Origin of the sequence: Streptomyces sp. 1222.5 (assembly GCF_900105245.1) — a bacterium.
Classification (GTDB): domain Bacteria; phylum Actinomycetota; class Actinomycetes; order Streptomycetales; family Streptomycetaceae; genus Streptomyces; species Streptomyces albidocamelliae.
On sequence record NZ_FNSZ01000001.1, the window covers coordinates 5,908,258 to 5,963,148 of the forward strand.

Annotated in this window: 57 protein-coding genes and 1 tRNA gene (2 of these 58 cut by a window edge); 28 read left to right on the forward strand and 30 right to left on the reverse strand. The window is 72.2% G+C overall.

Going from position 1 to position 54,891, the window contains the following annotated elements:
• A protein-coding gene (locus BLW57_RS26580) for an NADP-dependent oxidoreductase (protein WP_093477936.1) crosses the window boundary here: on the reverse strand, positions 1-110 show its 5' end (the start). It extends 913 nt beyond the left edge of the window; only the first 110 of its 1,023 coding nucleotides appear in the window; it begins with the start codon at positions 108-110; its stop codon lies beyond the left edge, outside the window.
• A gap of 100 nt (positions 111-210) precedes the next feature.
• On the opposite strand from BLW57_RS26580, the gene BLW57_RS26585 reads away from it, so the two are divergent.
• Positions 211-648, forward strand: a complete 438-nt coding sequence (locus BLW57_RS26585) for a MarR family winged helix-turn-helix transcriptional regulator (RefSeq protein ID WP_093477938.1) — start codon at positions 211-213, stop codon at positions 646-648.
• 43 nt (positions 649-691) lie between these two features.
• Positions 692-1,498, forward strand: a complete 807-nt coding sequence (locus BLW57_RS26590; protein WP_093480896.1) for an EI24 domain-containing protein — start codon at positions 692-694, stop codon at positions 1,496-1,498.
• A 9-nt stretch (positions 1,499-1,507) separates the two neighbouring features.
• On the opposite strand, the gene BLW57_RS26595 is transcribed toward BLW57_RS26590, so the two are convergent.
• On the reverse strand, positions 1,508-2,785 hold the full coding sequence (locus BLW57_RS26595) for a pyroglutamyl-peptidase I (protein ID WP_176985727.1): 1,278 nt from the start codon (positions 2,783-2,785) through the stop codon (positions 1,508-1,510).
• Between the two features lie 141 nt (positions 2,786-2,926).
• Complete coding sequence (locus tag BLW57_RS26600; protein WP_093477939.1) at positions 2,927-3,508, reverse strand: TetR/AcrR family transcriptional regulator; 582 nt, start codon at positions 3,506-3,508, stop codon at positions 2,927-2,929.
• Between the two features lie 64 nt (positions 3,509-3,572).
• On the opposite strand from BLW57_RS26600, the gene BLW57_RS26605 reads away from it, so the two are divergent.
• Positions 3,573-6,050 carry a glycoside hydrolase family 3 protein gene (locus tag BLW57_RS26605; protein WP_093477940.1) on the forward strand — a complete coding sequence of 826 codons (2,478 nt, stop codon included), beginning with the start codon at positions 3,573-3,575 and terminating at the stop codon, positions 6,048-6,050.
• Between the two features lie 81 nt (positions 6,051-6,131).
• On the opposite strand, the gene BLW57_RS26610 is transcribed toward BLW57_RS26605, so the two are convergent.
• Together BLW57_RS26610 and BLW57_RS26615 are read right to left on the reverse strand one after the other, a co-directional pair.
• Positions 6,132-7,109 (reverse strand): aldose epimerase family protein, encoded by a 978-nt coding sequence (locus BLW57_RS26610; RefSeq protein WP_093477942.1) that lies wholly within the window; start codon positions 7,107-7,109, stop codon positions 6,132-6,134.
• A gap of 25 nt (positions 7,110-7,134) precedes the next feature.
• A complete protein-coding gene (locus BLW57_RS26615) occupies positions 7,135-8,028 on the reverse strand; it encodes an SGNH/GDSL hydrolase family protein (RefSeq protein ID WP_093477943.1) in 894 nt (297 codons plus the stop codon).
• A 285-nt stretch (positions 8,029-8,313) separates the two neighbouring features.
• Here BLW57_RS26615 and BLW57_RS26620 point away from each other — a divergent pair, with 285 nt between their 5' ends.
• Positions 8,314-8,808 (forward strand): DUF3145 domain-containing protein, encoded by a 495-nt coding sequence (locus BLW57_RS26620; RefSeq protein WP_073893621.1) that lies wholly within the window; start codon positions 8,314-8,316, stop codon positions 8,806-8,808.
• 66 nt (positions 8,809-8,874) lie between these two features.
• Here BLW57_RS26620 and fabF read toward each other — a convergent pair whose 3' ends face one another.
• The 5 genes from fabF to BLW57_RS26645 form a co-directional block, all read right to left on the reverse strand.
• A complete protein-coding gene (fabF, locus tag BLW57_RS26625; RefSeq protein ID WP_093477945.1) occupies positions 8,875-10,137 on the reverse strand; it encodes a beta-ketoacyl-ACP synthase II in 1,263 nt (420 codons plus the stop codon).
• A gap of 85 nt (positions 10,138-10,222) precedes the next feature.
• Positions 10,223-10,471 carry an acyl carrier protein gene (locus tag BLW57_RS26630; RefSeq protein ID WP_018545314.1) on the reverse strand — a complete coding sequence of 83 codons (249 nt, stop codon included), beginning with the start codon at positions 10,469-10,471 and terminating at the stop codon, positions 10,223-10,225.
• Between the two features lie 104 nt (positions 10,472-10,575).
• Positions 10,576-11,607: a ketoacyl-ACP synthase III gene (locus tag BLW57_RS26635; protein ID WP_093477946.1), complete on the reverse strand. Its 1,032-nt coding sequence runs from the start codon at positions 11,605-11,607 to the stop codon at positions 10,576-10,578.
• A gap of 10 nt (positions 11,608-11,617) precedes the next feature.
• On the reverse strand, positions 11,618-12,544 hold the full coding sequence (locus BLW57_RS26640; RefSeq protein ID WP_093477948.1) for an ACP S-malonyltransferase: 927 nt from the start codon (positions 12,542-12,544) through the stop codon (positions 11,618-11,620).
• 89 nt (positions 12,545-12,633) lie between these two features.
• Positions 12,634-13,839: a PucR family transcriptional regulator gene (locus tag BLW57_RS26645; protein ID WP_093477949.1), complete on the reverse strand. Its 1,206-nt coding sequence runs from the start codon at positions 13,837-13,839 to the stop codon at positions 12,634-12,636.
• A 97-nt stretch (positions 13,840-13,936) separates the two neighbouring features.
• Between BLW57_RS26645 and BLW57_RS26650 the strand changes: the two genes are divergently transcribed.
• Entirely contained in the window at positions 13,937-14,590 is a 654-nt protein-coding gene (locus tag BLW57_RS26650; RefSeq protein WP_093480898.1) for a pirin family protein, read from the forward strand.
• 16 nt (positions 14,591-14,606) lie between these two features.
• Here the strand turns inward: BLW57_RS26650 and BLW57_RS26655 are convergent, their stop codons facing one another.
• The 3 genes from BLW57_RS26655 to BLW57_RS26665 form a co-directional block, all read right to left on the reverse strand.
• The gene (locus BLW57_RS26655) at positions 14,607-16,658 is read right to left on the reverse strand and encodes a serine/threonine-protein kinase (RefSeq protein ID WP_093477951.1); all 2,052 of its coding nucleotides are present in this window, start codon (positions 16,656-16,658) and stop codon (positions 14,607-14,609) included.
• Between the two features lie 64 nt (positions 16,659-16,722).
• On the reverse strand, positions 16,723-17,550 hold the full coding sequence (locus BLW57_RS26660; protein WP_093477952.1) for a serine hydrolase domain-containing protein: 828 nt from the start codon (positions 17,548-17,550) through the stop codon (positions 16,723-16,725).
• 19 nt (positions 17,551-17,569) lie between these two features.
• Entirely contained in the window at positions 17,570-18,043 is a 474-nt protein-coding gene (locus BLW57_RS26665) for a GNAT family N-acetyltransferase (protein ID WP_093477954.1), read from the reverse strand.
• Positions 18,044-18,140: 97 nt separating this feature from the next.
• Between BLW57_RS26665 and BLW57_RS26670 the strand changes: the two genes are divergently transcribed.
• The gene (locus BLW57_RS26670) at positions 18,141-18,656 is read left to right on the forward strand and encodes a MerR family transcriptional regulator (protein WP_176985728.1); all 516 of its coding nucleotides are present in this window, start codon (positions 18,141-18,143) and stop codon (positions 18,654-18,656) included.
• Here the strand turns inward: BLW57_RS26670 and BLW57_RS26675 are convergent.
• The 3 genes from BLW57_RS26675 to BLW57_RS26685 all read right to left on the reverse strand — a co-directional run bounded on the left by BLW57_RS26675 (position 18,653) and on the right by BLW57_RS26685 (position 21,549).
• A complete protein-coding gene (locus tag BLW57_RS26675) occupies positions 18,653-19,498 on the reverse strand; it encodes a DUF4429 domain-containing protein (RefSeq protein ID WP_093477955.1) in 846 nt (281 codons plus the stop codon). The genes BLW57_RS26670 and BLW57_RS26675 overlap by 4 nt on opposite strands.
• Before the next feature lie 66 nt (positions 19,499-19,564).
• A complete protein-coding gene (locus BLW57_RS26680) occupies positions 19,565-20,782 on the reverse strand; it encodes an alpha/beta hydrolase (RefSeq protein WP_093477957.1) in 1,218 nt (405 codons plus the stop codon).
• 140 nt (positions 20,783-20,922) lie between these two features.
• Positions 20,923-21,549, reverse strand: a complete 627-nt coding sequence (locus BLW57_RS26685; protein ID WP_093477958.1) for a TetR family transcriptional regulator — start codon at positions 21,547-21,549, stop codon at positions 20,923-20,925.
• A 113-nt stretch (positions 21,550-21,662) separates the two neighbouring features.
• Here BLW57_RS26685 and BLW57_RS26690 point away from each other — a divergent pair, with 113 nt between their 5' ends.
• Together BLW57_RS26690 and BLW57_RS26695 are read left to right on the forward strand one after the other, a co-directional pair.
• On the forward strand, positions 21,663-23,282 hold the full coding sequence (locus BLW57_RS26690; protein ID WP_093477960.1) for an MFS transporter: 1,620 nt from the start codon (positions 21,663-21,665) through the stop codon (positions 23,280-23,282).
• A 236-nt stretch (positions 23,283-23,518) separates the two neighbouring features.
• Positions 23,519-23,827 (forward strand): small hydrophobic protein, encoded by a 309-nt coding sequence (locus BLW57_RS26695; RefSeq protein ID WP_073893593.1) that lies wholly within the window; start codon positions 23,519-23,521, stop codon positions 23,825-23,827.
• Positions 23,828-23,888: 61 nt separating this feature from the next.
• On the opposite strand, the gene BLW57_RS26700 is transcribed toward BLW57_RS26695, so the two are convergent.
• Complete coding sequence (locus tag BLW57_RS26700; protein ID WP_093477961.1) at positions 23,889-24,629, reverse strand: potassium channel family protein; 741 nt, start codon at positions 24,627-24,629, stop codon at positions 23,889-23,891.
• Between the two features lie 84 nt (positions 24,630-24,713).
• Positions 24,714-27,461, reverse strand: a complete 2,748-nt coding sequence (gene aceE, locus BLW57_RS26705; RefSeq protein WP_093477963.1) for a pyruvate dehydrogenase (acetyl-transferring), homodimeric type — start codon at positions 27,459-27,461, stop codon at positions 24,714-24,716.
• 415 nt (positions 27,462-27,876) lie between these two features.
• Between aceE and BLW57_RS26710 the strand changes: the two genes are divergently transcribed.
• The 6 genes from BLW57_RS26710 to BLW57_RS26735 all read left to right on the forward strand — a co-directional run bounded on the left by BLW57_RS26710 (position 27,877) and on the right by BLW57_RS26735 (position 32,505).
• Positions 27,877-28,314: a DUF3052 domain-containing protein gene (locus BLW57_RS26710; protein ID WP_176985729.1), complete on the forward strand. Its 438-nt coding sequence runs from the start codon at positions 27,877-27,879 to the stop codon at positions 28,312-28,314.
• 131 nt (positions 28,315-28,445) lie between these two features.
• Positions 28,446-28,904 (forward strand): peroxiredoxin, encoded by a 459-nt coding sequence (locus BLW57_RS26715; RefSeq protein WP_093477966.1) that lies wholly within the window; start codon positions 28,446-28,448, stop codon positions 28,902-28,904.
• Positions 28,905-29,043: 139 nt separating this feature from the next.
• Positions 29,044-29,619: a calcium homeostasis/redox stress adaptation protein gene (locus tag BLW57_RS26720; protein ID WP_073893583.1), complete on the forward strand. Its 576-nt coding sequence runs from the start codon at positions 29,044-29,046 to the stop codon at positions 29,617-29,619.
• Positions 29,620-29,716: 97 nt separating this feature from the next.
• A complete protein-coding gene (locus BLW57_RS26725) occupies positions 29,717-30,295 on the forward strand; it encodes a TerD family protein (protein WP_093477967.1) in 579 nt (192 codons plus the stop codon).
• A gap of 179 nt (positions 30,296-30,474) precedes the next feature.
• Entirely contained in the window at positions 30,475-31,620 is a 1,146-nt protein-coding gene (locus BLW57_RS26730) for a DUF475 domain-containing protein (RefSeq protein ID WP_093477969.1), read from the forward strand.
• A gap of 147 nt (positions 31,621-31,767) precedes the next feature.
• Positions 31,768-32,505: a TerD family protein gene (locus BLW57_RS26735; RefSeq protein WP_093480899.1), complete on the forward strand. Its 738-nt coding sequence runs from the start codon at positions 31,768-31,770 to the stop codon at positions 32,503-32,505.
• Between the two features lie 22 nt (positions 32,506-32,527).
• Here BLW57_RS26735 and BLW57_RS26740 read toward each other — a convergent pair whose 3' ends face one another.
• Complete coding sequence (locus tag BLW57_RS26740) at positions 32,528-33,328, reverse strand: TerD family protein (RefSeq protein WP_093477970.1); 801 nt, start codon at positions 33,326-33,328, stop codon at positions 32,528-32,530.
• A gap of 176 nt (positions 33,329-33,504) precedes the next feature.
• Here BLW57_RS26740 and BLW57_RS26745 point away from each other — a divergent pair, with 176 nt between their 5' ends.
• Genes BLW57_RS26745 through BLW57_RS26755 form a run of 3 tightly spaced genes read left to right on the forward strand, consistent with a single transcriptional unit; the run spans position 33,505 to position 38,010 of the window.
• Complete coding sequence (locus BLW57_RS26745; RefSeq protein WP_093477972.1) at positions 33,505-34,671, forward strand: HpcH/HpaI aldolase/citrate lyase family protein; 1,167 nt, start codon at positions 33,505-33,507, stop codon at positions 34,669-34,671.
• A gap of 43 nt (positions 34,672-34,714) precedes the next feature.
• Positions 34,715-37,183 carry a phosphoribosyltransferase gene (locus tag BLW57_RS26750; RefSeq protein ID WP_093477973.1) on the forward strand — a complete coding sequence of 823 codons (2,469 nt, stop codon included), beginning with the start codon at positions 34,715-34,717 and terminating at the stop codon, positions 37,181-37,183.
• Positions 37,183-38,010 carry an HAD family hydrolase gene (locus tag BLW57_RS26755; RefSeq protein WP_093477975.1) on the forward strand — a complete coding sequence of 276 codons (828 nt, stop codon included), beginning with the start codon at positions 37,183-37,185 and terminating at the stop codon, positions 38,008-38,010. Before BLW57_RS26750 ends, BLW57_RS26755 begins: the two co-directional genes overlap by 1 nt.
• Before the next feature lie 194 nt (positions 38,011-38,204).
• On the opposite strand, the gene BLW57_RS26760 is transcribed toward BLW57_RS26755, so the two are convergent.
• The 3 genes from BLW57_RS26760 to BLW57_RS26770 form a co-directional block, all read right to left on the reverse strand.
• Positions 38,205-38,426, reverse strand: coding sequence for an FmdB family zinc ribbon protein (locus BLW57_RS26760; RefSeq protein WP_073893566.1), 222 nt, complete (start codon positions 38,424-38,426; stop codon positions 38,205-38,207).
• 48 nt (positions 38,427-38,474) lie between these two features.
• Positions 38,475-39,065 (reverse strand): DUF4383 domain-containing protein, encoded by a 591-nt coding sequence (locus tag BLW57_RS26765; protein WP_093477976.1) that lies wholly within the window; start codon positions 39,063-39,065, stop codon positions 38,475-38,477.
• 83 nt (positions 39,066-39,148) lie between these two features.
• Entirely contained in the window at positions 39,149-40,543 is a 1,395-nt protein-coding gene (locus tag BLW57_RS26770) for a hypothetical protein (protein ID WP_093477978.1), read from the reverse strand.
• 306 nt (positions 40,544-40,849) lie between these two features.
• Between BLW57_RS26770 and BLW57_RS26775 the strand changes: the two genes are divergently transcribed.
• Positions 40,850-40,921, forward strand: a tRNA-Val gene (locus BLW57_RS26775).
• 47 nt (positions 40,922-40,968) lie between these two features.
• On the opposite strand, the gene BLW57_RS26780 is transcribed toward BLW57_RS26775, so the two are convergent.
• The gene (locus BLW57_RS26780; RefSeq protein WP_093477979.1) at positions 40,969-41,313 is read right to left on the reverse strand and encodes a hypothetical protein; all 345 of its coding nucleotides are present in this window, start codon (positions 41,311-41,313) and stop codon (positions 40,969-40,971) included.
• Positions 41,314-41,418: 105 nt separating this feature from the next.
• Positions 41,419-42,318 (reverse strand): ketopantoate reductase family protein, encoded by a 900-nt coding sequence (locus BLW57_RS26785; protein ID WP_093477981.1) that lies wholly within the window; start codon positions 42,316-42,318, stop codon positions 41,419-41,421.
• 93 nt (positions 42,319-42,411) lie between these two features.
• Here BLW57_RS26785 and BLW57_RS26790 point away from each other — a divergent pair, with 93 nt between their 5' ends.
• The 3 genes from BLW57_RS26790 (at position 42,412) to BLW57_RS26800 (ending at position 44,101) form a co-directional block, all read left to right on the forward strand.
• Positions 42,412-42,657 carry a DUF2277 domain-containing protein gene (locus tag BLW57_RS26790; protein WP_093480900.1) on the forward strand — a complete coding sequence of 82 codons (246 nt, stop codon included), beginning with the start codon at positions 42,412-42,414 and terminating at the stop codon, positions 42,655-42,657.
• Between the two features lie 262 nt (positions 42,658-42,919).
• Entirely contained in the window at positions 42,920-43,378 is a 459-nt protein-coding gene (locus BLW57_RS26795; RefSeq protein WP_093477982.1) for a DoxX family protein, read from the forward strand.
• 108 nt (positions 43,379-43,486) lie between these two features.
• Entirely contained in the window at positions 43,487-44,101 is a 615-nt protein-coding gene (locus tag BLW57_RS26800) for a DedA family protein (RefSeq protein WP_256339848.1), read from the forward strand.
• A gap of 119 nt (positions 44,102-44,220) precedes the next feature.
• Here the strand turns inward: BLW57_RS26800 and BLW57_RS26805 are convergent, their stop codons facing one another.
• Positions 44,221-44,865 carry an HNH endonuclease family protein gene (locus BLW57_RS26805; protein WP_093477986.1) on the reverse strand — a complete coding sequence of 215 codons (645 nt, stop codon included), beginning with the start codon at positions 44,863-44,865 and terminating at the stop codon, positions 44,221-44,223.
• A gap of 374 nt (positions 44,866-45,239) precedes the next feature.
• Between BLW57_RS26805 and BLW57_RS26810 the strand changes: the two genes are divergently transcribed.
• Positions 45,240-45,821, forward strand: coding sequence for a TMEM165/GDT1 family protein (locus tag BLW57_RS26810; RefSeq protein ID WP_093477987.1), 582 nt, complete (start codon positions 45,240-45,242; stop codon positions 45,819-45,821).
• 209 nt (positions 45,822-46,030) lie between these two features.
• Positions 46,031-46,699: an HAD-IA family hydrolase gene (locus tag BLW57_RS26815; RefSeq protein ID WP_093477989.1), complete on the forward strand. Its 669-nt coding sequence runs from the start codon at positions 46,031-46,033 to the stop codon at positions 46,697-46,699.
• An 18-nt stretch (positions 46,700-46,717) separates the two neighbouring features.
• On the opposite strand, the gene BLW57_RS42535 is transcribed toward BLW57_RS26815, so the two are convergent.
• Positions 46,718-46,936 (reverse strand): peptidoglycan-binding domain-containing protein, encoded by a 219-nt coding sequence (locus BLW57_RS42535; RefSeq protein WP_256339597.1) that lies wholly within the window; start codon positions 46,934-46,936, stop codon positions 46,718-46,720.
• A gap of 16 nt (positions 46,937-46,952) precedes the next feature.
• On the opposite strand from BLW57_RS42535, the gene BLW57_RS42540 reads away from it, so the two are divergent.
• Together BLW57_RS42540 and BLW57_RS26830 are read left to right on the forward strand one after the other, a co-directional pair.
• Entirely contained in the window at positions 46,953-48,011 is a 1,059-nt protein-coding gene (locus BLW57_RS42540) for a hypothetical protein (RefSeq protein ID WP_256339598.1), read from the forward strand.
• A gap of 293 nt (positions 48,012-48,304) precedes the next feature.
• Positions 48,305-50,344: an MDR family MFS transporter gene (locus tag BLW57_RS26830; protein ID WP_093477991.1), complete on the forward strand. Its 2,040-nt coding sequence runs from the start codon at positions 48,305-48,307 to the stop codon at positions 50,342-50,344.
• Here BLW57_RS26830 and BLW57_RS26835 read toward each other — a convergent pair.
• Positions 50,328-50,846: a GNAT family N-acetyltransferase gene (locus BLW57_RS26835; protein WP_176985731.1), complete on the reverse strand. Its 519-nt coding sequence runs from the start codon at positions 50,844-50,846 to the stop codon at positions 50,328-50,330. The genes BLW57_RS26830 and BLW57_RS26835 overlap by 17 nt on opposite strands.
• A gap of 170 nt (positions 50,847-51,016) precedes the next feature.
• On the opposite strand from BLW57_RS26835, the gene BLW57_RS26840 reads away from it, so the two are divergent.
• Positions 51,017-51,697: a hypothetical protein gene (locus BLW57_RS26840; RefSeq protein WP_093477994.1), complete on the forward strand. Its 681-nt coding sequence runs from the start codon at positions 51,017-51,019 to the stop codon at positions 51,695-51,697.
• Positions 51,698-51,702: 5 nt separating this feature from the next.
• A complete protein-coding gene (locus BLW57_RS42545; RefSeq protein WP_256339599.1) occupies positions 51,703-52,413 on the forward strand; it encodes a hypothetical protein in 711 nt (236 codons plus the stop codon).
• Here BLW57_RS42545 and BLW57_RS26850 read toward each other — a convergent pair.
• A complete protein-coding gene (locus BLW57_RS26850; RefSeq protein ID WP_093477995.1) occupies positions 52,402-52,839 on the reverse strand; it encodes a DnaJ family domain-containing protein in 438 nt (145 codons plus the stop codon). The two genes, BLW57_RS42545 and BLW57_RS26850, sit on opposite strands and share 12 nt — an antisense overlap.
• Before the next feature lie 124 nt (positions 52,840-52,963).
• Here BLW57_RS26850 and BLW57_RS26855 point away from each other — a divergent pair, with 124 nt between their 5' ends.
• Positions 52,964-53,356 carry a hypothetical protein gene (locus tag BLW57_RS26855; RefSeq protein ID WP_073893526.1) on the forward strand — a complete coding sequence of 131 codons (393 nt, stop codon included), beginning with the start codon at positions 52,964-52,966 and terminating at the stop codon, positions 53,354-53,356.
• A 13-nt stretch (positions 53,357-53,369) separates the two neighbouring features.
• On the opposite strand, the gene BLW57_RS26860 is transcribed toward BLW57_RS26855, so the two are convergent.
• Together BLW57_RS26860 and BLW57_RS26865 are read right to left on the reverse strand one after the other, a co-directional pair.
• Positions 53,370-54,041 (reverse strand): O-methyltransferase, encoded by a 672-nt coding sequence (locus BLW57_RS26860; RefSeq protein ID WP_093477997.1) that lies wholly within the window; start codon positions 54,039-54,041, stop codon positions 53,370-53,372.
• Between the two features lie 62 nt (positions 54,042-54,103).
• Positions 54,104-54,891 carry the 3' portion of a DUF2330 domain-containing protein gene (locus tag BLW57_RS26865; protein ID WP_256339600.1) on the reverse strand. Its footprint extends 331 nt past the window's final position, so 788 of the gene's 1,119 nt are visible here — the last part of the coding sequence; the start codon falls outside the window, past its right edge — the gene reads right to left on this strand; its stop codon occupies positions 54,104-54,106.

The window sequence follows — 54,891 nt, forward strand, 5'->3', positions numbered from 1 at the left end:
GGGACGGGCGCCTCGACGAGGGCGAAGTCCTCGGGCTTCGGCCAGCCGACCGGGCGGCTGAGCAGGTGCCACTCGCGGCTTACGGCGGGAAGTGCGGGGGACTCGGACATGGTGCGTGACCTTCCTGGGACGGCACAGACGTTTCAGAACCTGAAACAACCCTGCACCTGAATATTTCATGATGTCAAGTAACCGGGTATCCTGGTGAGCATGTCCACCCCATCGAAGACCCACCGTGTCGACGCCCTCACCATGGAGGTCGTCGAGCTGATCGGTGACGTCGTCGCCCGCTTCTACACGGACTACGAGGAGGCGGCCGGCGAGCACACGCTGACCGGCCCGCAGGCCCGGCTCCTCAGCCTGCTCTCCGTGGAGCCGCTGCCCATGCGCAAGCTCGCCCACAAGCTCAAGTGCGAGCCGTCGAACGTGACCGGGATCGTGGACCGCCTGGAGACGCGCGGCCTGGTGGAGCGCCGCCCCGACCCGGCCGACCGCCGGGTGAAGCTGGCCGTGGCCACCGACGAGGGTCTGCGGGTCGCCCGCGAACTGCGCGAGGGCCTGCGCTTCGCCCGCGAGCCCCTGGCCGGCCTCTCCGCCGACGAACGCCGCTCGCTGCGCGACCTCCTGCGCCGCATGCTGGACGCCTGACCGGCCCCTCCCGGTGTCCGAGTCCTTCGGTAAGGTCTTCGGCATGCGCGATCTCGGGGCGGGGTTCGGTTACTTGGTGAAGGGCCAGCGGTGGGTGGCCCGGCACGGGCGCAGCTACGGCTTCGGCCTGCTGCCCGGTCTGATCACGCTCGTGCTCTACGCGGGGGCGCTGGTGGCGCTCGCCGTGTGGGGCGAGGACGGCGTCGTCTGGGCGACCCCGTTCGCCGACGACTGGTCCAGCCCCTGGCAGGGCCTGTTCCGCGGCTTCCTCACGGCCGTCCTGTTCGCGCTCGGACTGCTGCTGGCCGTGCTCACCTTCACCGCCGTCACCCTGCTGGTCGGCCAGCCCTTCTACGAGAACCTGTCGGAGCAGGTCGACGCCGACGTCTCGCCCGACGGCACCGCCCCGCGCTCCGACCTCCCGCTCTGGCGCGAACTGTGGATCTCCGGCCGCGACAGCCTGCGCGTCCTCGTCCGGGCCCTGGTGTGGGGCGTGCTGCTCTTCGCCCTCGGCTTCCTGCCGTTCGTCGGCCAGACCGCCGTACCGGTGCTCGGCTTCTTCGTCACCGGCTTCTTCCTCACCGAGGAACTGGCCGCCGTAGCCCTGCAGCGCCGGGGTGTCGAACTGCGCTCCCGGCTCGCCCTGCTCCGCTCCCGCAAGACCCTGGTCTGGGGCTTCGGCACCCCCCTGGGTCTCGCCTTCCTGGTCCCGTTCGTCGCGGTGTTCCTGATGCCGGGCGCGGTGGCGGGCGCCACCCTCCTCGCCCGCGACCTGCTGGGCGAGGAGAACGCCGATGACGACTCCGGAGCCCGGGACGGCCGGCCCGACGCGGAGGGCGTCAGCCGGTGACCCGGTTGCTCAGCCCCGTGTCCGCTCCGTCGCACCGAGCGCCACGGCCACGATCGACCGCACCTGGCCGATGATGTCGAGCCGGTTGCGCACGAACTCCGGGTCGGTGACCGTGCCGGTCGCCGGATCGGTGTTGCCGGCGCCGAACTGCAGCACCGGTGTGTGCACATGGCCGCCGGGCAGGGTGTCGTGCAGACCGAGGCGGTCCCGCAGCAGCGTGGCCCGGTAGGCGATCTCGTTGGAGAGGTAGTCGCCGCCGCCCCCGGCCCGGGCCGTGGAGCCGGCGGTCGGCCCGTCGGGCCGTACGACCGCGGCGGTGCCTCCGGCCGGGATCTCCGTCACCTCCGTGTGGTCGTACACCGGGAAGCGGCCCGTGCGCGCGGCGACCACGGCGGCGTACGGCAGGGTCGTGCTCGTCCACTGCGGCTGCGAGGCCGGATCGGCGACCGGCACGGTCTCCGTGCGCGAGACGTCGTCGTTGTCCGGGAACCCGCCCCGCCACGCGCCGTTGGTGCGCTCGACGTCGAACCGGCCGGCCCTGCCCTGGCTGACGGTGGTGAACAGATCCACCCGCGGCAGATACGGCCGCAGCGTCCGCTCCACCGTGCCGGCCGCGAAGTCCGCCCAGCGCACGGGGAACACGGCCGTCTCGACGCGCGCCGGGCCCTCGGGCGTCTCGATCACCGTGCCGTCCAGCGCGAGCGCGGTGGCCCCGGACGGGTTGGAGATCCGGATGTCCCGGTCCAGGGTGAACGGGTCGAACCCGGTGAGCAGCACCCGCCGCAGATGCCCCTTCGCCGGGTAGCGGATGCCGTCCTGGCCGCGCGAGCCGCGCTCCAGCCGGTCCAGCAGGGCCGCCCGGTCCCGGTCGGTGAGCCCGAATCCCGGCTCCCAGGTGCGCACGGCACGCGTCAGCTCCAGCCTCGCCCAGTACAGCGGCCGGTCGTCGTCCCGGCTGAGGTCGCCGCCCGCCGGGCCCCGGCCCTGCGCCCGGTCCACGGCCCGCCGCCACAGCGCGGCGCCCTCCCGTGCGACGAGGCTCCGGGCCTCGGCGTAGGAGTGCGCGCGCTCAAGCTCCCGGCCGAACCGCGGGGCCACGTCGCCGAACCCCGAGCGGCGCAGGATCTCCCGCGGCACGGCGCGGTCGAGCCGCTGCTCCTCCGTCGTGGGGGAGGGGGCCGCGGGCGCCGGGGCGGACGATGCCGTGGCGGTGGGTCCGGACAGGCCGCACAGCCCGGTCAGCAGGGCCAGTCCGAGCAGACCGAGGCGAACGCGTCGGGTTGTCACGGGAGTTCGGGTCCTTCCGTCGCTGCACGCCGCGTGGTGCGGTGGACTGCGGCAGTATCGCGTGACGGAAGTGACCGGCGCCACGGGGCGGTTCACGCCACGGGGCGCATACGGTTCGGTACGGCGGCGGCCTGCGGCCGCTCAGTCCACCGGCTCGCCCAGCAGGTGCAGGAAGTCGCGGAAGGCGCCCGGCATGTCGACGGACTCCGGGTCCAGCAGCCACTGGTACTGCAGACCGTCCATCACCGCCACCAGGAGCGGCGCGGTGCGCTCGGGGGTGAGGCCGCTCGGCAGCCGGTCGCCGTACTCCGCGCGCAGCACGGCCGTCATGCTCGCGCGGACCCCCGCGTAGCGCTCCGTGAAGTACGCCCGCGCCGGATGCCCCTCCGTCACGCTCTCGCCGAGCAGCGCCGAGAAGGTCTGGACGATCGCCGGGCGCATCGCGTTGTACTCGACTAGCGAGACCAGCAGGTCCATCCGCCACCGGGTGTCGGGCACCGCGTCCCACCGGTCCCGCTCCTGGAGCACGGCCACCAGCAGGGCGTCCTTGGTGGGGAAGTGGTGCAGCAGCCCTTGCTGGGTCAGCCCCACCCGCTCGGCCACCGCGCTCAGGCTCGCCCCGCGGTAGCCGCGCTCGGCGATCACCTCCAGGGCCGCCCCGACGATCTCCGCACGCCGCTCCTCGCTCCTGACCCTCGCGTTCATGACGTCACCGTACGACATCCCCCCGAACTGAAAGTAACGGGAAGATGACAAAACCTACCTCTCTACAGGTACCGGATGCAGGATGAGAGGCACCCGACGGACTCAGCGAGGAGGCACCGCCGTGACGGAGACGGACGAGCGGCGAGCGGACCAGGCCCGGGAGACGGTCGTGGAGGCGGCGCTGCGGCGGCTCGACCTCGACACCAAGACCCGGCTGCTGGCCGGCCAGGACATGTGGACCCTGCCCGCCGTGCCCGGGATCGGCCTGGAGTCCCTGGTCATGTCGGACGGCCCGATCGGGGTCCGGGGGGTGCGCTGGACGGCCGACGACCCCTCCGTCGCGCTGCCCTCGCCGACCGCGCTCGCCGCCTCCTGGGATCCGGAACTCGCCCGCCGGGCCGGCGTGCTGCTCGCCCAGGAGGCCCGCCGCAAGGGCGTCCACGTGCTGCTCGCGCCCACGGTCAACCTGCACCGCTCCCCGCTCGGCGGCCGGCACTTCGAGTGCTACAGCGAGGACCCGTACCTGACCGGCCGGATCGGCACCGGCTACGTCACCGGCGTCCAGTCCGGCGGCGTCGGCACCACGGTCAAGCACTTCGTCGGCAACGACGCCGAGACGGACCGCTTCACCGTGAACAACCTGATCCCCGAACGGGTCCTGCGCGAGCTGTACCTGGCCCCCTTCGAGGCCATCGTGGAGAACGCCCGCCCCTGGGGCGTCATGACCGCCTACAACTCGGTCAACGGCACCACGATGACCGAACACCGCCACCTGGTCGGTGACGTCCTGCGCGGCGAATGGGGCTTCGACGGCTGCAACGTCTCCGACTGGACGGCCGCCCGCGACACGGTCGGCGCCATCGAGGGCGGCCTGGACGTCGCCATGCCCGGCCCCGGGACCGTCTACGGCGAGGCCCTCGCCCGGGCCGTACGAGGCGGCAGGGTCGCCGAGGCCACCGTCGACGCGGCCGTCCGCCGGGTGCTGCGCCTCGCCGCCCGCGTGGGCATCCTGCGGGGCGCCGAACCGGTCGTCACCGAGCCGCCCGCGCCGGTCTACGGCGAGGCCCTGGCCCGCGAGATCGCCCGCCGCTCCTTCGTCCTCGTCCGCAACGAGCGCGGCGCGCTCCCGCTGAGGGCGGGCACGGTGGCCCTGATCGGCGCCGCCGCCCGCGACGCCCGCATCCTCGGCGGCGGCTCCGCCACCGTCTTCCCGGCCCGCGTCGTCTCCCCGCTCGACGGCCTCACCGCCGCCCTCCCCGAGGGCACCCTCGGCTACGCCGTCGGAGCCGACCCCGCCACCGAACTCGCCGTGGCCGAACGCGGCTTCGCCCTGCGCGCCGTCTGCCGGGACACAGGCGGCACCGTCATCGGCACCCGCTCCGCACCCGGCGGCCTGATCCAGTGGATGGGCTCCGACCTCCCCGACGGCGTCACCCACGACCGCCTCCACAGCATCGAGCTGACCGGCACCTTCACCCCGCGCGAGTCAGGGCCGCACACCTTCGGCATCAAGGGCGTCGGCGGTTTCACCCTCGCCGTGGACGGCACCACGTACTACGACGACGTCCAGCGCCCCGACAAGGACGCGCCCTTCGAGGCACTCTTCGGCGCACCCGTGCCGCGCGCCCAGGTGGAACTCACCGCGGGCGAACCGGTCGACGTCTCCCTCACCCATGTCGTCCGGCTGCCCGACGGCCTCCCCATGAAGGTCGTCACCTTCGCGTTCGCCCACGCCGAGCCGCAGCGCGACCCCGACGAGCTGATCGCCGAGGCCGTCGAGGCCGCCCGCGACGCCGACACGGCCGTGGTCGTGGTCGCCACCACCGACCGCGTGGAGTCCGAGGGCTTCGACCGCACCGACCTGCGGCTGCCCGGCCGCCAGGACGACCTGGTCCGCGCCGTCGCCGCCGCCAACCCGAACACCGTCGTCGTCGTGAACTCCGGCTCCCCGGTGGAACTGCCCTGGCGCGACGAGGTCGCCGCCGTCCTGCTCGGCTGGTTCCCCGGCCAGGAGGGCGGCGCCGCCCTCGCGGACGTCCTCACCGGCGCCCACGAGCCCGGCGGCCGGCTCCCGACCACCTGGGGCGCCCTCGCCGACGCCCCGGTCACCCAGGTCGTCCCGGCCGACGGCGAACTGCCGTACACCGAAGGACTCCTCATCGGCCACCGCGCCTGGGAGAAGGCGGGCCGCACCCCGGTGTACCCCTTCGGTCACGGCCTCGGCTACACCGACTGGACCTACGAGTCCCTCGACGTCGAGGGCACCACGGCCCGCGTCCGCGTCCGCAACACCGGCGAGCGGCCCGGCCGGGAGGTCGTCCAGATCTACCTGTCCCCGGCCGAGCCCGACGCCGGGCGTCCGGCCCGCTGGCTGGCCGGCTTCGCCGCCGCCGAGGCCGGCCCCGGTGAGAGTGTCGAAGTGACCGTGGAACTTCCGCGCCGTACCTTCGAGGTCTGGGACGACACGGCGAAGTCGTGGGCGTTTGTGAAGGGTTCGTACGAGATCGCCGTCGGACGGTCCGCCGGCGACCACAGGCTCTCCGCGCCGATTAACGTCTGATCCGGGACAAGTCCCCCACGAGCAGCCCCGGTCCGGGACCTGACCCCCGGACCGGGGCTCGTCGCTTTCGCGGACGGCGCCTCAGCGCGCCGAGAAGCCGTACACCGTCTCCGAGTGGAAGACCTCGCCCGGCCGCAGCACGGTGCTCGGGAAGTCCGGGCGGTTCGGGGAGTCGGGGAAGTGCTGGGTCTCCAGGGCGATGCCGTCGCCCGGCGCGAACGGGTCCGACAGATGGTCGCCCGTGTAGAGCTGGAGGCCCGGCTCGGTCGTCGCCACCGTCAGGGTCCGCCCCGAGGCCGGGTCGTGCAGCTCGGCGACCTCCCGCGGTGCCCGGGTGACCCCCTTGTCCAGGACGAAGTTGTGGTCGTAGCCCGTGCCGACCTTGCGCGCCTCGCGGAAGTCGAAGCGCGAACCGGCCACGTCCTGCGACGGCCCCGCCGGGATCAGGTCCGTGTCGACCGGGGTGTACCGGGAAGCGGCGAGCCGCAGCTGATGGTCGCCCGCGTGGCCCGTGTAGTGGCCCGCCAGGTTGAAGTAGCTGTGGTTGGTCGGATTGACCACCGTCGGCGCGTCCGTCGCCGCCTCGTAGACGATGTGCAGCGCACCGGACGCGTCGAGGCTGTACGTCGCCGACATCTCCAGGCGCCCCGGGAAACCCTCCTCGCCGTGCGCGCTCACCCGGCTCAGCCGCACCCCGTCCGCCACCGGCTCCGCGTCCCACACCCGCTTGTCGAAGCCGTGGCTCCCGCCGTGCAGGGAGTTCGGGCCGTCGTTCGCCTCCAGCGTGTAGGCCCGGCCGTCCAGCTCGAAGCGGGCGCCCGCGATCCGGTTGGCGTACCGGCCGACCAGGGCCCCGAGGAACGGCTCCGGATGCCCGACGTAGCCGTCCAGGCCGGCGAACCCCAGCACCACGTTCACCGTGTGCCCCGCCCGGTCGGGGATCTCGACCGACCGCACGATCCCGCCGTAGGTCAGGACCTCCACACGTGTCCCGGCGCGCTCCAGGGTCCAGCGGTGCACCTCGGTGCCGTCGGAAAGTGTGCCGAAAAGTTCGCTCATGTGGAAAACAGTAGGCGACCGGCGGCTAACCGACCGGACGCGATGCCGTGATCGTCCGATAGGCGATCGACGCCAGCCGGGCCTGGCCGTCCTTGCTGGGGTGGAACCAGTCCCAGTGGCTGAGCTGATCGGTGCCGAAGTCGTAGTCGTAGACCGCGTTGCCGTCGAAACGGCAGCGGCGGTCCTTCGCGCAGACCTCCTTCAGCACCCGGTTGTACTCCACCACCCGCTGCTGCACCCGGTCCCGGCGCAGGGTCGCCGCGCTGGTCAGATCGTCCGCGTCGGCCAGCATCGACGGGCAGATGCCCAGCTGCCACACCTGCTTGCCCAGCGGATTGACCCGGCCCTCCGACCACAGCCGCTTCAGGTTCGGCACGCTCGCCACGTACACCTGCGCCTTCGGCAGCACCGAACGCAGCGTGCCCAGGGCCTCCTCGAAGTCCGCGCGGAATCCGGCCACCGGGGTCATCGCCGACACCGACGCCCGGCAGGCGTCGTTCGCGCCCACCATCACCGTCACCAGGTCCGGGCCGCGCCCCGCCGCCTGGGCCATCTGCTCGGGCAGGTCGGCCATCCGGGCACCGGTCACCGCGTAGTTCCAGCTGCGCTCCGCCGCCCCGGTCACCCCGAGCAGCCGCACCGCCAGGCTGTCCACCTTGGCGTCGCTGCCCGTCGCCCACGACACCTCGGGGCAGTCCGACAGCACCGTGCACGCGTCGAAGCCGCGCGTGATGGAGTCGCCGACCGCGGCGATCGAGTCCGGGCTGCGGTCCCACACCGGGGCCGGCTTCGCGGCCCGGGCCTTCGTGCGCTCGGCGGCCGGCGCGCCCCCGCCGCCCGCGTCGCATCCGGCGAGGCCGAGCACGGCGGCCGCCACGACCGCGAGTGCCGCCCGCGTACGGCTGCTTCGCTTCCGCATCCCCTGGTGATCCCCTCGTCGTGGTCCCGGCGCCCGGTGCTTCCCCGGACTTCGCCCGGTGCTTCCTCCCATAACAACGTGCGGGGGTTCCCGGCCGGGCGCGCGGGAACGGAGCACCCCCGTACAAGCGTCCCCCTGGGTGAATGGCGGGGGTTTCCTGGCACCGGGACCGACGGTACGTCACACTCCTTGCGCCGCCGCAGGGTAGCCTCGCCATCAACGCGGCCGTCGCGCCACAGCCGCCCAGCCAGTCCGCAAGATGTCCCGCTCTGCCCGGAGGTTCCGGTGACGACACGTGGAGTTCTGTACGTGCACTCCGCGCCGCGCGCGCTGTGCCCGCACGTCGAGTGGGCCGTCGCCGGGGTGCTCGGCACGCGCGTCGGCCTCGACTGGATCCGGCAGCCCGCGGCCCCCGGTACCTGGCGCTCGGAGTTCTCCTGGCAGGGCGAGGCCGGCACGGCCTCCAAGCTCGCCTCGGCGCTGCGCGGCTGGCACCTGCTGCGCTTCGAGGTGACCGCCGAGCCCTGCGCGACCGCCGAGGGCGAGCGCTACAGCTGCACCCCCGACCTCGGCATCTACCACGCCGTCACCGGCATCCACGGCGACATCCTCATCCCCGAGGACCGCCTGCGCGCGGCGCTCACCCGCTCCCAGCGCGGCGAGACGGACCTGGAGGCGGAGATCGCCAAGCTCCTCGGCAAGCCGTGGGACGACGAACTGGAGCCCTTCCGCTACGCGGGCGAGGGAGCTCCGGTGCGGTGGCTGCACCAGGTGGTGTGAGCACCGCACCCCCGGATCCGACGAAAGGGCCCCCACCAGCCGGTGGGGGCCCTTCGCGTGGGTCCGTCAGATGGTCCGGAACGCCAGGACCACGTTGTGACCGCCGAAGCCGAAGGAGTCGTTCAGCGCGGCGATACGGCCCTCGGGGAGGGTCCGCGGCTCACCGACGACCACGTCCGCGTTGACCTCGGCGTCGAGCTCGCGCACGTTGATGGTCGGCGGAGCCGTACGGTTCACCAGCGCCAGGATCGACGCGACGGTCTCGATACCGCCGGCACCGCCGAGCAGGTGACCCGTCATCGACTTGGTCGCCGAGATGGCCATGTGGTCGACGTCGTCGCCGAACACCTTGCGCAGCGCCTTGATCTCCGCGACGTCGCCCTGCGGCGTCGACGTGGCGTGCGCGTTCACGTGCACGATCTCGGCCGGCTTCAGGTCCGTGTTGTCGAGCAGGTTCTGCAGCGCGTGCGCGATGCCGTTGCCGGAGGGCTCCGGCTGCGTGATGTGGTGGCTGTCCGCGGAGATGCCCTGGCCGACGGCCTCGGCGTAGATCCGCGCGCCGCGGGCCTTCGCGTGCTCCTCGGACTCCAGCACGATCACACCGGCGCCCTCGCCGAGCACGAAGCCGTCACGGCCGGAGTCGTAGGGACGGGACGCGCCCTGCGGGTCGTCGTTGTTCTTGGACATCGCCATCATGTTGCCGAACGCGGCGATGGGCAGCGGGTGGATGGCGGCCTCCGTACCACCGGCCACGACCACGTCCGCACGCCCGGTGCGGATCATCTCGATCGCGTACCCGATGGCCTCCGCGCCCGAGGCGCAGGCCGAGACCGGGGTGTGCACACCGGCCCGGGCACCCAGCTCGATCCCGACGTTGGCGGCCGGGGAGTTGGGCATCAGCATCGGCACGGTGTGCGGGGAGACGCGGCGTACGCCCTTCTCCTTGAGCACGTCGTACTGGTCCAGGAGGGTCGTCACGCCACCGATGCCGGAGGCGATGACCGCACCGAGGCGGTCGGGGTTCACCGAGGAGTCCTCACCGGCCCTGGCGGTGAAACCGGCGTCCTTCCAGGCCTCCTGGGCGGCGATCAGCGCGAACTGCGCGGACCGGTCCAGCTTGCGGGCCTGCGGGCGGGGGATGATCTCGCCCGGCTCGACGGCGATCTGCGCGGCGATGCGGACGGGCAGTTCGGCCGCCCACTCCTGCTCCAGGAGGCTGACGCCGGACTTGCCGGCGAGCAGACCCTCCCAGGTGGAAGCTGCGTCGCCACCCAGCGGTGTGGTTGCGCCGATACCGGTGACGACCACGGTGCGATTGGTCGGGCTCACGGGAATTCTTTCTCCAACGGATGCGGGATTCTACGGCGCCACCGCCGGGTGGCGGGGCCTTGCAGCCTGGGGCCTAAAGGGTGGCTCAGGCCTGGTGCTTGAGGATGTAGTCGGTCGCGTCGCCGACCGTCTTGAGGTTCTTGACGTCCTCGTCCGGGATCTTCACGTCGAAGCGCTCCTCGGCGGCGACGACGACCTCGACCATGGACAGCGAGTCGACGTCCAGGTCGTCGGTGAAGGACTTGTCCAGCTGGACGTCCTCGGTGGGGATCCCGGCGATCTCGTTCACGATCTCGGCGAGACCGGCGACGATCTCTTCCTGAGTGGCGGCCATGTCAGGCGCTCCTTCTTGATATTCCGACGGTTTTACGGCGTCCGCCGCTACAGCGGCGGATGGTGCTGCTCCCGCACCGGATCGCATGATCCGGCACGGAGTGCCTAGGGGAGGGTAACGACCGTGGCGGCGTAGACGAGACCCGCCCCGAATCCGATGACGAGCGCGGTGTCGCCACTCTTCGCCTCCCCGGTCGCCAGGAGCCGCTCCATCGCGAGCGGGATCGAGGCGGCCGAGGTGTTGCCGGTGGTGCGGATGTCACGGGCGACCGTGACGTGCTCCGGCAGCTTCAGCGTCTTCACCATCGAGTCGATGATCCGCACGTTGGCCTGGTGCGGGATGAAGACGTCCAGGTCGTCCGGGTTGATTCCGGCCGCGTCCAGCGCCTGCTGGGCGACCTTCGCCATCTCGAACACGGCCCAGCGGAACACCGCCTGGCCCTCCTGCGTGATCGCAGGGAACTTGACGTTGCCCTCGCTGTCGAGCGGCAGTTCGGTGAGGTCGCCGATACGGAACCGGTCCCAGGGGACGGTCTGCTTGATCGTGCCGGACTTGTCGCCCTCCGAGCCCCACACGGTCGGGCCGATGGCCGGCTCCTGCGAGGGTCCGACGACGACCGCGCCGGCGCCGTCGCCGAACAGGAAGGCCGTGGCCCGGTCCTCCAGGTCGGTCAGGTCGCTCAGCCGCTCCACACCGATCACGAGCACGTACTCGGCGGAACCTTCCACCACCATGCCCTTGGCGAGGGTCAGGCCGTAGCCGAAGCCCGCGCAGCCGGCCGAGATGTCGAAGGCGGCGGCCTTGTCGGTGCCCAGCTTGTCGGCGATCTCGGTGGCGACGGCGGGGGTCTGGCTGAAGTGCGAGACGGTCGACACGACCACGGCGCCGATCTGCTCGGCGCCGATGCCCGCGTCGGCGATCGCCTTGCCGGCGGCCTCGACGGACATCGCGGCGACCGTCTCCTCGGGACCCGCCCAGTGCCGGGTCTCGATGCCGGAACGCGAGCGGATCCACTCGTCGGACGAGTCGATCTTCTCGAGGATCACGTCGTTGGGCACGACACGGGTCGGCCGGTAGCCGCCGACGCCGAGGATGCGCGCGTACGGGGCACCCTTGCTGGGCTTGATCTTCGCCATGTACGGCTCCTTAGGCCCCTGCGTGCTCGGCAATGAGCTCGCGGGCCGCGTCGAGGTCGTCGGGGGTCTTGAGGGCCAGCGTCTTCACGCCGGGCAGGGCGCGCTTGGCCAGGCCGGTCAGGGTGCCGCCCGGGCACACCTCGATGAGCGCGGTGACGCCCAGCTCCTTGAAGGTCTCCATGCACAGGTCCCAGCGCACGGGGTTGGCGACCTGGCCGACGAGCCGCTCCAGCACCTCGGCGCCGTTCGCGACGGTCCGGCCGTCCTTGTTCGAGACGTAGGGGACCTTCGGGTCGGCGGGCGTGAGCTCCGCGGCGGCCTTGGCCAGGGTCTCGACGGCCGGGGCCATGTGGTGCGTGTGGAAGGCGCCGGCGACCTTCAGCGGGACGACCTTGCGGACACCCTCGGGCTTGTCCTCGTTCAGCGCGGCCAGCTGCTCCAGCGTGCCGGCGGCGACGATCTGGCCCGCGCCGTTGATGTTCGCCGGGGTCAGGCCCAGCCTCTCCAGGTGCGCGACGGACGTCTCCGGGTCACCGCCGAGCAGCGCCGACATGCCGGTCTCGGTGATCGCGGCGGCGTCGGCCATGGCCAGGCCCCGCTTGCGGACGAGAGCGAGCGCGGCGGTGTCGTCCAGGACCCCGGCGAAGGCGGCGGCGGTGATCTCGCCGACACTGTGGCCGGCGACGGCACCCGGGGCGATCTCGGACGTGTCACCGAGTGCCGCGGCGGACAGCAGTCCGGCGGCGACGAGCAGCGGCTGGGCCACCGCGGTGTCGCGGATGGCGTCCGCGTCGGCCTGGGTGCCGTAGTGGACCAGGTCCAGTCCGAGGACGTCGGACCACGCGGCGACGCGGTCGGCGGCACCGGGGAGGTCGAGCCAGGGAGTCAGGAAGCCGGGCGTCTGGGCGCCCTGGCCGGGAGCGACGAGTACGAGCACTCTCACACTCTCTCTTGGGGACGGCCACGGCCGCCCGTGGGGACAGGGACGAAGAACACGGGGGGCTTTTGTGGGCCCCCCACAAAACCCTATGCCTGGGCTTCACCATCGGCCAGACGCCCCAGGATGAGCGCGATCCGCAGTGTGAACGCGGATCGTACATCCGATGGCGACCAACCGGTGACATCAGTCACACGTCGGAGCCGGTAGCGCACGGTGTTCGGGTGAACGAAGAGCATGCGGGCCGCGCCTTCCAGGCTGCTCGCCTGCTCCAGGTAGACACTCAACGTTTCGAGGAGCGCCGAGCCCGCTTCCTCCAGTGGTCTGTAGATCTCCTCCACCAGCTGCTCGCGGGCGCCCGGATCGCCTGCGATCGCCCGCTCCGGCAGCAGATCGTCCGCCAGGACCGGCCTCGGGGCGTCCTGCCAGGCGGAACACGCCTTCAGGCCCGCGGCGGCGGCCTGCGCGGACCGCGTGGCGGCCAGCAGATCGGGGACGACGGGCCCCGCGACGACCGGTCCCGCGGCGAACGGCCCGATCAGCGACTTGGCGACCGCGAGCGGATTGTCGCTGCCGCCGGCGATGACGACGAGCCGCGCCCCGAGGACCCCGGTGAGCACCTGCAGTTTGGCGTGCCGGGCGGCCCGCCGGATCGCCTCGACGGTCAGCTCGCTGTCCCCTTCGGGCGCGGTGCCGAGCACCACGCACACGTGCTCCGGCGAGTTCCAGCCGAGCGCCGCGGCCCGGCTGACGGCGCCCTCGTCGGCCTCGCCGCTGAGTACCGCGTTCACCACGAGCGACTCCAGCCGCGCGTCCCAGGCACCGCGTGCCTCGGCGGCCTGCGCGTACACCTGGGCTGTGGCGAAGGCGATCTCCCGGGCGTACACGAGCAGCGCCTCGCGCAGCACGCTCTCGTCGCCGGGGGCGGCCACCTCCTCGATGGCGCTCTCCATGACCTCGATGGTGGTCCGCACCATCTCCACGGTCTGCCGCAGCGTGATCGCCCGCGTCAGCTCGCGCGGCGCGGTGCCGAAGACGTCGGTGGAGATCGCCTGCGGGGCGTCCGGGTGCCGGAACCACTCCGTGAAGGCCGCGATGCCCGCCTGCGCCACGAGCCCGATCCAGGAACGGTTCTCCGGAGGCATGGCCCGGTACCACGACAGGGTCTCGTCCATGCGCGCGATGGCCTGCGCCGCGAGACTCCCGGCGGACCTCTCCAGCCGCTTCAGGGTCGCGGCGTGCGGATGGAAGCCGTGTGCTGCGGGATCGCTGCTGTGGGATTCGGGTTCGGGCACGGGGACAAGACTGCCTTATCCGGACGCCGGGGTGCGCTGCCGGGTCGTGGTTGCCCGTACCGAGACCTTCGCGGCGGCGACTACCGTGGTGTCCGTGATGGACGTACGGCGCGCCGGTGAGCGCTACCGCGGAGGGGACCCCGGGGCGGGGATCGACTCCCACCACGCCTTCTCCTTCGGCCCGCACTACGACCCGGACAATCTGCGCTTCGGCGCGATGATCGCCTGCAACGAGGAGCGGCTGGCGCCGGGCGCCGGTTTCGACGAACACCCGCACAGCCACACCGAGATCGTGACCTGGGTGGTCGAGGGCGAACTGACCCACCGCGACTCCACCGGGCACGAGACGACGGTGCGCCCCGGCGACGTCCAGCACCTCAGCTCGGCGGCGGGCGTCCGGCACGTGGAACGCAACGGCGGTGCCGGCCCGCTCACCTTCGTCCAGACCTGGCTGGCCCCGTCGGCCCCGGGCGGCGCCCCCGCCTACGAACTGGTCCCCGGCATCGCCGACTCCACGCCGTACGCCGTCGCCGGGGCCGCCGCCCTGCTGCACGTGCGCCGCCTGGCACCGGGGGAGCGGGCCGCCGTACCGGACGCCGCGTACGTGTACGCGCACGTGGTGCGCGGGGACGTACGGCTCGCGGGCGAGGAACTGCGCCCCGGCGACGCGGCGCGGATCACCGGGGCGAAGGGCCTGGAGGTGACGGGGGTCACGGCGGCGGAACTGCTGCTGTGGGAGCTGTCGCGGTGAGCCCCGCCGCGCCCGCTCATTCCTTGGTGGACGGCTCCTCGGCGTTGCGCCACACCGTGACGTCCACCGTCATGTAGTCGCCCAGGTCGGACTTGGGGGCGGTGCCCTGGAAGGTGACCAGGGCGATGTGCCCGGAGGTGGTGTGCACGCACAGCTGCGAACCCCGGGACAGCTGCGAGAGCTTGGCCTGCTCGGCGTACCGGGTCTCGGTCCGGCAGGTGTCGAGCGAGCCCTGCTGCGCGTTGTTCAGCAGGACGATCTTCTTGCCGCTGCTGCCGAGGATCTTCTCGTCGTCGAAGCTGCCGCTCTCGTAGAACAGGTCGGCGTCGTCGACGTACTGGGCGCCGACGTCGTCGTAGAGCGGCTTGGGCGGCGAGTCCGCGAACCGCACGTAGTAGTTCATCGGGATGTCGATGCCCTTGAAGCTGATCGGCTCGGGGTCGGGCCGGGCCGAGGAACCGACCGCCGAGCCGGAGTCCGAGTCGGAGCCGGAACCCGAGCCGGAGTCCGTGCCGGGGGTCGCGTCCGGTGAGGCGCCGGAGTGTGCGGCCGAGCCCTTCGCGGAGCTGTCGCCGGCCTTGTCCTTCGTGTCCTTGCCCATCTGGGTCAGGTACACGGCGGCGCCACCGCCGACCAGCACCGCCGCCACGACGACCGCGGCGATCAGTCCGAGCCGTCCCTTGCGCTTCGGCTTCTGACGCGGACCCGGCTGCGGCTGCGCGCCGGGCCACGGAGCGGCCGGTCCGGCCGCGGCCGGCGGGCCGTACGACTGCGGGGGCACCGGAGTGTGCTGCGCCGGGGTGTGGTGCGCGGCCGCGGGCGGCGGGGTGGGGGAGGCGGCGGCAGGCGCCGGCGTGTGCTGCGCCGGCGTCGGCGGCGGGGTGTGCGGTGCGGTGGCCGGCGGGGCGGGGCTGGCGGACACCGTCGGCATGGCGTGCGGGGCCGGCTGGTCGGCGTGGGTCACCGGAGCGGTCGGCGGCGGCGCCGGCACCGCCGCGGTGGGCGTGCCCGTGGGCGGGGTGGCCGGCGGTGCCGGCGTCGCGGTGGCGGGCCGGGTCACCGGTGCGGTCGCCGGGAGCGGCGTCACCCCCGCGGCCGGCTGGGTCACCGGCGCGGTCGCGGGCGGGGCCTGGGTGGGGGCGGCCGGCTGGGCCGCCAGCGCGGCGGACGCCGAGACCCGCCGGGTGATCTGCGTGCCGATGGCCGCCGGCAGCCACTCCCCGGACTGGCGCAGTCCGCCGGGGGACGCCTCCTGGCACAGCGTGATGATCTCCGCCGGGGAAGGCCGGTCCGCCGGGTCCTTCGCCAGGCAGCGGGCGATGAACCCGAGGGCGTCCGGGAGGCCGCCGAGGTCCGGCTCCTCGTGGACGATCCGGTACAGCACGGCGTGCGAGGGCCCGTCGCCGTAGGCACCGGAGCCGCGGGCCGCGAACGCGGCGACCTGGCCGAGCGCGAACACGTCCGAGGCGGGGGTGATCTCCCTCCCGGCGGCCTGCTCGGGCGACATGAAGGCGGGGGTGCCGACGGAGACGCCGGTGCCGGTGAGCGCGGTGGCGTCGGTGGCCCGCGCGATGCCGAAGTCGATGACCCGGGGGCCGTCCCCGGCGAGCAGCACGTTGGACGGCTTCAGGTCACGGTGCACGATGCCCGCGGCGTGGATGACCGACAGCGCCTCCGCGACACCCGCGACGAGCAGGAGCAGGGTGGGCACGGGGAGCGGGCCGTGCTCGGTGACGGCCGCCGCCAGCGAGGGGCCCGGTACGTAGGCGGTGGCCAGCCAGGGCCGCTCGCCCTCGGTGTCGTAGTCGATGACCGGCGCGGTGTACAGGCCCTGGACGCGCTGCGCGGCCTGGACCTCCTGCCGGAACCTGCGGCGGAACTCGGGGTGCTCGCTCAGCTCCGGCCGGATCGTCTTGAGGGCGATCGGGTGCCCGCCCGGGGTGTACGACAGGTACACCGTGCCCATGCCGCCGGATCCGAGGCGTGCCGCGAGCCGGTAGGCCGCCACCGCCTGTGGGTCACCGCTCTCCAACGGCCGGAACTGGCCGTCCGTCTGCAGGCCGCCCATCACTTACCCCCGATGCCCTGTGCCGGTAATTCGCTTGTGCACGGGGGAGGTTAGCGGACACCGATCAGTGCGCGCCGCGTGTCTCGCCAAGGACCGCGTCCGTGAACACCGGCCACACCTCGACGGCCCAGGGCCCGAACGCCCGGTCCGTCAGGGCGACGGCGGCCAGCCCGGCGTCGGGGTCGAGCCACAGGAACGTACCGGACTGCCCGAAGTGGCCGAAGGTCCGCGGCGAGGAGGAACCGCCGGTCCAGTGCGGGGACTTGCCGTCGCGGATCTCGAAACCGAGCCCCCAGTCGTTGGGGTTCTGGTGCCCGTACCCAGGCAGCACTCCCTTGGTGCCCGGGTACTGCACGGTCATCGCGTCCGCGACCGTGCGCGGGTCCAGCAGCCGCGGCGTCTGCACCTCCGCCGCGAACCGCAGCAGGTCCTCGACCGTCGAGACGCCGTCCTTGGCCGGGGACCCCTCCAGCGAGGTGGCCGTCATCCCCAGCGGCTCCAGCACGGCCTGCCGCAGGTACTCCGCGAACGGGATGTCCGTCGCCTTGGCGATGTGGTCCCCCAGCTGCTCGAACCCGGCGTTGGAGTACAGCCGCCGCTCCCCGGGCGGGGCGGTCACCCGGTGCTCGTCGAAGGCAAGACCGGAGGTGTGCGCGAGCAGATGCCGGACCGTGGACCCGGGCGGGCCGGCCGGCTCGTCCAGCTCGACCGCCCCCTCCTCGTACGCGACCAGCGCCGCGTAGGCGGCCAGCGGCTTGGTGACCGAGGCGAGCGGGAAGCGGTGCCCTACGGGTCCGTGGGTCCCGAGGACGGTCCCGTCGGCTCGTACGACACCCGCCGCGGCGGTGGGGACGGGCCAGTTCTCGATCAGCGCCAGGCTCTGCAACGACATGCCGCCGAGCCTATGCGGCTCACAGCTCCAGCCGCATCGAGGGGTCGGGCTTGCGCACGAAGCCGAGCGAGGCGTACAGCGGCTCGGCCGCGGCGGAGGCGTTGAGGTCGACCTGCCGGGCCCCGCGCACCCGGAACCACTCCAGCAGTTCCTCCACGCACGCGCGCGCGTGGCCGCGCCGGCGGGCGTCCGGGTCGGTGGCGACGCTGAAGACGTGGCCGACCCGCCCGTGCGGATTGCCGGTCCGCCCGATGCGGTACTCCAGCGCCCCGGCCGCCAGCGCGGCCAGCGCCCCGGGCCGGCCGGGACGCTCGACGACGAAGGCGACGAAGTCCCCGTCCGTGTCGGCGAGCCGGTCCCGCAGCGTCGGCAGGGACTCCGCGTGCCAGTCGGTCGGGCCGCCACCCGACTCGAACATCGAATCGATCATCACCTGCCGCAGACGCAGGACCTCGGCGGCGTCCTCGGGCAGGGCCCGTCGTACGAGACTCATGGGCCGCACGCTAATCACCGGCCCCCGCGTCCGTCCCGTGGATTTCCTACCCGGGTCCGCTTGCTTGGAGTGCACTCGAAGGTCATAGCGTGGGGGCATGACGGTGATGCAGACCACGCCAGCGGACACCGCGCCCACCGACCCCGTCGACATCTGCGCCGCACCGCCCCGGCGCCATCCACGCCCCGACGGCCAGGACCGCTACACGATCAGCGAGGTCGTCGCGTTCACCGGCCTCACCGCGCACACCCTGCGCTGGTACGAGCGGATCGGCCTGATGCCGCACGTCGACCGCTCGCACACCGGCCAGCGCCGCTACAGCAACCGCGACCTGGACTGGCTGGACTTCGTGGGCAAACTGCGGCTGACCGGCATGCCGGTGGCGGACATGGTCCGCTACGCGGAACTGGTGCGGGAGGGCGAGAGCACGTACGCGGAGCGGCGGGAGTTGCTGGAGTCGACCCGCAAGGACGTGCTGGCCCGGATCGCGGAACTGCACGACACCCTCGGGGTCCTGGACCGGAAGATCAGCTTCTACGCCACGGAGACGCCGGCACCGGACACCCTGCGCCCCCCGGCCGACACCCTGCGCCCCGCGGCCGACGGCCGCTAGAGCTCGGCCAGCAGCTCGGCCTTCTTCGACGAGAACTCCTCGTCCGTGACCAGCCCCGCCTGGTGCAGCTCCCCGAGGTGCCGGATCCGCTCGGCGATGTCGGCGGGGTCCCGGCGCGCCGGCACCAGCACCGCCGACGTCGGCCGGGTCCGGACCGCCGCCAGTACGGCCGCCGCGAACGGCAGCGACTCGTGCACCGGCCCGTACCCGAGCCCGAAGACCACCGAGGCCGGGTCCTGGTCGGGCTGGGCCGGCCGCTCGGCGCCCGCCTCGCGCGGCAGCAGGCGCAGGTGCCCCTCGAAGACCTCCGGCGAGCGCCACTCCACCCCGCTCAGCCCGGCCACCGGGAAGCTCTGGTCGCCGGCCTTCCACTTCGCCGAGGAGGCACCGGTCCAGGACCAGCGGAACTGCACCGACGTGCCGTCGAAGGAGGCCTTGGCGTCGGCGGCCTTGAAGTGCAGCGGCGCCTCGGGCACCGCGACCAGGTGCCGGTCCACGGGGCCGGAACCGGTCAGCAGGCCCTTCACCTCGTCCGCGTAGTACTCGGCGAGGGTCTCCCGGTCGGCGGACAGCACGAGCCGGTACGGGTCGGAGCCCTCCTTGAGCTGGCCGGCGGCCGCCTCCATCAGCGGGTCGGCGCCGGCCCGGGGCACGAGGCGCAGGACGACGGTGCCGCGCCTGCCCGGCGTGAGCGTCACGTCCTCGACCGCGGACAGCGGGATGCGCCGTTCCCCGAGTGCCTGGAAGAGCCTGGGTGTTCGAATCCCCCGTTCGTAGCGGATGAACACGGAGTCGGACTCGAACCCCCAGACGGCATGAAAACCCGCCAGTACGTCACCCATGCGGCTCATCGTATGCGGCACGTGCTCCTCCGTCGCCACCCGCGCAGACCGCACTTCCTGTTGTCTCTACGCGCGTCCGGCCGTCGTCGTGCCGGGCAGACCGGCCCGGCACGCATCGTTCTCATGGGCACACGTCACCGCGTCGTACGCCCCCACGCCGACGTCGGCGAGGTTGCGCAGGCTGTCCGTGCCCGGCTGGAAATAGCCGGCGTGCCCCTGCGCGTCCCGCGCGGACAGCACCCGCGCGCCGAACGCCGAGGACACCGGGTCGGCCCCGTGCCCGAGCCCGCCGAGCTCCAGGTACGGCACGTCCTGGATCCAGTCCGTGGCGTCCCGCATGGCCCACACCCGGGCCGTGGTGCCCAGCCGGTCGGCCCTGGTGACCCGCATGCCGGGGCTCGCGGCCACCGCTATGTCGGTCACCCGGCGCGGCATGTCGTGGGCGGCGACCCCGCAGACCACGGTGCCGTAGCTGTGGCAGACCATCGCCACGCGGGCGCGGCCCGGCAGCGCCCGCAGCAGGCCGTTCAGCCGCACGGCGCCCTCCTGGGCGCGCAGGCCGGTGGCCGCGTCCACACCGAGCCCGTCCGGCGCGGTGTAGTCGGCCCACGCGATCACGGCCGTACGCGTCGAGGGGCCGGCGTCGCGCTGGGCCGAGTAGAGCGCCTTGGCCATGCCGACCGGCGCCGTGTACCTGCGGTACGTCCGCTGGAAGGTGAGCAGGTCGGTGTCGACACCGGGGACGACGACCGAGACCCGCTGCGCCCGGTCGAGGTTCCCGAAGACCTCCGCGATCCGGCCCGAACCGGCGGGGTCGAACGCGAGGATGTGCCGGCCGCGGCTCAGCAGCGACTCGTAGCGGTGCATGCGGCGTCCCGCGTCCTGCTGACCGGCCGCACTGAGCCGGTTGTCGTGCATGCGCTTCTTCTCCACCTTGCGGGCCTGGTCCAGCGCGATGTGGTTGGCCTTGTAGCGCAGGGTGACGGGCGCGCCGTTCATGTTGCCCACCGCGAGCGGGTAGCGGTGGGCGAGCCGGTCGCGGTCCGCGGCGGACAGCGAGGCGAAGAACCGGCCGAGCCGTGCCGGGGCGGACTCCGGGTCCGGCAGCGGGAAGCCGTGCACGCGACCGCGCTCCCATTTGGTGAGCGAGGCCTGCAGCGCGCCCGAGTCGCGGTGGCTGCGCATGGCGGTCCAGCCGGTGGTCGCGAGCATCACGAACACGACGGACAGCGCCAGCAGTGCGCGCCAGACGTTGAGGGGCGGGGAGGTGTCGAAGGAAGTCACTGGGAGGACACACTAGGAGAACGGGAGGGTCTCGGGGTAACCGAGTGACGGGGATCACGTTTCGGTGCGCACCGAACACTCGGCCGCTGGTCTGCGGGGCGGTCGACGGGTCGATCTTCGGGGATGCCCGGCCAACGACCTCAGACCGTGCGCCAGTTCCCGGTCAGCGCGGAACCCACCTGATCGAGGTACGCCGCGGTGAGCGTACGGATCGCCTCCAGGCTGAAGTCCCCGCCCGTGCTCCACTGCCGTTCGGTGACCCTTATCACCCCGCCGAACACGGCCACGGCCAGCCTCGGCCGCGGGTCGGCGTCCACGTCCACACCCTCGCGCTCGGCCAGCACGCGCGCGATCGTCTCCTCGGTCGCGGCCGAGCGGCGCAGATGGGCGGCGAGCAGTGCGGGCGTGGACTCGATCGTCCGGTACATGCGCAGGTAGAGCTCGACGGGGACGGCCGACTCGACGGTCTCCCGGATGGCGTCCCAGCCCTCCAGGACCGCCTGCCGCAGCGCCTCCATCGGCGCCTCGTGCGCCGGACGCCCGCGTACGGCGGCCACGAAGTGCGCCTCCGTCATCGCCTGGACCGCGAACGCGGCGTCCTCCTTGCCGGCGAAGTACCGGAAGAAGGTGCGCTGCGAGACGTCGACGGCCTCCGCGATCTCGTCGACGGTCGTGTGCTCGTACCCGTGCGTGGTGAAGAGTTCGAGAGCGGCCCGCAGCAGCGCCTCCCGGGTACGCCGCTTCTTGCGCTCGCGCAGCGTCTCCATGGTCTCTCTTCCGTGAATTTCCGACCGGCTCGTCCCTTGTGCCGGTGTCCTGTCAGTTACCGACTAGTGAATTGGTCTGTCAACTGTCAGTGGCTGTCACTAACCTCGAAGGTATGACTAGTCAGACCACCGTCGACACCACGGGGCCGGGGGACAAGGCGCCGGCAGCCCCGTCGGAGGCGACCCCGACCGCCGGCCTGCGCGGCCATCCATGGCTCACTCTCCTCACCGTCGCCGTAGGCGTCATGATGGTGGCCCTCGACGGCACCATCGTGGCGATCGCCAACCCGGCGATCCGGGACGACCTGCACGCGACCTTCGCCGACGTGCAGTGGATCACGAACGCCTACTTCCTGGCCCTCGCCGTCACGCTCATCACCGCCGGCAAGCTGGGTGACCGCTTCGGCCACCGGCAGACCTTCCTCATCGGCGTGACCGGCTTCGCCGCCGCCTCCGGTGCCATCGGCCTGTCCCACAGCATCGCCGCGGTCGTCACCTTCCGCGTCTTCCAGGGCCTGTTCGGCGCGCTGCTGATGCCGGCCGCCCTCGGCCTGCTGCGCGCCACCTTCCCCGCCGAGAAGCTCAACATGGCGATCGGCATCTGGGGCATGGTGATCGGCGCCTCCACCGCGGGCGGTCCGATCCTCGGCGGCGTCCTGGTCCAGCACGTCAACTGGCAGTCGGTGTTCTTCATCAACGTGCCCGTCGGCGTGCTCGCCCTCGCCCTCGGCACGCTGATCCTGCTGGACCACCGCGCGAAGAACGCCCCGCGCTCCTTCGACATCCCCGGCATCGTGCTGCTCTCCGGCGCGATGTTCTGCCTGGTGTGGGCCCTCATCAAGGCGCCGACCTGGGGCTGGGGCGACGGCAGCACGTGGGCGTTCCTCGCGGCGTCGGTGCTGCTCTTCGGTCTGTTCGCCTTCTGGGAGACGAAGGTCGCCGAACCCCTGATCCCGCTGGGCCTGTTCCGCTCGGTCCCGCTGTCCGCGGGCGTGGTGCTGATGGTCCTCATGGCCATCGCCTTCATGGGCGGCCTCTTCTTCGTCACCTTCTACCTCCAGAAGGTGCACGGCATGAGCCCCGTCGACGCGGGCCTGCACCTGCTGCCGCTCACCGGCATGATGATCGTCGGCTCTCCGCTGGCGGGCGCCGCGATCACCAAGCTCGGCCCGCGCATCCCGCTGGCCGGCGGCATGGCCGTGACCGCGGTCGCCATGTACGGCATGTCGACGCTCGAGGCCGGGACCGGCAGCGCGGTGATGTCGGTCTGGTTCGCCCTGCTCGGCCTCGGTCTCGCCCCCGTGATGGTCGGTGCCACCGAGGTCATCGTCGGCAACGCCCCGATCGAACTGTCCGGTGTGGCGGGCGGCCTCCAGCAGGCGGCCATGCAGATCGGCGGCAGCCTGGGCACGGCCGTGCTGGGTGCCGTGATGGCCTCCAAGGTGGACAGCGACCTGCCCGGCAACTGGACCGGCGCGGGGCTGCCGAAGCTGACCCCGGCCCAGCTGGACCAGGCGTCCGAGGCGGTCCAGGTCGGCGTGGCCCCGGTGCCGCAGGGCACCCCGGAGCCGATCGCCGCGAAGATCACCCAGGTCGCCCACGACACCTTCATCTCCGGCATGAGCCTCGCCTCCCTGGTGGCGGCCGGCGTGGCGGCGGTCGCCGTGCTCGTCGCGCTGCTCACCAAGCGGGGCGCCAACGCGGAGGCGGGCGCGGGCGTGGGTCACATCTGATCCGCGCGCGTCCCCCCTCAGCGGGCGGAATTCGCTCATCAGGGTGACGGCGCTCAAGATCCCTCGCCCCGGGCGCGCGCCACAGGTCACAGTGGGTCAAGTCCTCCGCAGGGCATGGGAGGACGGCCGGGCCGTGGCGCGCGCTGCCGGAGGGGGGCGGCGCGCGCAGGTCTGCCCCGGCGCAACCGGGGTACCCGCACAGTGAAGCCGAACTGTCCACAGGCCTCAGGGAGTTGATGATGGCTGGCTTCGGGCACGGAACGCGCGGGTACCCCCGGTCACGCGGTCGGACGTGGCAACGGTCCGGGCCGGACCGCGCGACGCTCGGGATCATCGGTGCCATCTGCGCGGTGGCGGGTTTCTTCGCGCTGGGCATCGTCCTCGGCCCGGTCGCGATGTTCTGCGGCTGGCAGTCCATGGGCCGCAAATGGTCCAACGACCGTGAGATCCCGGCCCTGGTGGCCCTGATCCTGGGCGCCATCGACACCTTGCTGGCGATCGTCGCCCTGGCGGGCGCCGCCACCTGGGGCCACGGGCTCCTGTAGCGGGTGTCCCTGCCGCGCGGGTCCGCGCCCCGGCGGGGCGCGGACCCGCGCGGCGCCGCGATCAGCGCGGCTGCTCCTGTCGTTCCGTCAGCCGGGCCACCTCCGCCCGCAGCAGCCGGACCTCCTCGGTCAGCGAGGCGATCGCCTCCGTCTGCCGCCGCTCCTCCACGTCGTCCTTCTCGAACCGGGCGATGAACCACGCGGCGATGTTCGCGGTGACCACACCCAGCAGGGCGATCCCGGACAGCATCAGGCCGACCGCGATCATCCGCCCCAGCCCGGTCGTCGGCGCGTGATCCCCGTACCCGACCGTCGTCATCGTCGTGAACGACCACCAGACGGCGTCACCCAGCGTCCGGATGTTCCCGTTCGGCGAGTCCCGTTCCACGGACAGCACCGCGAGCGAGCCGAACATCAGCAGCCCGACCACCGACCCCACGACATACGTCGTCAGCCGGATCTGCGGAGCCATCCGCGCCCGCCGCCCCACCAGCAGCAGCGTGGACACCAGCCGCAGCAGCCGCAGCGGCTGGAGCACCGGCAGCACCACGGCGATCAGGTCGGGCCAGTGCCGTCGGACGAATTCCCCGCGGTGGGTGGCGAGCGCCAGCCGCACGACGTAGTCCACCGCGAACGCGCCCCACACCGCCCATTCGACGGTCGTGCACGCGGTCGTCAGCGAGTCTCCCGCGGATCCGTCCACGATCGGCACCGCGTACGCGACGGCGAACGCCACCGCCAGCCCCAGCAGGGGCCGTTGGGTACGCCGTTCCCAGGCCGCCTGCGCCGGTTGTCGTTCCATACCCCGCATCGTAAAGAAAAGGTAAGGGCGGTGGAGGATCGAACTCCACCGCCCTCGGGGGCCCGGCTCAGCGCCGCGGCACGGTCAGGCGTCGCCGCCCGCCGCGCCCGGGTCCGCCGCCGAGACGTCGAGCAGCTGGTACCGGTCGATGGCCTGCTTCAGCACGGACCGGTCGACCTTGCCCTCGCGCGCCAGCTCCGTCAGCACCGCGACCACGATCGACTGGGCGTCGATGTGGAAGAAGCGGCGCGCGGCACCCCGGGTGTCCGCGAAGCCGAAGCCGTCGGCGCCGAGGGACTGGAAGGTGCCCGGCACCCAGCGCGCGATCTGGTCCGGAACCGCGCGCATCCAGTCGGACACGGCCACGAACGGCCCCTCGGAGCCGCCGAGCTTCCGCGTCACCCACGGCACCCGCTGCTCCTCCTCCGGATGCAGCAGGTTGTGCTCCTCGCACGCCACGGCCTCGCGGCGCAGCTCGTTCCACGAGGTCGCGGACCACACGTCCGCCCGGACGTCCCAGTCCTCGGCGAGGATCCGCTGCGCCTCGAGCGCCCACGGAACCGCGACACCGGAGGCCATGACCTGCGCCGGGATCGAGCCGCCCGTGGCCTCGGCGATCCGGTGCACGCCCTTGACGATGCCCTCGACGTCCACGCCGGCCGGCTCGGCCGGGTGCTGGATGGGCTCGTTGTAGACGGTCAGGTAGTAGAAGACGTCCTCGCCCTGCGGGTGCTCGGGCGAGGAGCCGTACATGCGGCGCAGGCCGTCCTGCACGATGTGCGCGATCTCGTAGGCGTAGGCCGGGTCGTACGCCACGCAGGCCGGGTTGGTCGAGGCGAGCAGCTGGGAGTGGCCGTCCGCGTGCTGCAGACCCTCACCGGTCAGGGTCGTACGTCCGGCGGTCGCACCCAGGACGAAACCGCGCGCCAGCTGGTCGGCCATCTGCCAGAACTGGTCGCCGGTGCGCTGGAAACCGAACATCGAGTAGAAGACGTACACCGGGATCAGCGGCTCGCCGTGCGTGGCGTACGCCGAGCCGGCCGCGATCAGCGAGGCCGTGCAGCCCGCCTCGGAGATGCCGTCGTGCAGCATCTGGCCGGTCGGCGACTCCTTGTAGGCCAGGAGCAGCTCCCGGTCCACCGACTCGTACTGCTGTCCCAGCGGGTTGTAGATCTTCGCGCTCGGGAAGAAGGAGTCCATGCCGAACGTGCGGTACTCGTCCGGCGCGATCAGCACGAACCGCTTGCCGATCTCCTTGTCCCGCATGAGGTCCTTGAGGAGGCGCACAAAGGCCATCGTCGTCGCGATGGACTGCTGGCCCGTCCCCTTCTTCACGGTCGCGTACGCCTTGTCGTCCGGCAGCTGCAGCGGCTTCGCGCGCACGACCCGCGTCGGCACGTACCCGCCGCACTGCTTGCGGCGGTCGTGCATGTACTGGATCTCCTCCGAGTCCCGGCCCGGGTGGAAGTACGGCGGCAGGCCGGAGTCCAGCTCCTTGTCGGAGATGGGCAGGTGCAGGCGGTCCCGGAAGCGCTTGAGGTCGTCGACCGTCAGCTTCTTCATCTGGTGCGTGGCGTTGCGGCCCTCGAAGTTCGGGCCCAGCGTCCAGCCCTTGACCGTCTTGGCCAGGATGACCGTCGGCTGGCCCGTGTGCTCCAGGGCCGCCTTGTACGCCGCGTAGATCTTCCGGTGGTCGTGCCCGCCGCGGCCCAGCATCAGGATCTGGTGGTCGGTCATGTTCTCGACCATCGCGCGCAGCCGGTGGTCGTCGCCGAAGAAGTGGTCGCGGATGTAGGAGCCGGACTCGGTGGCGTAGGTCTGGAACTGCCCGTCCGGGGTGGTGTTCATCCGGTTGACCAGGACGCCGTCACGGTCCTGGGCGAGCAGCGGGTCCCAGGAGCGGTCCCAGATCAGCTTGATCACGTTCCAGCCGGCGCCCCGGAAGACCGACTCCAGCTCCTGGATGATCTTGCCGTTGCCGCGCACCGGGCCGTCGAGCCGCTGCAGGTTGCAGTTGACCACGAAGGTCAGGTTGTCCAGGCCCTCGCGGGCGGCCAGGCTGAGCTGGCCGAGCGACTCGGGCTCGTCCATCTCGCCGTCGCCGAGGAACGCCCACACGTGCGACCGGGAGGTGTCGGCGATGCCCCGCGCCTGCATGTAGCGGTTCATCCGCGCCTGGTAGATCGCGCCGAGCGGGCCGAGGCCCATGGAGACGGTCGGGAACTCCCAGAAGTCCGGCATCGAGCGCGGGTGCGGGTAGCTGGAGAGGCCGTCGGGGTACTTCGACTTCTCCTGGCGGAAGCCGTCGAGCTGCGTGTCGGTGAGCCGGTCGAGCAGGTAGGCGCGCGCGTAGATGCCGGGGGAGGCGTGGCCCTGGAAGAAGACCTGGTCGCCGCCGTCGCCCTCGTCCTTGCCCCGGAAGAAGTGGTTGAAGCCGACGTCGTACAGTGAGGCGGAGGACGCGAAGGTGGCGATGTGGCCGCCGACGCCGATGCCGGGCCGCTGCGCGCGCGAGACCATCACGGCCGCGTTCCAGCGCGTGGCGTTCAGGATCCGGCGCTCGATCTCCTCGTTGCCCGGGAAGAACGGCTCGCTCTTGGTCGGGATCGTGTTGACGTAGTCCGTGCTGCGCATCTCGGGCACGGCCACGCGCCTCTCGCGAGCCCGCTCGATCAGGCGCAGCATGAGATAACGGGCCCGTTCCCGGCCGCGCTCGTCGACGGCGGCGTCGAGGGAGTCGAGCCACTCCTGGGTCTCTTCGGGATCGAAGTCAGGAACCTGACTCGGAAGGCCGCCAATGATGATCGGGTTGCGATCGGATCCGGAAGCCACGCTGTTCCTTACCTGTCGGAGGGCCGCTGTTTCACATGTCCTGTTCGTGCCTGCACCGTTCCCCATCGTGTACCTCGGGAACACGTACGTCATCTCTACTGCGGGGTAACGGTGCACAGTGCCGGTCAAAACGCAACGATACGCCCGGGGTGTGACGTGATTGGCAAAGTTGTTCGAGAGGCGTGACAACACATGATTCCGAACGTGGCATTCCGGGCACTTCGGCGTGATGTGAGCCGTGGAAAATCGGGATACGGTGCCAGGAGTTGCGTCGACACGGCCAGGATCGTCACCGTTTCGGCGGTCCCGGCGGCCGGGTACTTGCGCGATCCGTCCCGCACGTGTGGACTACGGCCAATGCTTCGCGCACGCGCGTGGCTGAGATATTCACCAAGACATGATCAGGAGGCAACCCGTGAGCGCGACCGCGGACCACGCGGAGGAGCGGACGAACCCTGCCGCCAGGCTGGGGTTCCAGCCCGGGCAGGTGGTCCAGGAGATCGGCTACGACGACGACGTCGATCAGGAGCTCCGCAAGGCCATTGAGGAAGCCGTCGAGGGCGACCTGATGGACGAGGAATTCGACGACGTGGCCGACGCCGTTGTGCTGTGGTTCCGTGACGACGACGGCGACCTGACGGATGCGCTGGTGGACGCCACCACGTACATCGAAGAGGGCGGCGCGATCCTGCTCCTGACGCCGAAGACCGGCCGTTCGGGGTACGTGGAGCCGAGCGACATCCAGGACGCCGCCACCACGGCCGGCCTCACGGCGTCGAAGAGCGTCAGTGTGGGCAAGGACTGGAGCGGCTCCCGTCTGGCGACGCCTAAGGCGGCCAAGTCGAAGCGGTGACCGACACGTCACTCCCGGACGGGCCGGCTTCGCCCCGGCCCGTCCGGAACACCTCGGTGCCCGCTGCGTAGGGTGGGGCCCAGCGTTTGCTGTGCTCTCATCCGAACGGCCCACCGAAGGGATGCACGACGATGGCGATCCAGGTCGGCGACAAGGCGCCCGACTTCGAGCTCAAGGACAACCACGGCCGCACCGTGAGGCTCTCCGACTTCCGCGGCGAGAAGAACGTGGTCGTGCTCTTCTACCCCTTCGCCTTCACCGGTGTCTGCACCGGTGAGCTGTGCGAGCTGCGCGACAACCTCCCGAGGTTCGCCGACCGCGACACCCAGCTGCTCGCCGTCTCCAACGACTCCATCCACACCCTGCGCGTCTTCGCCGAGCAGGAGGAGCTGGAGTACCCCCTGCTCAGCGACTTCTGGCCGCACGGCAAAGTCTCGCGCGCGTACGGCGTCTTCGACGAGGACAAGGGCTGCGCCGTGCGGGGCACCTTCATCGTCGACAAGGAGGGCGTCGTGCGGTGGACCGTGGTGAACGGCCTGCCGGACGCCCGTGACCTGGACGAGTACGTGAAGGCTCTGGACACCCTGTAGGCCGACCGCGGGTCGACACCTGTGATTCGTCGGCTCCAACGTCTGCGAGGCACGGGAACCCGTCACTAGGATCGGCACGTTGATCCCATAACCGAAGCAGACCGGGGCTCCCCGCCCCTGGACACCACATGGAGGACCCGTGGGAGTCAGCCTCAGCAAGGGCGGCAACGTATCGCTGACGAAGGAGGCCCCGGGCCTGACCGCCGTCATCGTCGGTCTGGGCTGGGACGTGCGCACCACGACCGGCACCGACTTCGACCTCGACGCCAGCGCGCTGCTGCTCAACAACTCCGGCAAGGTCGCGAGCGACCAGCACTTCGTCTTCTTCAACAACCTCAAGAGCCCCGACGGCTCCGTCGAGCACACCGGTGACAACATCACCGGTGAGGGCGAGGGCGACGACGAGCAGATCAAGATCAACCTGGTCGGCGTCCCGGCCGACATCGAGAAGATCGTCTTCCCGGTGTCGATCTACGACGCCGAGAACCGCCAGCAGTCCTTCGGCCAGGTCCGCAACGCGTTCATCCGCGTGGTGAACCAGGCGGGCGAGCAGGAGATCGCGCGCTACGACCTGAGCGAGGACGCCTCCACCGAGACCGCCATGGTCTTCGGGGAGCTCTACCGGCACGGGGCGGAGTGGAAGTTCCGGGCCATCGGCCAGGGCTACGCCTCCGGCCTGCGAGGCATCGCCCAGGACTTCGGCGTCAACGTCTGACACCGACAGCCCCGCACCATTCCGGCGCCGACCGTTTACGGTCGGCGCCGGACGCGCAGGACAACCGAAGAAGCACCACTAGGGGAGGACCAGCAACATGGGCGTCACGCTCGCCAAGGGGGGCAATGTCTCCCTCTCCAAGGCCGCACCGAACCTCACCAACGTCCTGATCGGACTCGGCTGGGACGCGCGTTCCACCACCGGCGCGCCCTTCGACCTCGACGCCAGCGCCCTGCTGTGCGGCGCCGGGAACCGGGTACTGGGCGACGAGTACTTCGTGTTCTACAACCAGCTCACGAGCCCCGAGGGCTCCGTGGAGCACACCGGTGACAACCTCACCGGTGAGGGCGAGGGCGACGACGAGTCGATCCTGGTCGACCTCGCCAAGGTGCCGGCGCACTGCGAGAAGATCATCTTCCCGGTCTCGATCCACATGGCGGACGAGCGCGGTCAGACCTTCGGCCAGGTCTCCAACGCCTTCATCCGGGTGGCCAACCAGGCCGACGGCCAGGAACTGGCCCGCTACGACCTCAGCGAGGACGCCTCCACCGAGACCGCGATGATCTTCGGCGAGCTGTACCGCTACCAGGGCGAGTGGAAGTTCCGGGCCGTCGGGCAGGGGTACGCGTCAGGTCTGCGCGGCATCGCCCTGGACTTCGGGGTGAACGTCTCCTAGGCGGGGCCTCCCCCCGATTCGTGCTGAGGCTTTTCCCACGAGGGTTGCCCTGACCGGTACCGCCGGTAGGGTGCCCCTCTAGACTCGTGGTCAACGTTTAGCAAAGCCGAGTACGGCGCGGGGGAGACCCGTCCTCAGACTCCGTCTGGGGGTACCCCCAACACACGATTGGGTAGCCAGTGCTTCTGAAAACCTTCGGCTGGTCGTTCGCGGTCACCGCGCTCGGCCTGGTCGCGGCGGCGTTCTACGGGGGGTGGACCGCCTTCGGCATCGTGGCGATCCTCGCCATCCTCGAGATCTCGCTGTCCTTCGACAACGCGGTCGTCAACGCCGGAATCCTGAAGAAGATGAATGCCTTCTGGCAGAAGATCTTCCTCACGGTCGGCGTGCTGATCGCCGTCTTCGGCATGCGGCTGGTCTTCCCCGTCGTCATCGTCGCGATCAGCGCCAAGATGGGCCCGATCGAGGCCGTCGACCTCGCCCTGAACAACAAGGACCACTACCAGGAACTGGTCACCGACGCCCACCCGGCGATCGCGGCCTTCGGTGGCATGTTCCTGCTGATGATCTTCCTCGACTTCATCTTCGAGGACCGGGACATCCAGTGGCTGCGCTGGATCGAGCGGCCCCTGGCCAAGCTCGGCAAGGTCGACATGCTGTCGGTCTGCATCGCCCTGATCGTTCTGCTCATCACCTCCTTCACCTTCGCCACCCACGCCCACCAGCACGGCGGCGCCCACGTCGACAAGGCGCAGACGGTGCTGATCGCCGGCATCGCCGGCCTGATCACCTACATGATCGTCGGCGGCCTGTCCGGATACTTCGAGGACAAGCTGGAGGAAGAGGAGGAGCGCGAGCACGAGGCGGAGGAAGAGGCCGCCCGCACCGGCAAGAAGAAGCCCGCCGTCGTGCTGGCCGGCCAGGCCGCGTTCTTCATGTTCCTCTACCTGGAGGTCCTGGACGCGTCCTTCTCCTTCGACGGAGTCATCGGCGCCTTCGCCATCACCAACGACATCGTCCTGATGGCCCTCGGCCTCGGCATCGGCGCCATGTACGTCCGGTCGCTGACCGTGTACCTGGTCCGCCAGGGCACCCTCGACGACTACGTCTACCTGGAGCACGGCGCCCACTACGCCATCGGCGCCTTGGCCGTGATCCTCATGGTCACCATCCAGTACGAGATCAACGAGGTCATCACCGGTCTCGTCGGTGTCGTCCTGATCGCCTGGTCCTTCTGGTCCTCCGTCCGCCGCAACCGCGCGCTGGCGGACGCCGAGGGAAACGCGGGCTCGGACGACAAGGCTGAGATCTCCTCGGGCGTCTGACGACCGGCGACCCCTGCGCGCCCCCTAGGGGCATGATCAGGGACGGGACGGGGTGTGACGCCCCGCCCGGTGAGGAACGCTCTGTTCGGGGCGGCCGACGTGGTCGGCCGCCCCGAAGGCGTTGCGGACGAGTACCTGGGGGCGGGAATGGGATTCTTCGACGGACTGCTGGGCGGGCGCGCCGCCGACTTCGACTCGGGCAGCGCCTCCAGCAACGCGATCGAACTCACCAGACGGCACCAGACGGTGTCCCTCACCAAGCAGGACGCGGCCACCGGCCATCTGCGCGTCAACCTCACCTGGCGGATGCGGACCTCCGACTTCGACGGCGCCCAGCGCACCAGCCTGTTCCGGCACCCCTTCAAGGCCCTGAAACCGCCGGAGGTGCTCGGGCACGGCCAGAGCATGGTCAACGTCGATCTCGACCTCGGCTGCCTGTTCGAGCTGACCGACGGCACGAAGGGGGTCGTCCAGCCGCTCGGCGGCTACCTGGGCGACGTCAACGCCCCGCCGTACATCAAGCTCAGCGGCGACGACCGGTTCGGCTCGGCGTCCGGCGAGACGATGTACGTCAACCTCGACCACCGCGACGCCATCAAGCGCCTGCTGGTCTTCGTCTACATCTACGACCGCACACCGGCCTTCGACCGTACCCACGCCATCGTCACCCTGTACCCGAGCAACGGCCCCCGCATCGAGATAGGCCTCGACGAACGCCACCCCCAGGCCCGCTCCTGCGCCGTCGTGATGATCGAGAACGTCAAGGGCGAACTGATCGTCCGCCGCGAGGTCAAGTTCGTCTACGGCTTCCAGGGCGAGCTTGACCGCCTGTACGGCTGGGGACTGCAGTGGGGACGCGGCTACAAGACCAAGGTCGACCGGTAGCCCCGTGCGCCGCCCGGACCGCCTACCGGCCGACGAACTGCGGGCCCTGCGGGGGCAGCCGGAAGTTCGGGTCCAGGGCCACCGGCACCGGGGCCGGCTGGGACTGCGGATAGCCGTACGACGGCTGACCGGCCGGCTGGGGGTACCCGTACCCCGCCTGCGGCGAGGCCGGCTGGGGATAGCCGTAGGCGGGCGGCTGCTGCGGCACCGCCGACGTCGGCGCTTCCGGGGGCAGCGGCTGCGACGCCGTCTCCGGCAGCCGCCGCTCCTCGTCCACCTCCGACTCGTCCACCGAGATGCCGAAGTCCGTCGCGAGGCCCTTCAGGCCGTTCGAGTAGCCCTCGCCCAGCGCACGGAACTTCCAGCCCTCCCCGCGCCGGTACAGCTCACCGCAGATCAGCGCCGTCTCCGCGCCCGTCTCCGGCTTGATGTCGAACGTGGCCAGCGGCTCCCCGTCGGCCACGGCCGCGTCGTACAGCAGGATGCCCAGCGCCGGCACCCGGTCGAAGGGGACACCGTCCGCGGACGCGACCAGCAGGATGCGGCCCACGCCCGGCTCGACCCCCGAGAGGTCTGTCTGGATCGTGTCGCTCAGCCCGTCGGCGACGCGCTTCTTGCCGAGCCGCCACACCTTTCCGGAGGGATGCCGGGGCTGGTTGTAGAAGACGAAGTCCTCGTCGGAGCGCACACGGCCGTCGGAGCCCAGCAGCAGCGCCGAGACGTCCACGTCCGGAACCCCCTGCCCGGGCGTCCAGCGCAGTACTGCACGTACCGTGGTGGCATCCAGCGGGACGTTCGACCCCTTCAGCATCGCGTGCGTCATGCCGTCATCCTGCCCTCTCGGTCCTGGCCACGACAATGCGGGGGGTGTCGGCGCCGCCATGGGTGAGTTACCGAGAATTCATGCCCGCGGGGAACCTCCGACATGGATCCCTACGTACTATTACCGGCCACCCTTTACCGAATCCACAGGCTCGGCTCGCGCCCTGAGGGAGTCCTATGCGTCATTTCGGGCACATCGCCCCAGCGGTGCGGCAGCGCCTGTTCCACCAGGAGCCGTCGGCGTTCTCCGCCGACTCCCCGGCCAAGCTGCTCTCCGCGGCCCTGGGCGCCACGCTGTACAGCCCGGCCACCCGTCCACGGCTCGCCGACGACATCGTCAAGCAGGCCGCTAACGGCGTGGTCTCCATGGTGCTGTGCCTGGAGGACTCGATCGACGACGCGGACGTCGTCGCCGGCGAGGAGAACCTCGTCCGCCAGTTCGCCGACCTCGCCTCCCGCCCCGGCGTGGAACCACCCCTGCTCTTCATCCGGGTACGCACCCCCGAGCAGATCCCCGACCTCGTCCGACGCCTCGGCGCCACCGTACGGCTGCTCTCCGGCTTCGTGCTGCCCAAGTTCACCGAGGAACGCGGCATCCCCTTCCTGGAGGCCCTCACCACCGCCGAGAGCGCCGGCGGCCACCGGCTCTTCGCCATGCCCGTCCTCGAATCCCCGGAGCTGCTCTACCGCGAGTCCCGCGTCGACACCCTGGAGGGCATCTCCCGCGCGGTCGACAAGTACCGCGACCGGGTCCTCGCGCTCCGCCTCGGCGTCACCGACTTCTGCTCCTCCTACGGCCTGCGCCGCGCCCCCGACATGACCGCCTACGACGTCCAGATCGTCGCCTCGGTGATCGCCGACGTCGTCAACATGCTCGGCCGGGCCGACGGCACCGGATTCACCGTCACCGGCCCCGTCTGGGAGTACTTCCGCGTCTCCGAGCGCATGTTCAAGCCCCAGCTCCGGCAGAGCCCCTTCCTGGAGGTGCAGGCCGTCGAACTGCGCGAGAAGCTCATCGAGCACGCCATGGACGGACTGCTCAGGGAGATCTCCCTCGACCAGGCCAACGGCCTGCTCGGCAAGACCTGCATCCACCCGTCCCACGTCCTGCCGGTGCACGCGCTGTCCGTCGTCAGCCACGAGGAGTACAGCGACGCCCAGGACATCCTGCGGCCGGAACGCGGCGGCGGGGGTGTACTCCGTTCGGCCTACACGAACAAGATGAACGAGGTGAAACCGCACCGCGCCTGGGCCGAGCGGACCCTCCTGCGCGCCGAGGTCTTCGGCGTCGCCCACGAGGACGTCGGCTTCGTGGAGCTGCTCGCCGCCGGAATACCCGGCTGACCCGGCCGGACACCCGGCCGGACACCCGACAACCAAGGAACGCATGAACAACGCAGTGAACGACGCGGTCTGGTCCGGCACCTGGGTCGCCGAGCGGCTCGGGGTCGAACTCGTGGGCGACGACGGGCTGACCGACCTGCTCGGGCTGGCGCTGCGCCGCAACCCCAAGCGCGCCCACCTGCTGGTCTCCCACGTACTCGGCAAGCACATACCCCAGACCCCCTCCGTGGTCTACGGCCACGGACTGGCCCTGGGCCGCCGGGTCGCCGCCCTGCTCGGCGAGGCGGAGGCCGCCACCGCCGTCGTCCTCGGCTACGCGGAGACCGCGACCGGACTGGGCCACGCCGTCGCCGACGGCCTCGGCACCGCGCCGTACCTGCACTCCACACGCCGGCCGGTCCCCGGCCTCGCCCCCGCGGGCGGCTTCGAGGAGTCCCACTCCCACGCCACCTCGCACCTGCTGCTGCCCGAGGACCCCGCCCTGCTCTCCGGCTCCGGACCCCTCGTCCTCGTCGACGACGAGTTCTCCACCGGCAACACCGTCCTCAACACCATCCGCGACCTCCACGAACGCCACCCCCGGCACCGCTACGTCATCGTCGCGCTGGTCGACATGCGCTCACCCGAGGACGCGGCACGCATGGAGGCGTTCGCCCGCGAGATCGGCGCCCGCGTCGACCTGATCGCCGCGGCCTCCGGAGTCGTACGGCTCCCCGCCGACGTCCTGGAGAAGGGACAGCGGCTCGTCGCCCACCACGAGTCCGCCGGCTCCGAGGCCGCCCCGGCCGGCCGCACGGCACCCCGGAGCCCCCACGGCACGCCCCGCGTCGACCTCGGCTGGCCCGCCCGGCTCCCCGACGGCGGCAGGCACGGATTCACCCCCGCCCACCGCACCCGGCTCGAAGCCGCCCTCCCCGCCATGGCCGGGCGCATATCCGACGCCCTGCCCCCCGACGCCCGCCGCGTCCTCGTCCTAGGCAACGAGGAACTCATGTACGCCCCGCTGCGCCTCGCCGAGCAGCTGGAACGGACCACCGGCGCCGAGGTGCGCTTCTCCACCACCACCCGCTCGCCCGTCCTCGCCCTCGACGACCCCGGCTACGCGATCCGCACCCGCCTCACCTTCCCCGCCCACGACGACCCGGCCGACGGCCCCGGCGAGCGTTACGCCTACAACGTCGCGGGCGCCGGCTTCGACACCGTCGTCGCCGTAGTCGACTCCGCCGCCGACACCCCCGCCCTGCACGCCCCCGACGGCCTGCTGGCCCGCCTCGCGGCACACACCCCGCACGTCCTGCTCGCGGTCGTCCCCTCCTACGTCCCCGAGCCCCAGCACGCTCCCGAAAGGCAGGCCATGCTGCCCGAGCCCCTCCGCGGCCCGGCTTTCTCGTCGTACGCGCCCGAGGAGGTCGGCTGGCTGCTCCAGGACCTCTCCGACGTCACCCTGGAGGCGCCGACCGAGGAACGCGAGGAGGCCATCCAGAGCGGCGGCGCCCACTACGCCGAGTCCCTGCCGGTGGAGTACCAGCCCACCGAGCAGTACCAGCGGCTCTTCCACAGCGCCCTCGACGCCTCCGCCGCCCGCATCGCCCAGGCGGTCGGCGCCGTCACCGAGACCGTCATCAGCGAGCGCTCCCCCCGCCCGGTCCTCGTCTCCCTCGCCCGCGCCGGCACCCCCGTCGGCGTCCTCATGCGCCGCTGGGCCCAGTTCCGGCACGGCCTCGACCTGCCGCACTACGCCGTCTCGATCGTCCGCGGCCGCGGCATCGACGCCAACGCCCTGCGCTGGCTCGCCGCCCACCACGACCCCCGCGACGTCGTCTTCGTCGACGGCTGGACCGGCAAGGGCGCCATCACCCGCGAACTCGCCCAGGCCATCCAGGAGTTCGAGACCAAGGAGGGCATCACCGGCTTCGACCCGGAGATCGCCGTCCTCGCCGACCCCGGCTCCTGCGTGCGCACCTACGGCACCCGCGAGGACTTCCTCATCCCCTCCGCCTGCCTCAACTCCACCGTCTCCGGGCTCATCTCCCGCACCGTCCTGCGCGCCGACCTGGTCGGCCCGGACGACTTCCACGGCGCCAAGTTCTACCGCGAACTCGCCGGCGCCGACGTCTCCGTGGCCTTCCTCGACGCCGTCGCCGCCCGCTTCCCCGACGTCGCCGACACCGTCGACGACGCCGTGAAGGAACTGCTGGCCGAGGACCGCACACCGACCTGGGAGGGCTGGCGGGCCGTCGAGCGCATCAGCGAGGAGTACGGCATCCACGACGTGAACCTCGTCAAGCCCGGCGTCGGCGAGACCACCCGGGTCCTGCTGCGCCGGGTGCCCTGGAAGATCCTCGCGCGCCAGGGAGCCGGCGCCGACCTGCACCACGTGCGCCTGCTCGCCGAACAGCGCGGCGTCCCGGTCGAAGAGGTCGGCGACCTGCCGTACACCTGCGTCGGACTGATCCACCCCCGGTACACCCGCGGCGCGACCGGCGCCGACGGCAAGGCGGTGAACGTCTGATGCCCGTGCTGGTGGCGAGCGACCTCGACCGTACGCTCATCTACTCCGCGGCGGCCCTCGCGCTGACCATGCCCGACGCGCGGGCACCCCGGCTGCTGTGCGTGGAGGTGCACGAGGCCAGGCCGCTCTCCTTCATGACGGAGACCGCGGCCCAGCTGCTGACCGACCTCGGCGACACGGCCCTCTTCATGCCGACCACGACCCGCACCCGCAAGCAGTACCAGCGCATCAACCTGCCCGGCCCGGCCCCCAAGTACGCGATCTGCGCCAACGGCGGCCATCTCCTGGTCGACGGCGTCACCGACGCCGACTGGCACACCGCCGTCCAGGCCAGGCTCGCCGACGAGTGCGCACCGCTCGACGAGATCCGCGAGCACCTGCTGCGGACCGCCGACCCGGTCTGGGTGCGCAAGCACCGGGTCGCCGAGGACCTGTTCGCCTACCTCGTCGTCGAGCGCGAGCTGCTGCCCGAGGAATGGGTGAAGGAACTGGCCGCGTGGTCGGAGAACCGCGGCTGGACGGTCTCCCTCCAGGGACGCAAGATCTACGCCGTCCCCAAGCCGCTCACCAAGAGCGCCGCCGTCCGCGAGGTCGCCCGGCGCACCGGCGCGGAGCTGACCCTGGCCGCGGGGGACTCCCTCCTCGACGCCGACCTGCTCCTCGCCGCGGACCGCGGCTGGCGCCCCGGACACGGCGAACTCGCCGACACCGACTGGAGCGCCCCGCAGATCAGCGCACTGCCCGAGCGGGGCGTACTGGCCGGCGAGCGGATCACCCGGGAGTTCCTGAAGGCGGCCCGGGCGTCGACGGCGGGCCGCCACGGCTGACGGGACGCGGCGCGCGGATACAGCACCCGTTGGCCAACATCTGATGGCCAACGGGTGTGGGCCAACGGGCGTGGGTCAACGGGTGCAGGCCAACACGTGATGGCCACCGGCTGTAGGCCCACACGTGACGGCCACCGGCCGTAGGTCAACAGCTGAGGGCCACCTGCTGCAAGCCGCTCGCGCCGGGCGGCGGCTCAGCCGCAGCAACCACCGCCGCAGCAGCCCCCGCCGCCGCCTCCCGCACCGGGAGCCGGGGCGGACGCGCCCGCCGTGCCGCCCACGGCCACCGCCGACAGCAGCTTCACCGTGTCGTCATGGCCCGCGGGGCAGGAGGCGGGAGCGGCCGACTCCGCCATGGGACGGCTCAGTTCAAAGGTGTCGCCGCAGGTGCGGCAGCGGTACTCGTAGCGAGGCATGCGCACAGATTAACCGGCTCCGGGCGCTCGCCCCAGGGCCACACCACATCACTCCATGCCGCGCCGGCGCATGTCCTCCGGGCCCCGCAGCGCCCGGTCGCCCGGTGCCGCCGCCTGCCGCCGCTCCTCCTGCTGCACCGCCTCCGGGTGCCGGGCCCGCCAGTACGGATTGTCGTGCGGCAACGTCGAACCGACGCGGCCGTACATCCCGAAGGTCATCAGCAGCAGCCCCACGACGAAGCTGAACAGCACGTTCTGGATCTTGAACGCCAGGAAATTGCTGTCGGTGTCCAGCAGTCCGAGGAACAGGAAGCCGTTCAGCAGGAACAGCACCCCGAGCACCATGTTCAGGGTCGACGCGAAGTTCCCGCCGATCACCATGCCGACCAGCAGCAGCGCGCCGATGCAGATCGACAGCACACTGAGCGTGCCGTTGCTGTTCAGCCCGGCGACCGAGTTGCCGCCGGTGTCGAAGAAACCGATGTGGTTGATCAGGCCGAGAATGCCGAACGCGACCAGGAAGCCGCCGATCAGACCGGCGCCGACCCGGTAGACCCGGTTCAGCCGGTGGTCGACGGGCAGGTGGTCGTCCAGCCGCATCCGCGGCCGTTCCTCGGTATGCGCTGCGTGTGCGGCCATATCCGCCTCCCTCGGGCGATTAGCGGAGGCCATCCGTCCACATCAATATCCGCCCGCCCGACCCCACCCGGCAACACAGGAGCTCAGTGAGCGCCGCCGCGCTCCTCCCGGATCCGCGCCACCACCCGCGCCACCGCCTGCCGCACCGCGTCCGTCTCGGTCAGGAAATGCCAGTAGTCCGGATGGCGTCCCTCCAGCGTCCCGATCGCCCGCTCCAGCCGGCCCACCGCGTCGTCCAGCGGCCCGGCATGCCGCGGATCCGGGTTCGTCCGCCCCGTCATCGCCAGCCGCTGCGCGTCCCGGATCGCGAACCGGGTGCGCTCGATCTCCGCCTGCGGATCCTTCTGCACCGCGTTCAGCCTGGTCAGCCGATCACCGGCAGCCGATACGGCCTCGTCCGTGCCGTTCAGCAGCGCCCGCACCGTCGACAGCAGCGACGTCGCGTCCGCCCACCGCTGGGCGTCCCGCGCCGTCTGCGCCTCGCGCAGCTTCAGCTCGGCCTGCCGCACGTTCTCCCCGGCCTGCCCCGCCACCTGCTGGAGATCCTGCCAGCAGGCGGCCGCGAACCGGCGCCGCAACTCGCTCAGCACCGGCTCCACCTGCCCGGCCCGCGTCGTCAGCGCCTGCGCCCGGGTCCGCAGCGACACCAGCCGGTGATCGATCTCGCCGGCCTTCTCCGGCAGCCGCTCCGCCTCGGCCCGGATCGTCCCGGCCTCCCGCTGCACCCGCTCGGCCCGCTCCAGCGTCGCCGCCACCCCGTGCTGACCCGCACCCTGGTTCAGCCGGGTCAGCTCCGGCGACAGCGCGGCCAGCCGCGCCGCGAGATCATCGGCCCGCAGACCCTTCTCCCGCACGGCGTCCAGCGCGTTGCTCGCGGCGAGCAGCGACTGCCGGGCCCGCTCCACGGCGGGCGCCAGCCGGGCCAGCTGCGTCTCGGCCTTACCGAGCAGCGGACCCAGCGAACCACCGAACCGGTCCAGCTCCTGCTTGACCCGCACCAGCTCGTCCTTGGCCGCGCTCAGCTGCGCACGCGCCCGGGACGCCGCCGCGGCCTCCAGATCGTCCCGGTCGAGATCATGGGCGTCGACCGCCTGGATGTAGTTCTGACTGACCTCGTCGATACGGCGGCCCAGCGCCTCGAAGTCGGAGACGGCACGACGGGCGGCGGGGGAGTCGTCCACGGCCGTGATCGTCTCGATGGAGATCCTCAGATCCCGCTGCGCCGTGTCGAGTTCGTAGAACGCGGCCGCCGCCGCGTCCTTCGCCGCCTGCGCCTCCGCCCGCTGGCCCTCCGACCGCCCGCCGAACCAGCGCCGGGTCCCCCCGCCGGCGAACGCGGCGGACAGCCCCAGCGCGGCCAGCACCGGCAGGCTCATCAGGGTCAGGGTGTCGCACAGGGCCGTGGGCCGGCGCGGGGGGCGCGCGGCGGACGACGGTGGGTACGGCTGCTTCGATGGCGTGCCCGGTGTCGCCGTCACATCCCTCTCCCGTGCTGTGCTTCGCCCTGGGTGGTGTCATTCTCCCACCCGTTGAAGACGAACACACGGGCCGGTCAGTTCGCACTGCACACCGTGACTTTCCCGCCGGAAGGAGCGGGCCGACACCCGGTACGCGGCCCTGGGCACGGCGACCGTCAGCGAGCCGTCGCCGCCCGAGGCCTGCTCGGAGCAGTCGACGGTGAGCGCGCTGCCGTGCAGAGCCCACGGCCGGTTACGGGTTTGCCGTCCACCGGGCCCGGCAAGGTACTCTGTCCACTCCTCCTGGGCTCGTCGCCCGGGTGTTCAGGGTGCGTAGCTCAGGGGTAGAGCGCCTGCCTTACAAGCAGGATGTCGGCGGTTCGAAACCGTCCGCGCCCACCGGTCGGCCCCTCGGAGTTGTCTCCGGGGGGCCGTTCTCGTCGCCGTCAGGGGTGTTCCCGCGGGGGTTCGCCGTGGGCGTGCTTCAGCTTGGAGCGGGCTTCCGCCCGCTCCGGGGTCGCGACCTCGGCCCAGAAGCGGTGCGTGCTCACGAACACCGCGAGTTCGTGCTCGCGGCGCCGCAGCTTCTCCACCTCGGCCTGCTCGTCCGCCGTCCAGCCCGGGGAGGCGGGCCGCTCCACCTTGCGCCAGCCCGTGTCGTCACTGAAGCCCTCCCTCGGCTCGACCGACCAGGGCAGCCGCTTGAGCAGGGCCGACAGCTCGGCCCGGACCTGATGCAGCTCCTCCTGGCCGGCGAGGAGGTCACTGGGGAATTCATAGGTCGTAGCCACCCGGCAATGGTACGCCTGTTCGATTTTGGGTGGCGAGCTCGTTCCTGGGGTTCGGGGGGCGATTCAGCCGAACGAGTGGTCGCCCCCCTCCGACCGGTTTCGGTGTCAGTGACCGGTGTCCCGCAGTTCTCGTACGAGCCGTGCCGCCACCGGTGCCGGTACGCCGTGCCGCTCGGCCGCGCGCAGCAACGCCCCGCCGATGGCGTCGAGTTCGAGTGGACGGCCCGCCTCGGCGTCGCGCTGCATGGACGACTTGGCGCCGGGCGGGAAGGCGTCGTAGCGGGCCAGGACCCGGGCGGGGTCGGCGGGGGCGCCGCAGGCCCGGCTGACGGCGGTGGTCTCGGCGACCAGTGCCTCCAGTTCGTCGCGGTGCCGGGTGCGGGCCTCGCCGAGCGGCAGCCCGTACCGGGTGGTGAGCAGGGCGAACGGGGCGAGGAAGGCCATCTTGGCCCACAGGGTCGCGGTCTCGTCCCCGGTCGTGCGGGCGGTCGTGCCGGCTGTGGTGAGGAGTGCGGCGAGCGCGTCGAGCCGTGCGCGGGGGACGCCGTCGCCGGCGAGGTCGATCTCGGTGAAGGGGCTGCCGTGTTCGATCACGCCGGGGGCGACACGGGTGGACTCCACGCGGATCACGGCCGGGGCGACCCGGTCGGCGCGGTACCGGGCGCGCAGCGCGGCGGGGTGTTCGACGCCGTTCAGGAGCGGTACGACCAGGGCGTCGCCCAGGGCGGTGGGCGGGATCCGGGTGAGGGCCGCGTCGAGTGCGGTGTGTTTGACGGTGATCAGGCAGGCGTCCACCTCCTCGCGCAGCTCGGTGTCCGCCTCGACGGGAGCGGTGAACTCGCCGAACTGGGCGCTGCGGACGGTGATTCCGGTGCGGCGCAGGGTGTCCGCGGTGTGTTCCCGGGCCAGGCAGACGACACGGTGGCCGGAGCGGGAGAGGAGGGCGGCGAGGAGGCCGCCCGTGCCGCCGGGGCCGAGGACGGCCACGGTGCGCTGGTTCGCCATGAGGCTGTTCCTTTCGACGGTCGGCCCCGGGGGTCGGTGGCCGCCTTCGGCGCGATCATCGCAGGGACGGGCGGCCTGCGTGAGACTGGGTGCATGTGCCGGAGTATCAAGACGCTGCGTCCGCCCGTGCTGCCCGAAGAGGCCACGGATGGGGACATTCACGCCGCCGCGCTGCAGTACGTGCGCAAGGTCTCGGGCTTCCGGGCCCCCGCCGCGCACAACCGCGAGGTCTTCGACCGGGCGGTGGAGGCCGTCGCCCGGGCCACGGCGGAGCTGCTCGGCGGGCTGGAGGTGAAGGGGCGGCGGGTGCGCGAGCGTTCCGCGGAGGACGTGGCCTAGCCCGCTGACGCCTCCTCAGGTCTTCTGTCCCGTGCGCGGAGGGCCGCTCTGTCATGCCTTCGGGAGGCGGGAGGGCGCCGTGGGGTGCCGAGAAAGGGCGCGGGGGAGCCGAGGGGGCGCCGCGGGATGGCCAAATCTTGAACTTGCAAGCATTGATTAGGTTCACCTAACCTGGGCCCCTCGTTCGGTACCGCCGACCCCCCACGGCCGGCCATCAGACGTCCCCTGGCCGGTCCGACCGACACCGAAGAGGAGACCCCTCATGTCCGCGCGCCTCGATTCCGCCCAGCCCTATGCCCTCGGGCTCTTCCGCATCGTCATCGGCCTGCTCTTCGCGGTGCACGGCGCCGCCTCGCTCTTCGGCGTCCTCGGCGGCGCCGCGGGGACGGACGGCGGCACCATCGCGGCCGGCACCTGGCCCGGCTGGTACGCGGCGGTGATCCAGCTCGTCGCCGGCGGCCTGGTGATCCTCGGCCTCGGCACCCGCGGGGCCGCGCTCATCGCCTCGGGCTCGATGGCGTACGCCTACTTCGACGTCCACCAGCGGGCCGCCCTGTGGCCCATCGAGAACGGCGGCGAGCTGCCCGCCCTCTTCTGCTGGGGGTTTCTGCTGCTGGTGTTCACCGGCTCCGGCGCCTTCGGTCTCGACCGGGTGGTCGGCCGGCGTACGGCGGCGGCGGGCGGGTCCGCCGCGGACCGGGCTCCGGTGGCGGCGGCCTGAGGCGTAGCCGCGTCGTCGCGCGTCCGTCGCACGCGCCCCCTGGGCACCCGTTGTCACACCCTCGGCGTACGCTGTATGGCTGTCGACGGGGGATCAAGGGGAGTCGTGGTGTTCGAGAGCGTGGGGGCGATCGCGGCCGGGCCGTGGATCTATGCCGTGGTGGCCCTGTCGGTGCTGCTCGACGTGTTCCTGCCGGTGCTGCCGAGCGGAGTGCTGGTGATCACGGCCGGTACGGCCGCGGCCGCCGGTTCGGGCGCGGCGGCGGGCGGTGTGCCGCACGACGTGCCGGACACCCTGGCCCTGATCCTCTCGGCGGCGACCGCCTCGGTCCTCGGTGACCTGGTGGCCTACCGGCTGGCCTGGCGGGGCGGGGAGCGGCTGGACCGGGCGATAGCCCGCTCGCGTCGGCTGACCACCGCGCAGGAACGTCTCGGCGACGCCCTCGCGCGGGGCGGCGGTGCGCTGGTCGTGCTGGCCCGCTTCGCGCCGGCGGGCCGCTCGGTCGTCTCGTTCTGTGCGGGCGCCGCCCATCGCCGCGTCCGTGACTTCCTGCCCTGGTCCGCCCTGGCCGGGCTGTGCTGGGCCGCGTACAGCGTCGCCCTCGGTTACTACGGCGCCCAGTGGCTGGGTGCGACCTGGGTGGCCACGGGTGTCTCGGTGGCCGCGCTGTTCGCGGCCGGTGCGGCGGCGGGCTTCCTGATGCGCCGCCGCCCGGTCTCCTGACGTGATCCTGGCCGCCGGCCGCGTCGGCTCCCCAGTGGACCGCGGGGAGTCGTACGACCGGCGTACGGCGGGCGCGGGGTTCCGCGCCGGCCGTCGGTTCGCTGCCGGCCGGCCGGGGGTCAGCAGCTCGCCAGGTAGTTGGTCAGGGCGCTCTTCTCGGCGGAGTCGACCGAGAGGTTGTAGTAGTACTTCACCTGCACCCAGGCGCGGACGTAGGTGCACCGGTACGCGGTCCGCGACGGCATCCAGGTGGCCGGGTCCTGGTCGCCCTTCGCCTGGTTCACGTTGTCGGTGACGGCGAGGAGCTGGGGCCGGGTGACGTCGTTGGCGAAGGCCTGGCGCTGGGCGGTGGTCCACTTGCTCGCGCCGGAGTCCCAGGCCTCGGCGAGGGGGACGAGGTGGTCGATGTCGACGTCGGAGGCGGCGGTCCAGGTGGCGCCGTCGTACGGCGAGTACCAGCTGCCGCTCTGGGCGGCGCAGGCGGAGTCGGTGACGACGTTCGTGCCGTCGCGCTTGAGGATGTACTCGCGGGTGTTGCAGGTGCCGCTGATGGTGATCCAGGTCGGGAACAGGTCGCGGTTGTAGCCGGTGCGGTTCTCGGTGGCCACGGTGAGCTGGGCGAGGTAGCCGCGGGCCGTGGCGCCGCTGACCGGGGTGGGCAGGGCGGCCGAGGCGCTCGGAGAGTTGAAGAGGGCGGCGGAGGCTATCAGGCCGGTGAGGGTGGCGAGTATGCTCAGACGTCGACGCGCGTAGAGTTTCGGCATGCGAACTCCCTTGTGGGGTGGGGGTGTTGGGGCGCGAGCGAGGGAATGCTCGCGAGGCCGTGTTGCCGGAGGGTGAGCGCTCGGTTAGAAACTAGTGACGTGTTCATGTCACTACAAGGTTTGGGGCGCAACTTTCGCGTCCCGTACTATGGGTCGCGCAGAAGGGGAGTAGCTCTTCGCCGGACCGTCGACATACTGCTCAGCGAGCCTGAGCCGGCGCCCGGAGGCGGACCTCGAGCAGGCCGCCAGCGAGACCTTCGGCAAGCAGTGCACGCCCGTGCCCCGGCACGGGCGCCGAGTGCGCTGCCGTGCCGAGGTGTTGTCGCGTGATGTACCGCACTCTCGGTGGGGCAGCCCCGACCGATTGAGGGACCTTGATCAGCATCACCGTGACGGCGCTCGTCTTCGGCGTCATCTTTCTCGCCGAACTGCCGGACAAGACCGCGCTCGCCGGTCTCGTCCTCGGCACGCGCTACCGCGCCTCGTACGTCTTCGCGGGCGTCGCCGCCGCCTTCCTGCTGCACGTGGTGCTCGCCGTCGCGGCGGGCAGCGTGCTGACCCTGCTGCCGCAGCAGATCGTGCACGCGCTCACCGGTGTCCTCTTCCTCGGTGGCGCCGCGGTGCTCCTGCTGAAGAAGGACGAGGGCGAGGAGGAGATCAAGAAGCCCGCCGACCAGTCCTTCTGGAAGGTCGCGGGCACGGGCTTCATGCTCATCCTGGTCGCCGAGTTCGGTGACCTCACGCAGATCATGACGGCCAACCTGGCCGCCCGTTACGACGACCCGATCTCCGTCGGTCTCGGCGCCGTGCTCGGCCTGTGGGCCGTCGCCGGTCTCGGCATCGTGGGCGGGAAGGCCCTGATGCGCCGGGTGCCGCTGCGGCTGATCACGCAGATCGCGGCCCTGCTGATGCTGGGTCTCGGCGTGTGGAGCCTCTACGAGGCCGTGGCGGGCTGATCCGCGAGGCGGTGGCGGCCGAGCTGAACGCTGGGTGAACCCTTCCGGGGGGCGGTGGCGCAAGCCGCTCCCGGTTTTGTACCGTAGAGAAACAAAGTGGCTCCCGCCCGTTCTCCCTGACCGGCGGGCGGGGCCGCCTTGTCCCCTCCGGAACCCCGGGGGCCCAGGGGGGCCGACCGTACGACCCTCGCCCGTGCTTGGAGCTGCCGATGCCGGCCACCGCCACGCCCACCGTCCTCACCGCCCGTGCCCTCCTGCTCGACATGGACGGCACCCTCGTCAACTCCGACGCCGTGGTCGAGCGCATCTGGCGGCGCTGGGCCGAGCGGCACGGACTGGACGGCGACGAGGTGATGAAGGTCGTGCACGGCAGGCAGGGGCACGCCTCCATGGCCGTGCTGCTGCCCGAGCGGCCCGTGGCGCAGAACCTCGCCGACAACGCCCGCATGCTCGCGGAGGAGACGGCCGACATGGATGGCGTGGTCGAGGTTCCCGGCGCGGGTGTCTTCCTCGCCGCCCTGCGCGCTCTCCCGCACGCCCTGGTGACCTCCGCCGACGTCGCCCTGTCCACCGCCCGCATGAACGCGGCCGGGCTGCCCCTGCCCGACGTCCGGATCACCGCGGAGTCGGTCGGCGCGAGCAAGCCCGACCCCGAGGGCTTCCTGAAGGGCGCCGCCGAGCTGGGCGTCGATCCGGCCGACTGCGTCGTGTTCGAGGATTCCGGCGCCGGTATCGCGGCGGGGCGCGCCGCGGGGATGCGGGTGGTGGGCGTCGGTCCGCGCGCCGGTGTCCACGGGCCCGACGTCGTGGTGCCCGACCTCACGCGGGTGAGCGTCGAGGGGGCGGCCGACGGGACGATCCTGCTGCGCGTCGGCTGACGGCAGCGGTCCGTACGCCTACGGCTCCGACGTCTCCGCCTCCAGGCTCGCCCGGGTCGGCGGACCGTAGACCCCGAAGTCGTCGCCGGAGATGCCCCGGGCCAGCTGGTAGGTGCGCACGCCGTTCTCGACGGGACGGGTGTAGACGCCGTCGATCTCGCCGACGTAGAGGTTCAACTGCCTCAGCCGCTGTTGGAGTTCGGTGACCTCGGGGCCCTTGTCGCCGAGCCGCAGCACCGGGCCGGGGTCCGGGGTGTCCAGCGGGCTCGCGGAGAACGTCGCGGCCGTCTCCGAGGGGGAGGCGGAAGCGGACGCGCCGTGGGACGCGGACGGACTGGGCGACGGCGACGGCGAGCCCGACGGGCTGCTCGACGAGGGCGAAGGGGAAGCGGCCCGCGAGGGCGAGCGGGGCGCGACCGGCGCACCGGTCGCCGTCGTGGACGCCGGGCCCGGTGTGGTGACGTCCGGGACGCCCTGCCTGACCTCCTCGGCCGCCTGGTCCCGGGACGGGGCGTGGTACGAGAACACCCCGCTCGCCAATCCGGCCGCCGCCACGACCGCCACGCCCGCACCGGCGACCACCGCCGGCACCGTGCGCCGCGACCGCCGCCGCCCGTTCTCTCCCCGTCCGCCGGAGGCCACCGGTCCGGCTGCCCCGCCCGCCGCGGAACTCCGAGCACTGTCCGCGCCGTCCTCGGCCGCCCCGCCGCCCGCGGGCCCCCGAGAGCCGACCGTCCATGCGTCGCCGGGCTGTGCTGTCGCGGAGGTGCGAGCCGTGGACGTCCGGGGTTCGGTGGTCTCGGCCGGGCTCGGCCCATGGATTCCGGTCGGAGGGGCCGCGCCGTCGGCGCCGCCCGGCCCGCCGGCTGTCGACGCCCGAGCGCCGCCCGCCCCGGCGCCGCCCGGCCCGTCGGCCCCGGATCCTCGCGGAGCGGTCGGGCCGACTTCGCCGGGCTGTGCCGTTGTCGAGGTCCGAGCGTCGGCCGTGCCGGGTCCGCCCGTCCCGGGCTCCCGGGGAGTGCTCGGGTGGGCGCCGGTGGGCGGTGGTGCGGTGGTCCCGGCCTCCGGGACCGGGCGGGGCTCCGCGTCCGGCGGCGGTCCGGGACGAGTGCCCGTCCCCGGAGCGGGCGACGCGTGCGACGGGGACGGCTCGGAGTGCTGCGCGGCGACGGGCGAGGACGGCTCGCCGCACGTCCGGGTGCCGGGCCGCCGCCCGGGCTCCTCCGTGCTCCCCGGAGCGCCGGACGACCCCGCGTCCGCACCCGGCGTCGCGCGTCCTCCGGCCGGGCGCGGCCTCTCCACGTCGATGTAGGGACGTATCCGCAAGGGGTCGAAGTCCTCGGCCGCCGCCGCTTCGGCCGAGCGGGCCTCGTGGAGGGCCTCGGCCGTCCGCTCGGTGCAGTCGCAGGTCGGGGTGCGGTCGGGGCCCCTGGGCGCCCCGCACTCCGGGCAGGTGCGGCCCTCGGAATCAGTCACGCGTTCGTCCCCTCCCCTCACGAAATTCAGAGACTATGCGGATCTCCTTCACATCCGCAGGACTCAACAGGCCATAAACGGTGACACCGCTCACGATGGAAGAGGTGCACCGAGCCCCGGGAGGTCTCCATGGCCCTGGACACGCACGGCGCGGCGAAGGACGCGAAGGAGAGCGAACACGTTCAGGGCAGCGTGTTCGTCCCGATCGGCGCCCTCCTGCTCGGCCTGCTGCTCGCCGCGCTCGACCAGACGATCGTGTCGACGGCGCTGCCCACCATCGTCAGTGACCTCGGTGGACTGGAGCACCTGTCCTGGGTGGTCACCGCCTATCTGCTGGCCGCGACCGCCGCCACCCCGCTGTGGGGCAAACTCGGCGACCAGTACGGCCGCAAGCGGCTGTTCCAGACGGCCATCGTGATCTTCCTGATCGGCTCGGCGCTGTGCGGCATGGCGCAGGACATGCCGCAGCTCATCGCCTTCCGGGCGCTGCAGGGCCTGGGCGGCGGCGGGCTGATGGTGCTGTCCATGGCGATCGTCGGGGACCTCGTGCCGCCCCGGGAACGGGGGCGCTACCAGGGGCTGTTCGGTGCCGTGTTCGGCGCGACCAGTGTGCTGGGACCGCTGCTCGGCGGGCTGCTCACCGAGCATCTGAGCTGGCGCTGGGTGTTCTACGTCAACCTGCCGGTCGGTATCGTCGCGCTCGCGGTGATCGCCGCCGCCCTGCACATCCCGCGCCGCACCTCCCACCACGTCATCGACTACCTCGGCACGTTCCTGATCGCCGCCGTCGCCACCTGCCTGGTGCTCGTGGCCTCCCTCGGCGGTACGACGTGGGCGTGGGGCTCGGCGCAGATCATCGGGCTGTGCGTGCTGGGCGTCCTGCTCGCCGTGGCGTTCGTCGCCGTGGAGCGGCGGGCCGCCGAACCGGTGCTGCCGCTGAAGCTGTTCGGCGTCCGCACCTTCACTCTCGCCGCCGTCATCAGCTTCATCGTCGGCTTCGCCATGTTCGGCGCGATGACCTATCTGCCGACCTTCCTCCAGGTGGTGCACGGCATCTCGCCCACCCTGTCCGGCGTGCACATGCTTCCCATGGTGATCGGGCTGCTGCTGTCCTCCACGGTGTCCGGGCAGATCGTCAGCCGCACCGGCCGCTGGAAGGTCTTCCCGCTGACCGGCACCGCCGTCACCGCCATCGGCCTGCTCCTGCTGCACCGGCTGGACGAGCACAGCTCCACCACCGAGATGAGCGTGTACTTCCTCGTCTTCGGCCTTGGACTCGGCCTGGTCATGCAGGTCCTGGTGCTCATCGTGCAGAACGCCGTCTCCTACGAGGACCTGGGCGTCGCCACCTCCGGCGCCACCTTCTTCCGGTCCATCGGCGCCTCCTTCGGCGTCGCCATCTTCGGCACGGTCTTCGCGAGCCGCCTCGGCGACAAGCTCGCCGCCGCCTTGCGCGGGATCAACCTGCCGCCCGGCGTCGGCGCGACCACGCTGGAGTCCGACCCGCGGGGCATCGCCACGCTGCCGCCCGCGCTGCGCCCGGCCGCCCTGCACGCCTACGCGTCCGCCATCAGCGACGTCTTCCTGTACGCCGCACCCGTGGCCGCCGTCGGCTTCCTGCTGGCCTGGTTCCTGAAGGAGGACCGGCTGCGCGGCTCGGTCACCGCGCCGGACGTCTCCGAGACCATCCCGCCCAACCCGGTCCAGCGCTCCTCGTACGACGAGGTGTGCCGCGCCCTGTCACTGCTCGGCACCCGCGAGGGCCGCCAGGAGATCTACCGGAAGATCACCGAACGGGCCGGTTACGACCTGCTGCCCGAGTCCGGCTGGCTGCTGCTGCGCGTCCGCAGGTACGGCTCCGTCGAACCCGGTGTGCTCGCCGAGCGCTGCCCGGTCCCGCTCCAGGTGGTCATGGCCGCCGCCCGCCAGGTGGAGGGGCGGCACCTGGCCCGCCGCGAGGGCCTGGACCTGGTGCTGACCGACAGCGGACGCGAGGTCGCCGAACGGCTCGCCCGGGCCCGTGAGGACTCCCTGGCCGAGCTGCTGGGCGACTGGTGGCAGCCGGGCCGCTCGACCGACCTGAGCCGGCTGGTCAGGGAACTCACCGGTGAACTGTGCGGCGCCGAGCGGGAACGCCCGCACGACACCAGGGTCACCACGAGCGGGTGACCGGCTCCGGTGTCCCCAGCTCCTTGCGGAACCAGTGCTCGGCGTAGACGTCGTCGTTGTGCGGACCGGTCTCGGTGTAGCCGAGGCGGGCGTACAGCGCGCGGGCCTCGACCAGGTCGGAGCGGGTGTCGAGGACGATCCGCCGGGCTCCGAGGGCGCGGGCGGCCTCCTCGGCGGCCGCCACGAGCGGCGCGGCCCCGCCGGTGCCGCGCCGTCCCTCCAGCACGAACACCCGGGTGAGTTCCGCCGTGTCCGGGTCCAGCAGCCGTACGCCCGCCGAGCCGGCCGGCTCCCCGTCGTACCGGCCGATCAGCAACCGGCCCCGCGGCGGCCCCAGTTCGGACCCGGTGTGCGCGGCGATCTCCCGCTCCAGCTCGTCCGGGTCGGTGCGGCGCCCCTCGTGCAGCAGGTACCAGCGATCGCTGACCTCGGTGTAGTACGCCCGCCACAGCGCGGCGGCGGCCGGGGAGTCGTACGGTTCCGGTGCGATCGTCCAGGTCATGGCGGCCATTCTGGGGCGCCGGCGCGCACCCCGCGCAACCGGATATGCGGGACCGGCGCGGGGAGGGCCGGGCGCGGTCCGCGGTGCAACACCCGTCGTTTGTCGGGCCACTTCCGGGTCACACGAAGGGAGAACCGGCCAGCGGGGCCGGTCCGACCCGGAAGGGAACCATGTCCACAGGTCTGATCATTCTGTTGATCGTGATCGCGGCGGTCGTGGTCGTCGGCACGGCCCTGGTCCTCGGCCGCGGGCGGCGCGGCGGCGCGAGTCTCAAGCGGCGCTTCGGGCCCGAGTACGAGCGGACCGTGGCCCGGCACGACGGCGACACCAAGGCCGCCGAACGGGAACTGACCGAGCGCGTCGAGCGCCACGGCGACCTGCGGGAGCGGCCGTTGGGCGAGGACGAGCGCGAGCGGTACGCGGCCCGCTGGACGGCCGTGCAGGAACACTTCGTCGAGTCGCCGCGCGGTGCGGTGGCCGAGGCCGACCGGTTGCTCGCCGAGCTCGCCGCCGACCGCGGGTACCCCGACGGCGAGCGCTACGAGGAGCAGCTCGCCGCGCTCTCCGTGCACCACGCCGGCCACGTCGACGGCTACCGGCAGGTGCACCGGATGTCCCGCACCGGCGCGGACGGCGGTGCGAGCGGGAACGACGCCGGCACCGAGGAACTGCGGACGGCCCTGATGGGCGCCCGCGCCCTCTTCGACGAACTGACCAGCTCCCACGCGGACAGCGGCCGCCACCGTGCGCCCGCCGCCTCGGCGACGCAGCCGGCCGGGACGCCGGGCCATGCGCACGCCCGCTCCCACACCCCGTGGGCGCTGCACCGGAGCCGACCGAAGGAGAGTTGAGCGTCATGAAGGACACGACGACCGGCCCCGGCGACGAGCGCCACTCCGCCGGACGCCTCACCCGACCGCGGCACGACGAGCGGACCCCGGACGGCCGCACCCCGGCCGATCCCCGGTCGGAGAAGCACCTGACCGGCGAACCGGCCCCCGATGGGAGCGCGGACGGCCGCCTCCCCGGCTCCACCGGCCCCGGCGGCACGGGCACGGCCGGCGACGACCGGGCCCCGGCCGCCGCCACCTCCCCGGCCGGCGACCGGTCGGCGGACCCCGCGGCACAGCCGCTGCCCGGGCACGGCTCGGCGCACGGTTCCGAGGGGCTGCGGCCGGGCACGGAGGGTCTGGGCGCGGAGACGCCCGGCAAGGCCACCCGTACCGCGACCGAGAGCGTCGGAGAGAGCACCACCGCCCCCTCCGGGGTGGGCGCGCCGCTGCTCGCGGACGAGGAGGCGGACCGCTGGGAGCAGCGGATGCACCAGGTGCTCGCCGGGTTCGTGGAGGAGCCGCGGACGGCCGTCGAGGAGGCCGACCGGGCGCTGGAGGAGATCGCCGAGCGGTTCACCGAGGCCGTGACCCGGCGCCGCCGCACCCTGCGCACGTCCTGGCAGGGCGGCGAGCGCACCGACGGACACGGTCCCGCCGCCGCTGCCGACACCGAGCAGCTGCGGCTGGCCCTGCGCGACTACCGGGAGCTGGCCGGGCGCCTGCTACACGTCTGACGGACCCGGCACCTCACCCGTGGCGGCAGCCCTGCGCTGCCGCCACTCGCGTACGACCTCCTCGACGTCGTACGGCTTCTTCCCCAGCGGGGGGCCGGGCGGCGGCTTGAACATCATGTCGCGGATCCTGACGTTGACGTCCTCGACGATCTTCCGCGCGATCCGCTCCGACGGCGCCGCGTACGCCGCGACGAGCGCGTCCTCGGCCTCCTTGCGCAGAGCGAGGGCGGGCGGCAGCACGGCCAGCCCCTCGCGGGCCATCTTCCGTTTGACCCACCACAGTTCGTCGTAACCGGACTCGAGCTCGGGGGGCAGTGGCTCGCCCGCCCCCGGCAGCCGCTCGAACTCCCCGCGCGCCTGAGCGTCGCGGATCTGCTTGTCCACCCAGGACTCGAACGGGACGCCCGGTGGCTTTCGCTCGGTCATGAGCCCATTGTGCCGGACGCGGCCCGGCCGAGCGTTTTATCATTCGGCGGCGGTACGGCGATCCGGCCACCGCACCATGACGTACGGACGCTGCGGCCGCGCCACAGCTTCAGGGGGAACAGGCGTGCTCGAACTCACCATGGCCACCGTCTCCGGCGAGGACGCCGGCGCCACCGCAGGCATGACGATGGCCGACGCGCCCTCCGAGCCGGGGGCCGCGCTGCGGGTCGGCCGCGACGCCTCCGTGTGCCGGCTGGTCACCCCCGACGACTGGCTCTTCATCTCCCGGGTCCACCTGGAGTTCCTGTGCGGCGCCGACGGCGCCTGGCAGCTGACCTGGCTGCGCGGCTCGCAGGCCGACCCGGCGTCCGAGGTGCGGGTGATCGTCGGGGAGTACACCCAGCCCCTCGTCTACGGCGGGAGCGTCGTCCTGCCGCACGGCGGGTCCGGCGAGATCGTCGTCCAGGACCGCACCGCGCCGCGCAGTGTCAACGTCGGCTTCTACCACGAGGCGTGAACCCCGGCCGGGTTCAGCCGAGTACCCGGGCCAGCGCGAAGCCGTCGTAGCCCTTGCTGCCGACCGTCTGGACCGCCGCGCCGCTCAGCCTCGGATGGGTCGCGATCAGGTCGATCGCGGCCCGGGTGCCGACCACGTCCGGCTCGGTGCTGGCCGCGTCGACGACCCGGCCGCCGCGCACCACGTTGTCCACGACGATCAGGCTGCCGGCGCGGGTCAGGCGCAGCGCCCACTCCACGTAGTGGCCGTTGTTGGCCTTGTCGGCGTCGATGAAGACCAGGTCGAAGGGGGCCGGGTTCTCGTCGGCGAGCTTGGGCAGCGACTCCAGGGCCGGGCCCACCCGTACCTCCGCGATCCGCTCCAGGCCCGCCCGCGCGAGGTTCCGGGTGGCCACCTCGGCGTGCTTGGCGCTGTACTCCAGCGAGATCAGCCGGCCGTCCTCGGGCAGCGCGCGGGCCAGCCAGATCGTGCTGTACCCGGCGAGCGTGCCGATCTCCAGGATGGTGCGCGCGCCCTGCACCTGCGCGAGGAGCTGCAGGAACTTGCCCTGGGCGGCCGTGATCCCGATGGACGGCAGCCCGGCGGCCTCACTGTCCGCCAGCGCCAGCTGGAGCGCCTCGTCGTCGGGGGAGAGGTGGCTGATGAAGTAGTCGTCGACGTCGTCCCAGAGCTGCGACCCGCTCATGCGTCTGCTGCCTTTCCGGAGTGTCTTCCCGAGGCTGTTCGGACCTGCCCAGGTCGATGATCTCAGCCGAGCGGCGCGGACGGGGCGACCGGCGGCGGTGGCTGCACGGGCGGCGGCGCAGTCACCGGCCGCCGCGCGTGCCGTACGACGGCCACGGCGACGGCCGCGACCACCATGAGCAGGCCGCCCCCGACCGTCAGCAGCCAGGCCGGGATCCCGGCGATCCGGCGCAGCTCGCCGTCGACGATCACCTGCCGGACCGGGGTGTCGGCGGCGGCACGGCGCAGTTCGTGGTCGCCGGAGATGCGTGCGGGGTCGGGGAACCGCTGAGTGAACGCCGTCAGGTAGGGCGTGCCGGCGGACAGCTCGCCCAGGGCGCCGTCGTGCGGGGCGAGCCTGCCCGCGAAGACCACCCGGGGCGGTGCCCCGCCGATCGCCGTGCTGGTCTCCATGCGGTGCGCGGCCAGGACGTACAGGCCGAGCGACTGCGGGGTGCGGGCCAGGCGGGACAGCCGCATCGGGTAGACGGGCCGGCCGGCGTCGAAGGTGAGGTGCAGCGGGTCCAGGGCACCGTGCAGCGGGGTGCCGCCGGCGCGGGGGGCGAGCCGGACGGCGACGTACTCCCAGTGCCGGTCGACGTACGGCCGCAGCGCGGTCTTCAGCCGGGCCGGCAGGGAGAAGCCGTGACGGTGCAGCCAGTCGCCCAGGGCGGCCGGGTCGGTGGCGGTCAGCCGGGCCACGTCGAACGGCCCGAGCCGCTGCCGGCCGACCACCGAGACACCGCCCGCGGCGGGGAGCGCGCCGTCGGCGGCCAGGTCACGGCCGTCGAACGGCCAGTCCCCGGTCCCCG

What these genes read in the sequence shown, in the direction of transcription:
- BLW57_RS26850 (WP_093477995.1), bottom strand. Translation starts at nt 52,839, where the DNA reads ATGACCGAGCGAAAGCCACCGGGCGTCCCGTTCGAGTCCTGGGTGGAC.
- BLW57_RS26805 (WP_093477986.1), bottom strand. Translation starts at nt 44,865, where the DNA reads ATGCCGAAACTCTACGCGCGTCGACGTCTGAGCATACTCGCCACCCTC.
- BLW57_RS26650 (WP_093480898.1), top strand. Translation starts at nt 13,937, where the DNA reads ATGGACGTACGGCGCGCCGGTGAGCGCTACCGCGGAGGGGACCCCGGG.
- BLW57_RS26765 (WP_093477976.1), bottom strand. Translation starts at nt 39,065, where the DNA reads ATGGCCGCACACGCAGCGCATACCGAGGAACGGCCGCGGATGCGGCTG.
- BLW57_RS26830 (WP_093477991.1), top strand. Translation starts at nt 48,305, where the DNA reads ATGGCCCTGGACACGCACGGCGCGGCGAAGGACGCGAAGGAGAGCGAA.
- BLW57_RS26700 (WP_093477961.1), bottom strand. Translation starts at nt 24,629, where the DNA reads ATGGAACGACAACCGGCGCAGGCGGCCTGGGAACGGCGTACCCAACGG.
- BLW57_RS26630 (WP_018545314.1), bottom strand. Translation starts at nt 10,471, where the DNA reads ATGGCCGCCACTCAGGAAGAGATCGTCGCCGGTCTCGCCGAGATCGTG.
- BLW57_RS26670 (WP_176985728.1), top strand. Translation starts at nt 18,141, where the DNA reads ATGACGGTGATGCAGACCACGCCAGCGGACACCGCGCCCACCGACCCC.
- BLW57_RS26585 (WP_093477938.1), top strand. Translation starts at nt 211, where the DNA reads ATGTCCACCCCATCGAAGACCCACCGTGTCGACGCCCTCACCATGGAG.
- BLW57_RS26665 (WP_093477954.1), bottom strand. Translation starts at nt 18,043, where the DNA reads ATGAGTCTCGTACGACGGGCCCTGCCCGAGGACGCCGCCGAGGTCCTG.
- BLW57_RS42545 (WP_256339599.1), top strand. Translation starts at nt 51,703, where the DNA reads ATGAAGGACACGACGACCGGCCCCGGCGACGAGCGCCACTCCGCCGGA.
- BLW57_RS26635 (WP_093477946.1), bottom strand. Translation starts at nt 11,607, where the DNA reads ATGGCGAAGATCAAGCCCAGCAAGGGTGCCCCGTACGCGCGCATCCTC.
- BLW57_RS26655 (WP_093477951.1), bottom strand. Translation starts at nt 16,658, where the DNA reads ATGGGCGGCCTGCAGACGGACGGCCAGTTCCGGCCGTTGGAGAGCGGT.
- BLW57_RS26745 (WP_093477972.1), top strand. Translation starts at nt 33,505, where the DNA reads ATGCGTCATTTCGGGCACATCGCCCCAGCGGTGCGGCAGCGCCTGTTC.
- BLW57_RS26740 (WP_093477970.1), bottom strand. Translation starts at nt 33,328, where the DNA reads ATGACGCACGCGATGCTGAAGGGGTCGAACGTCCCGCTGGATGCCACC.
- BLW57_RS26860 (WP_093477997.1), bottom strand. Translation starts at nt 54,041, where the DNA reads ATGAGCGGGTCGCAGCTCTGGGACGACGTCGACGACTACTTCATCAGC.
- BLW57_RS26660 (WP_093477952.1), bottom strand. Translation starts at nt 17,550, where the DNA reads ATGTCGTTGCAGAGCCTGGCGCTGATCGAGAACTGGCCCGTCCCCACC.
- BLW57_RS26725 (WP_093477967.1), top strand. Translation starts at nt 29,717, where the DNA reads ATGGGCGTCACGCTCGCCAAGGGGGGCAATGTCTCCCTCTCCAAGGCC.
- BLW57_RS26610 (WP_093477942.1), bottom strand. Translation starts at nt 7,109, where the DNA reads ATGAGCGAACTTTTCGGCACACTTTCCGACGGCACCGAGGTGCACCGC.
- BLW57_RS26615 (WP_093477943.1), bottom strand. Translation starts at nt 8,028, where the DNA reads ATGCGGAAGCGAAGCAGCCGTACGCGGGCGGCACTCGCGGTCGTGGCG.
- BLW57_RS26835 (WP_176985731.1), bottom strand. Translation starts at nt 50,846, where the DNA reads ATGACCTGGACGATCGCACCGGAACCGTACGACTCCCCGGCCGCCGCC.
- BLW57_RS26795 (WP_093477982.1), top strand. Translation starts at nt 42,920, where the DNA reads ATGTCCGCGCGCCTCGATTCCGCCCAGCCCTATGCCCTCGGGCTCTTC.
- BLW57_RS26690 (WP_093477960.1), top strand. Translation starts at nt 21,663, where the DNA reads ATGACTAGTCAGACCACCGTCGACACCACGGGGCCGGGGGACAAGGCG.
- BLW57_RS26695 (WP_073893593.1), top strand. Translation starts at nt 23,519, where the DNA reads ATGATGGCTGGCTTCGGGCACGGAACGCGCGGGTACCCCCGGTCACGC.
- BLW57_RS26715 (WP_093477966.1), top strand. Translation starts at nt 28,446, where the DNA reads ATGGCGATCCAGGTCGGCGACAAGGCGCCCGACTTCGAGCTCAAGGAC.
- BLW57_RS26675 (WP_093477955.1), bottom strand. Translation starts at nt 19,498, where the DNA reads ATGGGTGACGTACTGGCGGGTTTTCATGCCGTCTGGGGGTTCGAGTCC.
- BLW57_RS26785 (WP_093477981.1), bottom strand. Translation starts at nt 42,318, where the DNA reads ATGGCGAACCAGCGCACCGTGGCCGTCCTCGGCCCCGGCGGCACGGGC.
- BLW57_RS26590 (WP_093480896.1), top strand. Translation starts at nt 692, where the DNA reads ATGCGCGATCTCGGGGCGGGGTTCGGTTACTTGGTGAAGGGCCAGCGG.
- BLW57_RS26815 (WP_093477989.1), top strand. Translation starts at nt 46,031, where the DNA reads ATGCCGGCCACCGCCACGCCCACCGTCCTCACCGCCCGTGCCCTCCTG.
- BLW57_RS26840 (WP_093477994.1), top strand. Translation starts at nt 51,017, where the DNA reads ATGTCCACAGGTCTGATCATTCTGTTGATCGTGATCGCGGCGGTCGTG.
- BLW57_RS26600 (WP_093477939.1), bottom strand. Translation starts at nt 3,508, where the DNA reads ATGTCGTACGGTGACGTCATGAACGCGAGGGTCAGGAGCGAGGAGCGG.
- BLW57_RS26750 (WP_093477973.1), top strand. Translation starts at nt 34,715, where the DNA reads ATGAACAACGCAGTGAACGACGCGGTCTGGTCCGGCACCTGGGTCGCC.
- BLW57_RS26605 (WP_093477940.1), top strand. Translation starts at nt 3,573, where the DNA reads ATGAGAGGCACCCGACGGACTCAGCGAGGAGGCACCGCCGTGACGGAG.
- BLW57_RS26735 (WP_093480899.1), top strand. Translation starts at nt 31,768, where the DNA reads ATGGGATTCTTCGACGGACTGCTGGGCGGGCGCGCCGCCGACTTCGAC.
- BLW57_RS26790 (WP_093480900.1), top strand. Translation starts at nt 42,412, where the DNA reads ATGTGCCGGAGTATCAAGACGCTGCGTCCGCCCGTGCTGCCCGAAGAG.
- BLW57_RS26760 (WP_073893566.1), bottom strand. Translation starts at nt 38,426, where the DNA reads ATGCCTCGCTACGAGTACCGCTGCCGCACCTGCGGCGACACCTTTGAA.
- BLW57_RS26685 (WP_093477958.1), bottom strand. Translation starts at nt 21,549, where the DNA reads ATGGAGACGCTGCGCGAGCGCAAGAAGCGGCGTACCCGGGAGGCGCTG.
- BLW57_RS26755 (WP_093477975.1), top strand. Translation starts at nt 37,183, where the DNA reads ATGCCCGTGCTGGTGGCGAGCGACCTCGACCGTACGCTCATCTACTCC.